Here is a 57671-nt window from a genome sequence, read left to right as displayed (position 1 = left end):
AGAGGAACTGACGCCCGAGGCTCTGGGGGCACTTCTGGCCCACTTCGAGAACAAGGTCATGTTCCAGGGCTTCCTCTGGAACTTGAATTCCTTCGATCAGGAGGGGGTCCAGCTGGGGAAGACCCTGGCCAAGAGAGTCCTGTCTGGTCAGACGGAGGGAGCGCTCAGGGCTTACTCCGGCCTTCTCGGCCTGTGTGATTGAGACCCGGCGCAGGGAAGGCAGAGAGATATGCTCTATGAAATCAAAGAGGGGTCTGTCAGCCTGGGTGGCCGGTCCATTCTCTCGCGCTTTCACTTCTATATCCGGGGGCAGGAGAAGATGGGACTGGTCGGCAGAAACGGAGCCGGCAAGACGAGTCTCCTTCGCCTGATCGCCGGTCAGATTGATTTGGATTCCGATGAGAAGGTCCCGGACGCAGGGGTCTATCGCGCGCGGGACTTCTCGATCGGCTTCCTGCCCCAGGAAGTCTGCATCGATCCAATGACAAGCGCCTATCAGACTATGGTTTCATCCGACCGGGTTGAGGGGCCGGAAGCCCTCCGCCTCTTCACGGAGCTGGGCTTTGCCAAGGAGGAGGCGGCCAGGCCCCTGGCCTCCTTCTCCGGGGGCCAGCAGAAGAAGATTCTCCTGATCGCCACGCTTCTGACGAAGCCCGACCTGCTCCTTTTGGACGAGCCGACCAATCACCTGGACCTGGATGCCGTGGCCTGGCTGGAGGACAGGCTGATCGCCTATCCCGGCGCGATTCTCCTGGTGTCCCATGACCGCTATTTCCTGGACCGGGTGACCGGAGTCACCTGGGAACTTGAGGCGGGAAAGACCCGGGTCTATCCCGGCAATTACAGCGCCTACCGGCGTTGCAAGAGGGAACAGGCGGTCCGTCAGCTCAAGTCCTATCAGGCTCAGCAGGAGGAGATCGCAAGGCTTAAGGCCCTGATTGAGAGGTTCAAGCATAAGCCCAGGAAGGCGGCATTCGCCAGGTCCAGGAAGAAGATCTTGGACCGCATGGAAGAGGTGGAGAAGCCGCGGGAGGAGGAGATCTGCATGGATCCCGCCCCTACTCTTCCGGCCAGGCGGGGGGACAAGTGGGTCTATGTGGCCGAGGACTTGCAGATCGGCTATGAGAAAGCCCTGCACCTGGTCAATTTCAAGCTGCGCCGGGGGTCCAGGATCGGTCTCATAGGACCTAACGGGTCCGGCAAGTCCACCTTCTTGAAGACGCTGGCAGGGCAGATTCCGGCCTTGTCCGGCAGGGGGACATTGGGGGCTTCGATTGATCCGGCCTATTTCGATCAGTTCTCCGCAGAGATCCGGGGGGAGATGTCCCTGGGGGACTACTTCCGAACCGCCTGTCCGGACCTTAGCGACCGGCAGGTCCGGCAGATCCTGGCCTCCTACCTCTTCGTCGGAGCCGATCTTGCGAAGCCCGTAGACCGCCTCTCCGGAGGAGAGAGGGCCCGGCTGGTCCTGGCCACCCTTCTGACGGCAGGCCCCAATCTCCTCCTTCTGGATGAGCCGACCAATAACATGGATATACCTGCCATGGAGTCTCTGGAGCGAATCCTCCGTTCCTACGAGGGGACCCTTCTGGTCGCCTCTCATGACCGGTATTTCCTGCAGCAGGTGACGGACTCCCTCCTTGTCTTCAGGGAAGCAATCCAATACTATCCCTTCGACTATGATCACTACAGACAGCACCGGGACCTCTCGGACCGGGGGATGGATCCGGCCGCGATCCGCGCGGACAGGGAGCAGAAGATGATCGAGGACCTGAGAGCGGTTCCGAAGAAGGCATATCTGCCCCGTGCGGCCTCCTCCCACAGTGTGGAGAGGGACTGGGACTACGCCCGGGCCAGGGAGGCAATCCGTGCGGCAGAGGACCGGCTGTCTAAGCTTACAGAGGGCGAGGCCGGGTCCGATATGCGGGAGATCCCAAGTCTGGAGGATTATATGTCCGGGGCCTGGGAGGGGGAGGACGACGCAAAAGCGGTGGAAGATGCGGAAGAGGAATTGACCAAAGGGCTTACAGACTGGTATGATCTATGGTTACAGGACCATCCCGATGCGAAAGGGTGATTGGTCCCGGCATCTGCCCCCTGCGGAGCGGATGCGATCCGATATTTTGGAGATGTACCCAAGTGGCTGAAGGGTCCGGATTCGAAATCCGGTAGGTCGGCTCTGCCGGCGCGGGGGTTCAAATCCCTCCATCTCCGTTTTGAGATATTCGCGCAGGTCAGACAGTATCTGCCGAATATCTATGTTAGAATGAGAAGCAGGCATTCAAAAAGATCAAGAGGGAGGTATCAGATGAAGCTCGTAGCAACAGACAAGGCACCCGCGGCAGTCGGCCCCTATTCGCAGGCGTATGTAGCCAATGGATTCGTGTTCGCCTCCGGCCAGATCGGGATTGTTCCGGAGCTGGGCAAGGTCATCGAGGGGGGAATCACGGAGCAGACAGAGCAGGTCTGCAAGAATGTGGGACAGGTCCTGGCAGCTGCGGGGAGCAGCTATGACAAGGTCATCAAGACCACCTGTTTCCTGGCAGATATCGCTGATTTCGCTGCATTTAATGAAGTATACAGCAGGTATTTTACCTCTAAGCCGGCCAGAAGCTGTGTCGCAGTCAAGGACCTTCCCCTCGGTGTGATCTGTGAGATTGAGGTGATCGCGGAGGCCTGAGCCGGGTCCTCCCTTCGGCCGGTCGGGAGCATCGGTTCATTCCGGGCGGGCCCTGTGAGCCGGCATATATCACCCAAAAGAAGTAAGAGAGGGGCTGTGAAGTTGAGGAGAATTTCACAGCCCCTTTTCCAGTGAAGGAGTCAAATAATGAACAAGTCTCTCGTATCCACAAGAACCCTGGTTATGACCGCAGTCAGTATTGCCTTCTGCCTGCTTCTGCCCCTATTAGTCCGTTTTATTCCAAACGGCGGCGTCATGCTAAGCCCCATGCACATCCCGGTTCTGATCGCCGGACTGACCTTCGGCTGGCCCGCCGGTCTTATTACCGGAATCGTCGGGCCCCTGCTCTCGTCCGCAGTCACCGGCATGCCGCCGGCGCCCGTTCTGCCCGGAATGATGGTGGAACTGGCCATCTACGGCTTTGTGACCGGCTTCATGATCAACGGACACTTTAAGAATCAGCGAAACTACAGAAATCTCTATATCAGCATGATTACAGCTATGTTGGTCGGCCGTGTGGCCGCGGGCCTGGTTCATGGACTCCTCTTCTCAGCGGGCGCGGGCTACAGCCTGAAGATATGGGTGACTTCCTATTTCATCAAGACCCTTCCGGCAATCGTGATTCAGATCCTCATCATCCCAAGTATTGTCATTGCCCTGACCAGGGCCGGTCTGGCTGTGGGAGACGAGACTTGAGCGGAGATTTCGCGCAGCTTCTGAGCCGAATTGCAGAGGAGGCGGAGAAGAAGACCGGGGGGGCGCTTGTCGTCGCTATTGACGGGAGGGCGGCGGCCGGGAAATCAAGCCTGGCTGCCTCTTTGGGTACCCGCCTGGGCCTGGATCCCATTCACATGGATGATTTCTTCCTGCCGGAGGATCTTCGCACAGAGGACCGCCTGCGTGAGCCGGGGGGCAATGTCCACTATGAGCGTTTCGCGGCGGAAGTGCTTCCCCTCCTGCCCACGGAAGATGCCTTCTCCTACAGGCGTTTCGACTGCAGGAGGATGGACTACGGGCTTCCGATTTTCGTGAGGGCCGGACGGATCCGTCTGGTGGAGGGGGCATACAGCCTTCACCCCTATTACGGCGATTACGCTGATCTGAAGATCTTCTATGACATCGATCCGGTCCTGCAGGCAAAGAGGATCAGAAAAAGAAACGGCCCGGAGGGGCTGGAGCGCTTCAAGACGCGGTGGATTCCCATGGAGGAGAATTACCTTGCGAACTGCCGGACGCATCCGCATGCGGATCTGGTGCTCTACGCCCGGGATTGTCCCGCATGGACAGGGGAGTATCGGGATGAGATGCGGCTGGTTCCGTGATGAGCGAATGAGGCGCACAGGCTGACCGGGCGTGAAATGAGGGGAGAGATAGGCCTATGGAGAGCCGGGAAGTTGAAATTCTTGAGACCAAGGAGCGGGTGATTGCCGATAACGACGCTGTGGCGGCACAGGTTCGGAGGGATCTGGCGGCCAAGGGGGTCTTCCTCGTGAACCTGATGGCTTCTCCGGGAGCGGGCAAGACCAGCCTTCTCCTGCGGACCATTGAGGCCTTGAAGGATCGCTACCGGATCGGCGTCATGGAGGCGGATGTGGACTCGGATGTAGACGCCAGGGCCGTGGCCGGGACCGGGGTCCGGGTAATCCAACTCCACACCGGCGGCTCCTGCCACATGGACGCGGATATGACAAGACGGGGGCTTGCCGGGCTTGCTGTTTCAGACCTGGACCTGGTATTTCTGGAGAACATCGGCAACCTGGTCTGTCCCGCCGAATTTGACGTGGGAGCCGGGGCCGAGGTCATGATCCTGTCGGTGCCGGAGGGGGATGATAAGCCCCTTAAGTATCCCCTTATGTTCTCAGTCAGCGACTGCCTTCTGATCAACAAGATGGATGTCAGACCTGCCTTTGATTTCGACCTCACAAGCTGCTGTGTGCGGGTGACGGACTTGAATCCCGAGATCTCCATCTATCCGCTCTCCGCCAAGACAGGAGAGGGATTCGAGGACTGGATTCACTGGCTGACCGAGCGGGTGGAAGACTTCCGGAGTAAGCGGGGGGAGGAAGAGGACAGATGAGAACCATTGAGCTGCACAAGTCCGTGACGGAGTCCAATGACCGGGATGCCCGTCTTCTCAGGGAGGAGATGCGGGCCTCCGGCCGTCTTCTGATCAATCTCATGTCCTCTCCCGGGGCCGGCAAGACCAGCCTCCTGTCCCGGACCTTACTGGACATGAAGGATATCCGAATCGGCGTCCTGGAGGCGGATATCGCCTCAGATATTGATGCCCGGCGCATTGAGGCGCTGGGAGCCGGAAGTATTCAGGCCCACACGGACGGCATGTGCCATATGGATGCCGGCATGACGAGAAAGAGCTTGGAGGCCCTTGACAGGGAGGGGGGAGAGGAGGACCTGATCTTCCTCGAGAATGTTGGGAACCTGATCTGCCCGGCCGAATTTGACACGGGTGCCGGCCTTAATGTCATGATTCTCTCGGTGCCGGAGGGGGATGACAAGCCCCTCAAGTACCCTCTTATGTTCTCCAAGGTGCAGGCTCTTGTCATTACGAAGATGGATACCCTGTCCTACTTTGATTTCGATATGGACGCCTGTGCCGACCGGGTCAGGAAGCTGAATCCCAAGGTCCGCATCTTTCCCGTCTCCGCCAAGACCGGGGAGGGGATGAAGGCCTGGGAGGACTGGCTCTATGACCGGGTTAGGGCCTGGAGAAGCGCATCAGAGGACCTGACCGGATTCGGGAGGTGAAGCATGAAGGCACGTGAAGAGTATGAGCGCTGGCTTGACAAACTGCCCGGCAGTGACCCTCTGCGCCGGGAACTGGAGCAGATCCGGGGCCGGGAAGAGGCGATTGAGGACCGCTTCTATCAGACCATCTCTTTCGGAACGGCCGGCCTGCGGGGGATCTGCGGAGCCGGAACCAATCGGATGAATGTTCTCACGGTGGGCCGGGCGACCCGGGGTATTGCGGACTACATCCTGTCCTATGACCGCCGACATCCGGAGGAAGAGCTATGCCGGCGGGGGCTTGTGATCGCCTACGACTGCCGCTATCACTCCGGGGAGTTTGCCGACCTGGCTGCTCAGATCCTCGCCTCAAACGGGATACGGGTCTACATTTTTCCCTCCCTTCGCCCCACGCCGGAGTTATCTTTTGCGATCCGCAGGCTGGCCTGCGCGGCCGGAATTAACCTGACGGCCAGCCATAACCCCAAGGAATACAACGGCTATAAGGTCTACTGGATGGATGGGGCGCAGATCTCAGGGGAGATCTCCGAGGGAATGGAGCGGATGATCGAGAGCCACGACTTCTTTGAGGACTTCCGGAAACCGGCGGATGCGGGGAGAGAACCGCAGGAAGTCGTCATCTTAGATGACAGGATCGACCGGGAGTACCTGGCCTATGTGACTTCCCTCTATTGTAAGAATCAGGATGCGCTGAAGCTGGACCTGCCCATGGTCTACACCCCTCTCAACGGGGCCGGCCGGATTCCGGTTGAGATCCTGGCGAGAGAGCGGGGCTATACGAATTTCCACCTGGTGGCGGAGCAGGCGGATCCGGACCCGGAGTTTACCACGGTGGGCTATCCCAATCCGGAGGATCCCAAGGCCTTCTTCTATGCGGAGAAACTGGGGAAGGAACTGGGGGCGGCCGTCCTGATCGCGACGGATCCCGACGCAGACCGGATGGCCATAGAGATTCCGGACGGTCAGGGCGGGTATCGCTTCCTGAACGGGAACCAGACCGGAGCGCTTCTGATCCACTATCTGGCTTCTTGCAGATTGACGCAGGAGGGGACGAGGGGGGAGGCCGGAGCCAAGCGGCCTTACGCCATGATCAAGTCCATTGTCACCTCCGACTTCGGGGCCGCCATCTGCCGGGCCTACGGAATCCGGGTCTACGAGTCACTGACCGGATTTAAGAATATCTGTGGGCGGATCCCGGAGCTTGAGAGGAAGGGGATCTCCTACTTCTTCGGCTATGAGGAGAGCATCGGCTGTGCTCCCGGTGATCTGGTCCGGGACAAGGACGGGGTAGCAGCGGCCATGCTGCTAGCGGAGATGGCGGCCTACTACGCCGATCAAGGCAGGAGCTTGGGGCAGGTGCTGGAGAACCTCTATCAGACTTACGGCTACTTCACAGACCATCCGGTCTCCATAGTCTTAAAGGGGCAGGAGGGCGCCGCCAGGATCAGGCGGATGATGGCGTATTTTCGCGAGAGGCGGTTTGAGGGCTTCGGCAGTCTGACCTTGGCCCAAGTCATAGATTACCGGGAGGGATATGGAGATATTCCACCTGCCGATGTCTTAAAATATGTCATGGAGGACGGGTCCTGGTTCGCTCTCAGGCCCTCCGGGACAGAGCCTAAGCTCAAGTTCTATTTCTACACAAGAGATGCAAGCCGGGCGATTGCCGGGGCCAAGGTCTGTGACCTGTCCCGGGCGGTCCTGGACCTGGCGGAGTCGGTCAAGTAATTCATGCAAACAAGGAGGATAAGTGTATGCTCAGCGATTATGACAACGCCAGGCAGATCGGGAAACACCGTGTCAAGGAGGCCATGGCTACAGGCCAATATCCCTATCTGACGGCCCTGGAGGACTTGGTGCCGGGCGCTCTGCAGGGAGGGGTGCGCAACCTGGGACTGGTCGAGATCCCCATCCGGAAGGTGGTTGGAACCATGACCAAGGGACGGCAGAATTCCTTCGCCTCCAACTTCATGCCCATTTTAAATGCGGATACGGAGTTCGCGGATAAATGGTCTACCCTCTATGACTCGCAGAAGGAAGAGGGGATTCGAGAGCCGATCCTGGTCTATGAGTACATGCGGCGCTTCTATGTCCAGGAGGGCAATAAGAGGGTCTCTGTCAGCATCTATGCCGGGGTCAAGGATATCCTGGCCAATGTGACCCGTATTATGCCGGTCGGGAAGCCCAGGGATGAGGAGGAGGCCGCAGAGTGGCGCCTCTACCGGGAGTTCATGGAATTCTATGAAGTCTGTCCCCTCTACTGCATCGAATTCTCTCATGAGGGGAGTTACGCTAAGCTGGCAGAGGCCTGCGGGCAGGACTTAGAGCACGGCTGGCCTGAGGAGGCTGTCAAGAGCCTAAAGAGCGCCTACTATATGTTTGAGCGCATTTTCAAGGAGCGGGGCGGCGACGAGCTCGACATGACCGCAGCGGATGCCATGCTGATCTATCTGTCGATCTACCCCATAGAGACTCTGGCAAGTGAGGGGAAAGCATACCTGGAGACACAGATCGATCGGATCTGGAATGAGATCAGTCTGGCTGGGGGTCAGGGCGATGTATCCCTGGTTGAGACCGCGAAGACAGAAGAGGAGGAGAAGGGAAGCAGGAAGATCCTCTCCTTCCTCCAGAGGGGAGATGCCTATACGGCCAAGAAACCTCTCAAGGTGGCCTTCCTCTACGAGAAGCCCAAGGAGGAATCTTCCTGGTCCTACGCTCATGAACTGGGTAGGCTCTCCCTGGAGTCCAGCTTCGAGGGGGCGGTCATGACCATGGCCTTCGATGACTGCAAGGATGAGCAGAAGATGGAAGACGCAATCGCCGAGGCGGTCGCGGAGGGCTGTCAGATGGTCTTTACAAGTTCCCTCGCCATGATGCCTGTCACCCAGCGGTCGGCCATATACTACCCGGATGTTCGGTTTCTGAACTGCTCGGTCAACCTGATTTCAAGCAAGGTCACGACCTACTACATCAGGTCCTATGACGCTAAGTTCATTATGGGAGCGCTGGCCGCCATGATCAGCGATAACCACAAGGTCGGTTATCGGGCCAACTACCCTATCTTCGGAGCGGTGGCAGATATCAACGCCTTCGCGATCGGGGCGGCTATGATCGATCCCAAGATCAAGGTCTACCTGGACTGGCTCGGATCCAAGAACTATGAATGGGAGGAGACGGTGGAGAGGGAGAATATCCGGGTGGTCTCGGACCTTGAGATGATTCGGCCCAAGCAGGCCTCCAGGGAGTACGGCCTCTATCGCAGGGATGAGGAGGGGATGATCCACAATCTCTGCGCGACCCTCAACAACTGGGGCAAATTCTATGAGAGGCTCTTGAGCCCGATCGTCAAGGGGGCAGAACCGCTCAAGGAGCGGCCGGACAACCGGTCCCTCAATTTCTACTGGGGAATGTCGACAGGAGTGGTGGAGATGATTTTCTCCAAGCACATCCCCTTCTATGCCAGGAAGACGGCCGGCCGCCTGGTTGATGCCATCATGTCAGGGCAGATCAATCCCTTTGACGGGGAGATCCACTCCCAGGAGGGGATGATCAAGGGGCCGAAGGCCCCGCGTTTCTCCAGTCGGGAGATCATCCGTATGGACTGGCTCAATGACAATGTGATCGGAAGCATTCCCAGTCTGGAGGAGCTGACGGATGAGGCCAGGGAGCTTGTTGCCGTCAGCGGCATTGACACGGTGACGGAAAAGAGGACGCGCGATGAAGATTATGGCCATTGCCGATGAGGAGAAGAGAGCCTTCTGGGATTACTTCGACAAGAGCCGATTTGCCGATGTAGATCTGATCATCTCCTGCGGAGATCTGAAGGCCTCCTATCTGGATTTTCTGGTGAGCATGACCAATAAACCCCTGCTCTATGTACACGGCAACCACGATCAGGATTACAGGAGAAAACCGCCTCAGGGCTGTATCTGCATTGAAGACAGGGTCTATGATTTTCACGGCCTGCGGATTCTGGGTCTGGGGGGATCCTATCGATATAACCGGGGAATCTATCAGTATTCGGAGGAGGAGATGAGCCGGAGAGTGCGAAGGATCAATAATTCGATCGCGCTGCGAGGTGGAATTGACATGCTGGTGACCCATGCCCCGGCCAAGGGATACGGGGATATGAAGGACCTGCCCCACTGGGGCTTTGCGTGCTTTAATCAGCTGATTCGCAAGTGGAAGCCCAAGTATATGCTCCACGGCCATGTCCATCTGAGTTATGGGGGAGACCGCTTCCACGTGCACGAGGTCGGGACCAGAATCATTAACGCCTATGAGTGTTATGAGCTGGAAGTGGGGGATGAGGATCACCCGCCGGAGGGCAAGACGGGGTCTGCCCTCTACGATCTCTATGTCTCTATGAGCCGGAAGAGAAACAAGTGATATCGCGGGATTAAAAATTGTCAGATCAGCGCTGTTCTTTGCGTCTGGCAGTGTTATACTCATTTTGATATATACATTTGATCTCATGACGCTGCCATGCCCGAAAAAGGGGCGCGTGATGAATCGTGGGGACGGGATGTTGAGAAATCGGCATCTGCTGACAGGAAAGGAGAGTGAGCTCATGAGCGATGACGGTCATGTCCGAAGTTGCAATGCAGACATAGCAGCGGGCAGCATACGAGACTGGCGCCGAATGCGAAAGCAGACACACTCTCCTCTGGAGCACTGAAGGGAGTTTTCTTCTCGCGTATTCCGGCCGCTCTTGCCCGAGAAAGGAGCCTGGAATGGAGAAGAAGCAGTTGGATCTCACACAGGAGGAGCTGGTTCGCGCCCAGCTGGAAGAAGAGTCTTCCGCCAGGGAAGAGAAGGTCTTCCCGGAGGATATGGAGCCTCAGAATCGCCCGGAGAATACGTCTGAGCCTGGCGAGGACGAGGATATCGAGAAACCCAATTACAAGGAAGAAATTGCCGCAATCATCCGCGGGAATATTTCTCCCAAGGTGATGGAAGAGCGGATCATGGACTACCACAGCTCGGATATCGCGGATTCCCTCGATATGATGAATGAGACCGAGCGAAAGCGTCTTTACCGGATCCTGGATATTGAGGATCTGTCGGATATCTTCGAGTATGTGGATGAGGACCGGGCCGCCAAATATCTGATGGAGATGGATATCCGAAAGCAGATATCCATGATCTCCAATATGGATACCGACAAGGCGGTTGATCTTCTGCGTCTGCTCTCTCAGGAGAGGCGGGAGATTCTGGTCGGCCTTATGGATAAGGATTTGCGCCGGGAAATGGCCATGGTCGCCTCCTTCAGCGAGGAGCAGATCGGAAGTCGCATGACCACCAACTTCATCGAGATCAAGAGGAATCTCGATGTGCGCGGGGCCATGAGAAGCCTGATTGAGCAGGCGGCGGAGAATGACAATATCTCCACAATCTATGTGGTGGATGAGAATGATGTCTTCTATGGAGCCATCAACTTAAAGGACCTGATCATCGCCCGGCAGACAGACCGGCTGGAAGATTTGATTATTACCTCTTACCCCTATGTCTACGCCAAGGAGTCCATCGACAACTGTATTGAGTGGATCAAAGACTACTCCGAGGACTCCATTCCGGCCCTGGATGAAGAGAATCGTGTCCTTGGGGTCATCACCTCTCAGGATCTGGTCAAGGTGATCGATGAGGAGTTAGGAGAAGACTACGCCAAGCTGGCCGGTTTGACAGCAGAGGAGGATCTGTCAGAGACAGTGCCCACATCCATCAAAAAGCGCATGCCCTGGCTGATTATCCTGCTCTTCCTGGGACTGTTGGTATCTACGGTTGTAGGCATGTTTGAGAAGGTTGTGGCGGAAGTCACCGTTGCCATGCTCTTTCAGTCACTGATCCTGGACATGGCCGGAAACGTCGGAACCCAGTCTCTGGCGGTGACCATCCGTGTGCTTATGGACGAGAATCTGACCCTGGGTCAGAAGATGCGCCTGATCTGGAAGGAGTTCCGGGTCGGCTCGGGCAATGGAATTCTTCTGGCCTCCTTTTCGATTCCGGCCATCGGTCTCTATCTCCACTTCGCCAAGGCGGAGCCATGGCTCTATGCCTTTGCCATCTCCGGCTGCGTCGGTGCGGCCCTTCTGATTGCCATGGCGATTTCCAGCCTGGTGGGAACGATTATTCCCATTGTCTTCAAGAAGGCCCATATCGACCCGGCGGCAGCCTCCGGTCCCCTGATCACCACGGTCAACGACCTGGTTGCCGTTGTGACTTACTACAGTCTGGCCTGGGTCTTCCTGATTCAGATGCTGCACTACTAGGGATATAAGATAAAAGGTCAGGCCATGTCTCTGTTTTTAGTGTTCCAGCCGCGCAAGAGAGCATGCAAACCGACCTCGAACTGTGAGGAAAAATCCCAGCTGCCGGTCATCACCTGACCGACCAGACCCTCAAGGGCCTGTCTGTCTGCAAGAGACATCGAGGGCAGGGACTATGTGCTGAAGGCCGGCGATCAGTTTAAGTTCGATAAGGGCGGCAAGCACTTGCTCTCCACCGGCGACAGTCGCTTTGTCATGGCCCTGGTTATTGAAAAGGAGTAAGCGAGCTCTTTGCAGTGTGATGTAAGTGCCGCAAGTATGATTTCGGCACTGTAAGAACAGATTGTGAAGGTAATTCACTCTGTTGGGAAATTTATAGGTTTGCGATGAGAGGCTGTGCCAGGGCATGGTCTCTTTTTGTGTGGCACTCCCGGTGACATGCGACTTTTGAAAGCTGCCGTAAGAGACGTGTACAAGGAAATAGGATATGGCATAATTAATGTATCCGGTTATCTGTCGGTTATAACTGGAATGGGGACTTCACGGGATGGATCCGAGTCAGGTTGGCGGGTAAGTCTTTTCGTGACATAACAAGGAGAAAATGATGGAAGAATTTTACAATATTTATGGGGCGCTCAGGGAGCGTGTGGCAAAGAAGGAGACCCTTGTCGGAGACGGAACATATCCGGCGGCGATCCTGGAAGAGGAGCCGGCACAGAATTGGCTTGCGCATGTCAAGAAGGGTAGCGTCCTTGGCTACTGTTCTTTTGAATTTACAGACCAGGATCTGCTTTATCTGGAACTGTCAGGTAAGTACGCAGGAGATATTCTGGTTACAGCGGATGAAAGCGGGAAGAAGGTTTTGGGAGAGATTGATCTTGAGGTCAGGAACTCGGACTGGCAGAATTATCTGATCCCGATTGCGGTTCAGCCGGGGAAGTCAGCTCTTTATCTTCACTTTCATGGGGATGGTGAACTTAAGTTTAAAAGTTTTGGATTCTTCTCTATGTAATTTCGCTGCACACGGCAGGATTTTTAGAGCGATATACACGACGGGAAAGGCTGCGAGTTGAAAGGCAACGGTTATCTCACAGGTATTTCACGCTGAAAGATAAGCTTTCTGTGCGGACAGATCAGAAGCCTTGACTCCTGCGAAGAATTCGATGCTCTTTGCGGGCCAGAGCGGCCTGATAGCGAGCCCGTTCGGCCTCGGTCTTAATTTCAAGCCCGTAGGGGATGGGAACAGGTTTTCCCTTCTCGTCAATAGAGACATAGGTGAGGAAGGCCCGGTTGATCATGTGGCGGAAGCCCTGCTGGTCCTCAACATAGGAGTCCACTTCGACTTCCATGGAGGACCTGCCCACATAGGTTAATCTGGCGACGAGAACGACCAGGTCATTGAGATAGGCCCCTCTCTTGAATTCCAGATGGTCGATGGAGGCGGTTGTGATGATCCGCCCGGAGTGGCGCTGGGCTACTGTGGCAGAGGTTTCATCAATCCAGGAGAGGAGCTGGCCGCCATAGAGCCTGCCGGTGCCGTTGATATTTTCATGGCGCAGGACGTGCATGTTCTCCACCTGGGAGTAGGCCACGCTGCGCAGGGGTCTTGTCTCTTGCATGAATTGCCTCCTTGTTTATGACAATGGAATACTTGCAAAGTAGGTATTCCATCGCTTGACAGGGATATTATACCGCAAATGTAAAATGGCGGAAGATTTGTAAGAGGAGGACCTAGTCCGTTTACGGGCAGACTCGGAATTGCTGGCGCAATCTTTCATTATTCGGCTGTCGCCGGATAACTTACAACAATAAAAAACATCGCTTTCTCGAGCAAGCTCGGTCGATAGACAGCTTTTATCCACGGGTAGACTCAAGATTGCTTCGCAATCTTTCATTATCCGGCTGTCGCCGGATAACTTACAACAATAAAAAAACACCGCCTCCCGAGCAAGCTCGGGAGGCGGTGTTTTTTTATTGTTGTGTCTACCCTGCTCGTAGCTGCGCTTACATCTTTACGATGCCGAAGGCATTCAGGATAGAGGACACCAGAATAATGAGGATGAAGAGGGGGGCAGCGTACTTGATTACGAAATTGTAGAGCTTCCTTCTCTTGAACTTGCCGGAGACCATGACCTCCTCGGCGATCCGGTCCACGCCGATTTTGTAGACGACCAGGATGCAGATAGCGAAGGCGGCGATGGGCATCATGATGGAGTTGGACAGGAAGTCGAAGAAGTCCAGGAAGTCCATGCCGATGATCTTGATGCTGCCGAGAACACCGAAGCCCAGAGAGGAGAGGGAGCCGAGGACCAGCATGATGATCGAGACGAGGAGGGTCGACTTGCGCCTGCTCCAGCCAAGCTCATCCTGGAAGGTGGAGGCGGCCGACTCTGCCAGGGCAATGGAAGAGGTGATGGCAGCCAGAAGGACCAGGAGGAAGAAGACAATACCGCCGAACTGGCCCAGGCCCATGGAATCAAAGACCTTGGGGATCATGATAAACATAAGGGAGGGACCCGCCTTGAGGTTTGCCGCGGCATCTGCGCCGGAGAAGGCGAAGACCGCCGGAATAATCATAAGACCGGCCAGAATAGCGATGGCTGTGTCAAAAATCTCAACATTGGAGGTAGAGCCCTCGATGGAGACTTCTTTCTTCATGTAGGAGCCGAAGGTAATCAGGATTCCCATGGCGATGGAGAGCGAGTAGAACATCTGCCCCATGGCAGTCACAATGGTCATCCAGGAGAAGTGGGAGAAGTCCGGAATCAGGAAATACTTGACCCCCTCCATGGCTCCCGGCCGGGTGACGGAGTAGATGGATACAACAACGGCCAGCAGGACCAGAAGAGGCATCATGAGGCGGGATACGCGCTCAATCCCATTCTCTACCCCGGCGAAGATGATTCCCACTGTGACCAGGGAGAAGAGAACGAACCAGAATTCTGTAGAGACTGAGTTAGAGATAAAGGCGGAGAAAAAGTTATCGTCCGCGACGCGGTGTACCCCGCCTGTGATGTACTCCCAGAGGTATTTGAAGACCCAGCCCCCGATGACAGAGTAATAGGGGACAATGATCATGGGGATGATGGCGTTGAGCCAGCCGCCGAAGCGGAAGAAGCCCTCTCCCTTGCCCTTTCCCAGAATCTTGAAGGCACCGACCGGGGACTTCTGAGTCATGCGGCCGATGGCTGACTCGGAGACAATCATTGCGTATCCGAAGGTGGCCACCAGGATCAGATAAATCAGGAGGAAGATCCCTCCCCCGTACTTGGCCGCCAAATAGGGAAATCGCCAGATATTTCCAAGGCCGACGGCGGATCCGGCGGCAGCCAGAACAAATCCCAGTTTTCCGGAAAAATTGGAGCGCTGTTCTTCCATTCTCATAACCTCTTCTCTCGTTACTTACTGTTCTTGCGGCAGGGCCTCAGCGGATCAGTTAAAGGCTACTGAGCCAAGTCCCCATTAGCAATTAGCACATATCATAGCACTTTGCCGATGCAAAGGAAAGGCGGGGGTAGACCGAAGCCACCGCCGTCCGAAGAGGCAGGTATCTGCGAGGATCAGGGATCAAAAAGAGAGCCGGTCGGAAAATTCTCCTCCTCCTCTCCTTGAAGATGATGGGAGATCCCGGCCGGCTCTTATGATTGATGCCCGCGTGTATGGGGAATCCAAAAGAATCGGAGCACCGACAAGTAGGTCCGAGAGACTTACTTCATCAGGGGTTTGATGGCGGACGCAAGAAGTTCCTTCTTAGCCTGGGCTTCCGCCAGATCCTTTCCCTTGGTCGTGAAGTAGTTCTTGATCTTGGGCTCTGTGCCTGAGGGACGGATGACAACAGTGGAGCCGTCTTCCAATTCATAGATGAGCACATTGGCCCTGGGCAAGCCGGTCTGATCGCTCTTCTCATAGTCGCGGACAGCGGTCACAGCGATGCCGGCAAAGTCCTTGGGAGGATTGGCACGGAAAGAGGTCATGATTCCCGCCATAGTATCCATACCGGACAGGCCGGGGAACTCATAGGAATCCACCAGGTTCAGGTAGCGGCCGTAGGTCGCATAGATCTCTTCCAGACGTTCCTTGATGGAGGATCCGATGCTGCGATAGTAAGCGGCCATCTCGCAGATGAGCATGGAGGCGATGACGGCGTCCTTGTCGCGGACATAGGGGCCGGCCAGATAGCCGTAGCTCTCCTCAAAACCGAAGATGAAGCGGTCGACCTGTCCCTTGGCCTCAAGACCGGCAATCTGATCTCCGATCCACTTGAAGCCGGTCAGGACATTGCGCATCTCAACGCCATAGTGGGAGGCGATGGCATCTGCCAGGGGACTGGAGACAATGGACTTGACAGCGACCGGATTCTCGGGCATGGTTCCCTTCTCTATACGGCCGGCGCAGATATAATCGAGCAGGAGAGCGCCCATCTCATTGCCGCTGACCAGTTCATAGGAGCCGTCGGGACAGCGCATGGCAATGCCAACGCGGTCGGCGTCCGGATCCGTAGCAAGCATCAGGTCTGCCTGTTCCTTCTCAGCGAGGGCAAGGCCGTAGGCGAGCGCCTCGCGGATCTCGGGATTGGGATAGGGAGCCGTGGTGAAATAGCCGTTGGGATACTGCTGTTCGGGGACAACCGTGATGTCCTCAATCCCGATGTCGGACAAGACCCGGGTCACAGGAACCAGGCCGGTTCCGTTTAAGGGAGAGTAGACGAGCTTTAGACCGTTCGACTTGCAGAGACCCGGGCGGACCTGCCGATCCTCAATCGCCTCATAGAAGGCCTTCTTGCAGGAATCATCGACAAAGCGAATCTTGCCGGAGGCAACTCCGGCCGCGAAGGAATCACAGCGAATCCCGGTCAGGATATCGGTCTTTTGGATCTCTTCATAGACAATCGCGGCGGCGTCGTCGGTCATCTGACAGCCGTCCGGCCCGTATGCCTTATAGCCGTTGTACTTGGCGGGATTGTGCGAGGCCGTGATCATAATTCCGGCGTTGCAGCCATAGTAACGGGTCGCGAAGGACAAGGCCGGCACAGGCATGAGGGCGTCGTAGATAAAGACCTTGATGTCATTGGCTGCCAGAACGGAAGCGGCCCGCCTGGCGAAGACATCGGACTTGATCCGGCTGTCGTAGGAGATGGCCACGGACTGGTTGCCAGCCTGGGTCTTCACCCAGTTGGCCAGTCCCTGGGTCGCCTGCCCGACAACCTGGATGTTCATGCGGTTGGTGCCTGCGCCGATCACCCCGCGCAGACCGGCTGTTCCGAATTTCAATGAGACGGCAAAGCGATCTTTGATTTCATCCTCTTTGCCTTGAATGGACAGAAGCTCTCTCCTGAGATCAAGATCTTCCAAGTCCGCAGTGAGCCAACGCTGATATTCTTCCTGATACATATAGACCTTCTTTCTGTCCGTGCCAGACCGCACTGAAAACTAAATTCAGTATAGAAAAGAAAAAGGGCAAAGTCAAAGCAAGTGCGGGATTGAAGCGGATCCGGCCCACCTCCGCCCAAGAGATATATGGGAATAGGCCTTGACCTTATGGGGCCGGTCCGCTATCCTTGGAGGAGTGTTCGCCCAAGAGAAAGAAATGTCCGCAGCAGAAGAACAGTTCCCGCCGATTCATCTGCTCTGCGTGTGACGAGAAGAGGAGTCTTATCCTATGTGGCATGTGATCAATCAGAATTTACAAGCACTTGACGACCTGATCTGGGGAATCCCCCTGATGGTCCTGATCCTGTCCGGCGGCCTGTGGCTGACCGTCCGCCTGGGTCTTCTCCAGCTGCGCCGCCTGCCCCTCGCACTCAAGTGGATGATTCGGAATGAGGAAGGAGGAAAGGGAGAGGTCTCTTCCTTCGCGGCCCTCTGCACGGCCCTGTCCGCGACAATCGGGACGGGTAATATCGTGGGTGTCGCGACAGCCATCGGCACCGGAGGCCCTGGGGCCCTCTTCTGGATGGAGCTGGCGGCTTTCCTTGGGATGGCGACCAAGTACGCCGAGGGACTTCTGGCGATCAAATACCGGACCGTTGATGAGAGCGGCCATGCCCTGGGAGGCCCCTTCTACTATATTGAAAACGGGATGGGACACGGCTGGTCCTGGCTGGCCAAGGCCTTCGCTTTCTTCGGCGTCTGCGTCGGTCTCTTCGGAATCGGTACTTTCTCTCAGGTCAACGGAATTGCCAGTGCCGTCCACAATTTCTTTGATCCCGATAATGCCAATACCGTACATATCGGAATCCTCGGTCTGGGCGATTACTCCTGGGCAGTGGTGATTGCCTCTTTGTTCCTGGCTTTCTTTGTGGCCCTGGTCCTGATCGGCGGCTTAAAGAGAATTTCCGCGGTCGCCCAGATTATTGTTCCCTTCATGGCCCTGATTTATGTCAGCTTCGCTCTGATTCTTCTGATCTGTAATGTCCATGAGCTGCCCAAAGCCATCCGGATCATTGTGGAAGGCGCTTTCAACCCGTCTGCTGTGACCGGCGGTCTCGTCGGCTCCATGCTGGTGGCTATGCAGAAGGGAATCGCCCGGGGCATCTTCTCCAACGAGGCGGGGCTTGGATCCGCGCCCATTGCGGCAGCTGCCGCGCAGACCCATGAGCCTGTCCGCCAGGGCCTGGTCACCATGACGGGAACCTTCATCGACACCATTGTGGTCTGCACGATGACCGGACTCTCGATTGTCCTGACGGGAGCTTATCAGGTGGAGGGCCTGGAGGGCGTCCAGGTGACAACCTATGCCTTCACGCATGGCCTTCCCTTCGCCCCCATGGTCTCTTCTTTCATCCTCATGCTCTGCCTGGTCTTCTTTGCTTTTACCACAATTCTGGGCTGGGACTACTATGCGGAGCGCTGCCTGGAGTACTTATCGGGAAATTCCAGGAGGGTCATCCTGACCTATCGCTGGCTCTATATTCTCGCGGTCTTCATCGGCCCCTATATGACCGTATCCGCCGTCTGGACCATTGCCGATATCTTCAACGGACTAATGGCAATCCCCAATATGATCGCGATCTTCGCCCTGAGCGGGGTGGTCGTCAAAGAGACCGGGGATTTCTTCCGGTCCGGGAAGCATCTTGGCAGGGGCAAGAGCAATTTCCGCTAGACCGAAAAGGGCATGGGAATACGGCGGAGGATGCTTTCAAGTCAAGCCTGGAGCCGGTGATAAGACATGACAGATACCGTCCTCTTTCTGCAGGACGGTATTATTTTTGATATAATACCTGCACGCAAGAAGAAAGAAGAATGAAAGATTCCTTCCGCAAGAGGAGGGGATAGGGAGACGATAGATATGGAAGCAGAGAAGCTTACGCTCAAGGAGGGGCTTTCGGCCCAGGAGAGCATATACGGGGCCTATGAAGAGACCCTGCGCCTGGTGATGGAGGATATTTTCCGGCGGATCCGGAGCTCTCAGAAGGAGTATGAGAAGACGCACGGGGGCAAGATCGCCGAGCACCTGGACGGCCGGATCAAGGAGGAAGGGAGCATGCGGGACAAGCTGGCCGCGCGGGGCCTGCCGATCAATGCGCATTCCGCCCTGCGGGAAGTGACGGATGCGGTCGGGATACGGATCGTGTGCGGTTTCCGGGATGACATCTACGCCAACCTGGACTGCATCCGGTCCTGGGATCAGGCGAAGATTGTTCAGGAGAAGGACTATGTCCGTCATGCCAAGGGGAACGGCTATCGCAGCTACCATGTCATTCTGGATGTGGAGGAGCCCTATATGGATGTGGATGGGAACTGTCCCGGGCACTTCTATGTGGAGATCCAGCTTCGAACGATCGCCATGGACTCCTGGGCGGCCTTAGAGCATGAGATCAGCTATAAGCAGGGGGTGTCCGGCAACGCCAGGTTGATCGAGACCGAGCTCAAGCGCTGCGCCGATGAGCTGGCCTCCTGTGATGTCACGATGCAGACCATCCGGGACCTGATCCGTCACGAGAATGCCAAGAGCGAGGAGGAAAGCCATGAAAATACTGGTTGCCGAAGATGAGCAGGAGATGCGCCGTGTCCTGGTGACAGCCCTTCAGATGAACCGCTATGAGGTGGTCGATGTGGCCGATGGACAGGCGGCACTGCAAGCGGCCCGGGAGGGGACCTTTGACTGCCTGGTCTTCGATGTCATGATGCCGAAGATGACCGGTGTAGAGGCCCTGCAGGAGATCCGGGCAGGCGGAGACCGAACCCCCATCCTCCTCCTGACCGCCAAGGCGGAGGTCGAGGACCGGATCGAGGGTCTGGATGCCGGGGCTGATGATTACTTGACCAAGCCCTTCGCCCTGGGAGAACTCCTGGCAAGGATCCGGTCTCTTACGAGGCGGAGCGAGGATTTCGCCCCCAAGAATCTGACCATCGCCGATGTGACCTTGGATGTGGAGCAGCAGGAAATGCGGGCCCAGAATGCCATCCGCCTGGCCCCCAAGGAGGCCAAGCTGCTGGAGTACCTCATGCAGAATGTGGGCAAGGACATCTCCACAGAGCAGATCTTCGAGCGGATCTGGAAGGATGATCCGGAGGCTGACGTGGGCTTAGTCTGGGTCTATATCTCCTATCTCAGACAGAAATTCAACGCCATCACGGGCAAGGTCGCCATTGACGGTGACGAGGGAGGATCCTATCGGATTCGCGAGAGGGAATAGGGATGATCAAGAAGTTAAGGAGACGTTTCATCAGTTCGGCGACGGCGGCCGTCCTGCTGGTTATGACGGTTATTCTGCTCTTAACCAATGTGTCCAACTACTACCGCAATATTCATGAGGCGCACCTGGTCCTCAATTATCTGACCCAGTCGGGAGGAACCCTGCCGGATCTGGGCGAGAAGGGGAACCAGTCGGACAAGGCCTCCGTCGAGGTGATCACCTCGGACAGCGACCAGGAGAACAAGGGGTCTGTGATCCGCCGGGGCCTGAACATCATTGCAGACAATATTCTCCTCGTGCTCCAGAGGGACCACCATATCCAGATGAGCCGGGATAGTCTTCTGCAGACCCGGTTTTTCACGGTCTGGGCCGATGCCGACGGAAGGATTCTGCGGACCAATCTCAACTATATTGCGGAGGTCTCGGACGAGAATGCCCGCAAGTATGCGGCCAGGGTCTTAAAGAAAGGCTATGCCAGGGGAAATATTGAGTCCGGCCTTGCCACCTACGAGTATCAGACCAGCCGCTATGGGGACGGATCGACGATGACCGTCTTCTTAGATGCAAGCAATTATCATGAGTCGGTCCGGTCTGTCCTGATCTTGTCTATCATCGGGAGCGGAGGCTTAGTCTTCCTGATTATTGCTCTCTTGGTGGCGATCTCAAGGAGGGCGGTTGAGCCCATGATCCGCAACTATGAGGCTCAGAAGCAGTTCATCACCAATGCAGGTCATGAACTCAAGACGCCGATTGCGATTATCTCCGCCAACGCGGAATTGCTTGAGATGATGCAGGGGGAGAATGAGTGGACCAAGTCCATCCGCAAGCAGTCCGCCAGATTAAGCGACCTGGTCGCGGACTTGATTACCCTGACCCGTATGGGGGAGCAGGAGCGGATCAAGCTGCATGAGATCAATCTGTCTGCTGTGGTGACGGAGGCCGCGGAGTCGTTTCGCCCGGTCGTAGAGCAGCAGCATAAGGCTCTGGTCCTGAAAGTAGACCCGGCCATTCACGTCCAGGCGGAGGAGAAGTTGGCCAAGGAACTGGTCAATATCCTGGTGGACAATGCCTCCAAGTACTGTGATGATGAGGGCCGCATCGTGGTCAGCCTCCGAAAGAGAAGCCGGGTGGGAGGGGCGTATCTTATAGTCTCCAACACTTACGCCGAAGGGGCGGAGGTGGACTACAACCGGTTTTTCGACCGCTTCTACCGGGAGGACAGTTCTCACTCCTCCGAGAAGGAGGGTTACGGGATCGGCCTGTCCATGGCCCAGGGAATCGTCGTGGACCAGTTCCGCGGGTCGATTCGGGCGGACTACAGGGAAGGCAATATTCGCTTTATCGTGAAGCTGTGAGCGGACAAGCCGGAAGAGAGAAGAATCCATTAGGCTAAGGAAGAGAGGAATTCCTCCAGGTCCCTTCGACTGGCCCTGAGACTGCCCCGGCACATGGCGGCTGACCCGCCGCCGCGGGCAGAGAAATGTTCCTGCAGCAGCCGGTTCAGAACTCTAGCGTCCCCGTCCCTGATGGCAAGAATATAGGAGTAGCCATCAGTATCGGTCCCATTGAAGACGACACAATAGCCGGGATGGACTTCTGTCATCGCATTGACGGCATTGCGGAGGCGAATGGGGTCAATCCCGTTCTCAAAGAGGAAGACATGGGGAGAAGCGGGGTCAAGCCCCGCCAGGTCTGCTTGAAGGAGTCTGGCGGAGGACTCGTGCAGGGCGTCTTTCAGAGAGGAGAGCTCAGCCAGTTTCTTGGCCAGGGCCTCCGCTGTCTCTTCCTGCGGAGCGGACAGGAGACGGGAGGCCCGGTCCAGAACGGACTGCTTCCTGCGGAATTCCAGCAGAGCCCGCATCCCGCAGGCAATCAGGAGACGGGAGCCGCCCTTGTAGTTCTGAAGCTGAAGAACCTTGAGCAGACCGATCTCACCGGTCCTTTTGACATGGGGGGCGCAGCAGGCGCAGACATCGCAGTCGGGGATGCGGACGATCCGAACGGGGCCGCTGACCTCCTTCTTGCTCCGGTAGTTCAAGCGGTCCAGGACTTGGGGGGAGGGATAGGAGCAGTCAATGACCCGGTTGTCCCAGATCACCTGATTGGCCAGGGCCTCGATCCGGTCCGCATCTTCCTGTGTCAGCGGCCCGCTGTAGTCCATGCTGCAGGTCCGCTCGCTCAAGTGAAAGCCGACATTTTCGTAGCCGAAGCTAGAGTGAACCAGGCCGGAGAAGATGTGCTCCCCGCTGTGATTTTGCATGTGGTCATAGCGACGGTCCCAGTCGATGGTCCCCTGAACCCGGCTTCCGACGGGGAGAGGTCTGTCACAGTCGTGGTGGATGACCCGGTCCTTGATCCGGACGTCGAGGACCCTGACCGGGTCCGTTCCGGTGGAGGAAAGACACCCCAGGTCCGGTGTCTGCCCGCCCTCCTCGGGGAAGAAGAGAGTCCGGTCGAGGATGACGTCAAATCGACCCCGGCCGGGTCCGTCCTGCGCCCGGCAGGAGAGGACCCGGGCACAGAAGTCTCTGGCATAGGGGGACTTGTCGTATAATTTATCTGTTGCGGGGAAGGCGTTAGTCATGGTGTTTTCCTGTACCGGTGCCGGTAGACGGACCGGAAGCTCTGGTTCAGCCCGAAAGAGACCGGGCATGGGGAGGAACAGGCTTATTTTAAGAGATTTTTCTCGGGATTGCCATCGGTAAGATGAGAGGAGGGAGTCCAGATGTATTATGGGAACATTAAGGATTGGGATATCGCCGACGGACCGGGCGTGAGAGTCAGCCTCTTTGTCTCCGGATGCCGCAATCACTGCCCGGGCTGCTTTCAACCCGACACCTGGGACTTCTCCTATGGCAAGCCATATACCAAGGCGGAGGAGGACTTCATCGCAGACGCTATGGGAAAGGACTACATCCAGGGCTTTACCTGTCTGGGCGGTGAGCCCTTCGAGCCGGAGAACCAGGAGGAAGTTACAAGACTCCTGCGCAGGCTAAAGAGCTTATACCCAGCCAAAGACGTCTGGTGCTATACCGGCTATCGCCTGGACAAGGACCTGCTTCCGAGGGATGGGTCCCGTCACACGGCCTTTACAGAGGAGATGCTCTCCTATATTGATGTCCTTGTAGACGGCCGCTTTCAGATGGAACTTAAGGATATTCGCCTGCAATTTCGGGGCAGTCGCAACCAGAGAGTCCTGAACCTAGCCAAGATGAGGGAAGAGGGGAAGATGACGGAGGAGACATTTTCGCCTGTCTGGTGGCCGGTAGAAGACCGGGCCTGACAAAAAATTAACAGGACGCATAAAGATAACTATAACACGTCGGAGAAATAGGTCAAGAGGGCTCAAAACAAAGATTGGCATGTACTTGAATTGGTACAAATTGCATACAATAAGGTACAACTAACAACAAGATATTGCGGTTAAATAATATAAAACAACAATATATGCTAAAAACGAGGACGCAAACAGAGAAATTCATGTCCTTTTTGCACTTAAGACGGAACTTGCCCGGAATCTGTTGCGCTAAGCTAATAAGCTTCTTATGATGGGGGCGTAAAGAAGCAAGATCTTCAGAATCTTATGCGCAAGATGTGCGAGGAGGTAGGTGACATGAGAGAGGCATTCCAAAAGGCCTGGGCCGGATTCAAGGGCCTGAAGTGGACAGACGATGTAAATGTCCGCGAGTTTATTCAGAACAACTACACTCCCTATGAGGGAGACGAATCCTTCCTGGCAGACCCGACCGAGGCGACCAAGAAGCTCTGGGGCAAGCTGCAGGAGCTGCAGAAGGAGGAGCGGGCCAAGAACGGCGTGCTCGAGTGCGAGACGGAGGTGGTCTCCGGCCTGACCTCCTATGGCCCCGGCTACATTGACCGGTCCATGAAGGACCTGGAGCAGGTGGTCGGTCTGCAGACGGACAAGCCGCTCAAGAGGGCCTTCATGCCCTATGGCGGAATCAAGATGGCAGAGCAGGCAGCTGCCAACTACGGCTACCAGGTGAATGAGAAGTATCACAAGATCTTCACGGAATACCACAAGACCCACAATCAGGCGGTCTTCGACGCCTACACACCCGAGATGAAGACGGCCCGTCACACCCACATCGTGACCGGTCTGCCGGATACCTACGGCCGCGGCCGTATTGTCGGCGACTACAGAAGAGTGGCCCTCTACGGAATCGACTTCCTGATCGAGAAGAAGACGGAGGATTTCAACAACTGCGGTGACGGGACGATGACGGACGATGTGATCCGCCTTCGCGAGGAGATCGCCGAGCAGATCCGCGCGCTCAAGGGGATGAAGGAAATGGCCAAGTCCTATGGCTATGACATCTCAGGTCCCGCGGAGAATGCCAAAGAGGCTGTTCAGTGGCTCTACTTCGGTTATCTGGCAGCCATCAAGACCCAGAACGGAGCCGCCATGTCGGTCGGCCGGATCTCCACCTTCCTGGATATCTATATCGACCGAGACATCGCAGCAGGTAAGCTGACAGAGTCTGAGGCCCAGGAACTGATCGACCATCTTGTCATGAAATTCCGCATGGTCAAGTTCGCCCGCATCCCCTCCTACAACGAGCTCTTCTCGGGAGATCCCGTCTGGGCCACCCTGGAGGTCGCCGGGATCGGCATGGACGGTCGCAGCATGGTCACCAAGAACGACTACCGTTTCCTTCATACGCTTGAGAATATGGGCCCCTCACCGGAGCCCAACCTGACGGTCCTCTACAGCTCCAAGCTCCCCGAGAACTTCAAGGAGTATGCGGCGAAGATCTCTATCAATACCTCTTCGGTTCAGTACGAGAATGATGACGTCATGAAGCCGGTATGGGGAGATGACTACTCCATCTGCTGCTGTGTATCTGCGACGCAGACCGGTAAGGAGATGCAGTTCTTCGGAGCCCGGGCCAACCTGGCCAAGTGCCTCCTGTACGCGATCAACGGCGGCATGGATGAGAAGTTCAAGGTCCAGTGCGGACCGGAACTGGCCCCCATCCGGTCCGAATATCTGGATTATGATGAGGTCATGCACAAGTTTGATCTGATGATGGACTGGCTGTCCGGCCTCTACGTCAATATCCTGAACCTGATCCAGTACATGCATGACAAATACTACTATGAGTCTGCCGAGATGGCCCTGATTGACACCAATGTCCGCCGGACCTTCGCGACCGGAATCGCCGGTTTCTCACATGTAGTTGACTCCCTGTCCGCGATCAAGTACGCCAAGGTCAAGACCATAAGAGACGAGTCCGGCCTGGTGGTTGACTACAAGACAGAGGGCGATTTCCCCAAGTACGGCAATGACGATGACAGGGCCGATGATATCGCGGTATGGCTCCTTAAGACCTTCATGAAGAAGATCGAGAAGCATCACACCTATCGCAACTCAGAGCCCACGACGTCCATCCTGACCATCACATCCAATGTGGTGTACGGAAAGGCGACCGGAGCTCTGCCCGATGGACGCCCGGCCTTCAAGCCCTTCGCCCCCGGCGCCAATCCCGCGTATGGAGCGGAGCAGAACGGCCTTCTGGCTTCTCTGAACTCTGTGGCCAAGCTCCCCTATGAGTACGCTCTGGACGGAATCTCCAACACCCAGACCATCAGCCCCGACGCCATCGGTCATGATCTGGGCGACCGCAAGGTCAACCTGGTCCGCGTTATGGACGGCTATTTCGACCGGGGAGCGCACCATCTCAATGTCAATGTCTTCGGCACGGAGAAGCTGATCGACGCGATGGAGCATCCGGAGAAGGAGGAGTACGCCAACTTCACCATTCGCGTATCCGGATACGCGGTCAAGTTCATCGATCTGACCCGCGAGCAGCAGCTGGACGTTATCGCAAGAACCTGCCATAAGAAGATGTAAGGGATTGGTCCTATCGCAGAAGGATTTCTGCTCACACAAACAGGGACTGTGCAATCAGAAGAGGATGTGCTCTGCTGGTCACAGGCCCTGTTTTTCCTGTTTGAAGGCTGCCTGAGGATCCCCGGCAGGAGGGCCTGATCAGACAGGCCGCCTATGAAATGAGGTGAACTATGGCAATCGGAAGAGTACATTCCATCGAGTCCTTCGGATCTGTGGACGGACCCGGAATCCGCTACATTATCTTTCTCCAGGGCTGTCATATGCGCTGCCGTTACTGTCACAATGTGGACACCTGGGATATGGATGATGTGAAAAACTATCATGAGAAAGAGGCCTCTGTCCTCTTGGACCAGGCCGAGCGCTACCGGAGTTACTGGGGAGAGGATGGGGGGATTACCGTCTCCGGCGGAGACCCCCTTCTGCAGATTGACTTTCTGATCGAACTCTTCCGGCAGGCCAAGGAGAGGAAGATTGGCACCTGTATCGACACCTCTCTCAACCCCTTTCGCCGAGAGGAACCCTTTTTCAGTAAATTTCGAGACCTGATGTCTGACACAGACCTGCTCCTGGTGGACATCAAGCACATTGACCCTGCCAGACACAAGTGGCTGACCGGGCAGGATAACGCCAATATCCTGGACGGGATCCGCTATCTGGACTCCATTCACAAGCCCATCTGGATCCGCCAGGTCCTGGTGCCCGGGATTACCGATCAGGATGCCGACCTCTATCGGACCCGGGACTTCATTGCCTCCCTGTCCAATGTCGAAAAGGTGGAAGTCCTTCCCTATCATACCTTGGGACTCTATAAGTGGGAGGAACTCGGAATGAAGAACAGCCTGGCCGACGTGGAGCCCCCGACCAGGGAGCAGACGGAGCGGGCCCAGAAGATCCTGCGGGGAGAGCCGGTGGACTGATGCGGGATCGATTCAGGGATGGATCCGGTGCCGCCGGGACCATTTTCCGGCTGGAAGTCTCAGCTTGCAGGAGGAAGGGATGCTATAATAGAGGCGGTTTGTGAGAGCGCACCGGTATGATAGGTATGATGTCCGGGGAAGGACCGGGGGCCTAAATTCCCGGCGAAAGGGGCAGGCATGAATACAGATTACACCAAGTATTTGAAATTGCTGGCGGAGAAGTATCCAAGCCAGCAAGCGGTCTGCAGGGAGATCATCAATCTCAACGCCATCTTAAACCTGCCCAAGGGGACAGAGCACTTTATGTCCGACTTACACGGGGAGTACGAGGCCTTCTACCACATCCTGAATAATTGCTCCGGGGTGATCCGGGAGAAGATCCGCATTATCTTCGAGGATGATATGACGGAAGCCGAGCGGAGAGACCTGGCCACCCTGGTCTATTATCCCCGCCGCAAGATGGCCCTGCTCAAGCGGGAGGGCAAGATCTCCGACGAGTGGTATCTGATGACCTTAAACCGCCTGATCTCCATCGCCCGCTTCCTGTCCGGCAAGTACACCCGGTCCAAGGTGCGCAAGGCCATGTCCCCGGATTTCGCCTATATCATCGACGAGCTTCTTCACATGCAGGCGGATGAGGACAACAATCAGGTGGCCTACCACAGGGAGATCATCCACACCATCATCGCCCTGAAAAACGCCGAGGAATTTGTCGTCGCCCTGTCCTCTCTGATCAAGCGTCTGGCAGTCGACCACCTCCATATCGTTGGCGATATCTTTGACCGGGGGCCCTGCGCCGATAAGATCATGGACCTTCTCATGGGCTATCACTCCCTGGACATCGAGTGGGGCAATCACGACATCCTCTGGATGGGAGCTGCCTGCGGATCCGATGTCTGTGTCGCCAATGTCCTGCGCAATAACCTCCGCCACGGCAATATGGAGATCCTGGAGAGCCGCTATGGAATCAACCTGCGCAAGCTAGTCCTCTTTGCCATGAGCAGCTATCAGGAGACGGATCCGATCAAGGCGGCTCTGCGGGCGATCAGTGTCATCGCCTATAAGCTTGAGGACCGGGTGATCCGGGAGAATCCGGCCTATGCCATGGAGGACATGCGTCTCTTCTCCCGCTGTGATTTTCACAATTATCGGGTGGAGATCGAGGGCAAGACCTATCCCCTGAACAGCCGGGATTTTCCGACGGTGGATCCGGAGGATCCGACCAGGCTCTCAGCGGAGGAACAGAGAATCATCGATGATCTGGTAGACGATTTCTCCGATTCCAAGCGCCTGCAGACCCATGTGGAGTTCCTCTATGAGAAGGGGAGCATATACCGGATCTTCAATGACAATGTTCTCTATCACGGCTGTATTCCCATGGACGAGGAGGGCAACCTGGAGGGAATCTGCCTGGAGGGGAATGTGTACCGGGGCAAGAACTACATGGATTATGCCGACCGGATCGCCAGAAGAGCCTACTACCCGACCGGAGACCCGGGAAGGGCGGGGGATTTCAGCCGGAAGGATCAGGCGGGGGACTTAGACTTTATGTACTTCCTCTGGGCAGGCCCCAAGTCTCCCCTCTGCGGCCGCCGGCTGGCCACCTTTCAGCGGGAGTTCATCGATGACCGGTCTACTTGGGAGGAGCCGACGGACCCCTATTACAATTACAGCCAGGACCAGCGCTACTGCAACATGATCCTGCGGGAATTCGGCGTCTATTCCCCCATGGGACATATTGTAAACGGCCATACTCCGGTCAAGACGATCCGGGGTGAGAAGCCGGTGCGGGGCGGCGGAAAGCTCTATGTGATTGACGGGGGCTTCTGTGCCGGTATGCACAAGACCACAGGCATTGCGGGCTACACGATGATCTTCAACTCCCACGGGATCCGGCTCAAGGAGCACAGGCCCTTCATGGGCATAGAGGACGCTCTGGCCAACAACGATGACATCGAGTCCAGCTCCAAGGTGGTCGAGCAGGAGCAGGAGCGGGTCATGGTGCGGGATACGGATATCGGCCATGGCATCGCCCGGGATATCGAAGATCTGACCTCCCTGCTCAAGATGTATCGGAGCGGGGCGATCGCGGAGCGGCCCGATTACGGGACCAGGACAGGCAAAGCATAAGACGGATGCCTTGCATCCGTCTTGTGCCAAAGAGGATTCAGTTGAGGGGGCAGCCGGTCAGGTAAGACCGGTTGCCAAGCTCTTCCAGGAGGGGGCCGGCATCGGGCTTGCGTTCGCCCCGGTTCCAGACGGCTCCATCGACCGCCTCGAAGTAGAGGTCTGTGCGCTTGACAAGAGCGCGGGTCGAGGCATCGATCAGGTCCATGATGCTCTCGGTCCGGATCTTATGGGAGGGATCCCAGGGGTTGTACCAGGCGTGGTGGGAGAGATTACAGGGATCAGGGTATTTGCGGATGCTGTCGCTTACCAGCATGCCTGAGACAACGGCATGGCCAAGGGATGCCTGCTCAAGCAGGCGCACGAGCTTCCGCTTGGCGACGGAGGGGTCCTGGAGGAGCTTGGCAGTGATGGGCAGGCTGACCAGGGATTCATATGCAGTCCATGACTGGAAGTTCAGTTCGGGATAGGTCTTTTGGATGGCCTCAGTCAGCAGGAGGGTCAGAAGCTTGCGCTCCGAGGCGGAGGCCTTGAAATAGCGCTCTGTGTGATCCATGAGAGGGGTCTGGTTCAAGTAGTAGCGGCCACAGTCGCTGTCGATATCTGTCTCTAAGAATACATGCAGGCCGAAGTCGTAGGCGGGCCGGCCAGCGTGCCTTAGGTGCTGCGTTCGGCAGTAGATGTAGGGATGGCAGGCCATATCCAGGGTGTAGTGGCCTATGAAGCCGCAGATATAGGCATCAGCAATGGACCGGCCCTCGTCAGAGTTGGTAATTTCCTCTCGGGCCGTCAGGAGGGCATCGAAGAAGTCCAGGACCCGGCTTCGGTGCATGAGCTGGCCTACATTCTCCGGATAGCGCAGGTAAGGAGACAGGGAGTAGAAGAAGAGGTCCGGTCCCTGCATGCCGATGGCGTAGGCGACGGGGTGACGGGCAATCCGGCTTCGTAAATCGGCGGGCATGAGGCTGGCAGCTCTCAGGCCAAAGATATTGTGGGTTCTCATTCCGGGCATAAGCGGCCTCCTTTTGGATGATTCGGAATCGCAAACGGATCAATGGATACGTCTTGCATCTATAGTATATGATTTTCGACTTCAATAGAGAAGAAGCCGGCCGGGATCAATAGAAAAAAGCACTCGTTTCTCCTATAATAGGATTCGTTGACATACGGCCTGAAAGGAATGGGTATGACAAATCTGGAATTGCAAAAACATGCGGTCCGCGTTCGAAAAGGGATCATCACAGGGGTTCATGCCGCAAAGTCCGGGCATCCGGGTGGGTCCCTCTCTTCTGCGGATCTCTTGACCTATCTCTATTTCGAGGAGATGAATATTGACCCTGATGACCCAAGGAAGGCGGATCGGGACCGCTTCGTCCTGTCCAAGGGACACAACGCCCCCGGTCTCTATGCGGCCCTGGCTGAGCGGGGCTATTTTCCCGCAGAAGATCTAAAGACCCTCCGCCATGTGGGAAGCTACCTGCAGGGACATCCCTGCATGCAGGAGACTCCTGGAGTAGACGCCTCGTCCGGATCTCTGGGCCAGGGGATCTCAGTCGCTGTCGGAATGGCTCTGTCCGCCAAGCTGAGCAGAGACAGCTACCGGGTCTACACCCTCCTGGGGGATGGGGAGATCGAAGAGGGCCAGGTCTGGGAGGCTGCTATGTTCGCCGGCAACCGGAAGCTGGACAACTTAGTTGCCATTGTTGACTACAACAATTTGCAGATCGACGGAACACTGGACCAGGTCAATTCCCCAGCGCCCATTGCGGACAAGTTCGCAGCCTTCCGCTGGCATGTCATCGAGCTGATGGACGGGAGCGATTTCGACCAGCTCAGGGACGCCTTTCGCAGAGCGCGGGAGCACAAGGGGGAGCCGACCTGCATCCTCATGCACACCATCAAGGGCAAGGGCGTCTCATATATGGAGAATGTCTGTGACTGGCACGGCAAGGCCCCCGATGACGAGTTGTATGCCGTGGCAATGGAAGAGCTGAACCGGGCGGAGGAGGCATTATGTCAGAGGTAAAGAGGATCGCGACGCGCGAGAGCTATGGCGAGACTCTCGTTGCGCTGGGAAGAGAACATGAGAATCTGGTCGTTCTGGACGCCGATCTGGCGGCCGCGACCAAGACGAGCGTCTTCAAGAAGGTCTTTCCGGACCGGCACTTTGACTGCGGAATCGCTGAGGCCAATATGATGAGCATCGCGGCGGGGCTGGCTACGACCGGCAAGGTGCCCTTTGCCTCTTCCTTCGCCATGTTTGCCGCGGGTCGCGCCTTTGAGCAGGTGCGCAACTCCATCGGCTATCCCCACCTCAATGTCAAGATCGGGGCTTCGCACGCCGGAATTTCCGTCGGCGAGGACGGAGCGACCCATCAGTGCAATGAAGATGTCGCTCTCATGCGCGCCATTCCCGGTATGACGATTGTCGTACCCGCAGATGACATTGAGGCCAGGGCGGCGGTCAGGGCGGCCTATGAGACGGACGGCCCCTTCTATCTGCGTTTCGGCCGATTGGCAGTTCCGGTCATCAATGACAGGCCAGATTATCGCTTTGCGCTCGGCAAGGGGATCCTCCTGCGGGAGGGCGGGGACCTGACGATCATTGCCTGCGGTCTGGAGGTGGGAGAGTCTCTTCTGGCAGCGGAGAGGCTGGCCGGGGACGGCATCCGGGCCACCGTGATCGATATGCACACCATCAAGCCCCTGGATAAGGACCTTGTCATCCGGTCTGCCGCAAGAACCGGCAGAGTGGTGACAGTTGAGGAGCACTCCATCATCGGAGGCCTGGGGTCCGCCGTGGCAGAGACCCTGGCGGAAGAGTGTCCCAGTAAGATGCTCCGCATTGGTATTCGCGATTGCTTTGGCGAGTCCGGGCCCGCCCTGGAACTCCTGCACAAGTATCAGCTGGACGCCGAGGGAATCTACCGTCAGATCAAAAACTGGGTGTGACATCATATGAAACTTCGATTTCGAGAAAAGAGACTGAGCCCGGAATTGCGCAAGCGCTTGACCATTCTGGGCCTGGTCTTTCTCTCTTCTCTGCTCTTTTTCTTCTTCCTCTTTAATTTTCACAAGAGGTCAAAGGCGGCTCCCATGGCAGGACCCAAACTGCCCGGGATCACAGTGGAATTCGGGGGACGGCAGATCAACCGTCTCTATGGCTATACGACTGCCATGGACGGAAGTTATATGCGGGGGACGATCACGCCCCTGACGGACAGTGATCGGCTCCGGCTTGCCATTGAGAGCTATGGGAGGACGGTCAAGAGCCTGGGCTATGAGCTCCGGTCCGGGGATGGACAGAGACAGCTGGCGGACGGGCCGGCCGACCTGGAGTCCGGGGCAAACGGCCTGTCGGCGACGGTCGACCTGTCCGGGAGGCTGGAAGAAGAGACAGAGTACTTACTGGTACTGACTCTGGAACTGAGCGGGTCCAATGAGAAGATCTGCTACTACACCCGTGTCCTCAAGTCGAAGACGGACCATGTGCGGGAGATCCTGGATTTCGCCGGGGATTTTCAGGAAAAGAGCCTGACGGACCGGTACACAGACCTGGCCGTCTACTTAAATGATCCCGGCAAGGCGGTCAGCTCGGCAGACCTTTCGGATGTGAACCTGGACTCGGGAATCAGTCAGATCGGTTACGGCTCGCTGAAAGCCGGCCGGCTGGGAGAGACGGAGTTCTCTTTCACAGATGTCAACGCCAACTACAGTATGCTGGAGAGCCATTTCATTTTAAAGAAAGAGGATGAGGGGGTGAGCCGCTACTTTGATGTCCGGGAGTATTTCCGAATTCGCTACAAGTCCAAGCGCATGGATCTGATGGACTATCAGAGGCGGATGGAGCCGATCCAGACGCCGGGAAATATCAGCGTGACGGACGCTAAGCTGAATCTGGGTCAGGGAAACGCGAGCCTCAACTACCTGGCCAATGAGACCGGGACCCTGATTTGCTTTGTGTCCGGAGGGGATCTCTTTGAGTACGACCAGGAGAAGGAGAGTCTCAAGCGGGTCTTCTCCTTCCGGGATGACTCGAATCTGACGGATCCCCGTGGAAATCACGCGGAACACGAAATCAAGCTGCTCAATGTGGATGAGGCGGGAACCATGGACTTTGTCGTCTATGGATACATGAATGCCGGCGCTCACGAGGGCCAGGTCGGCATTAACCTCTACCATTACGACTCAGTGACAGGACAGACCCAAGAGAGGGCATTTGTAAGAAGCAGCAAGTCCTATCAGATTCTGAGGGCCTCTTTCTCAGACCTCCTCTACATGAACGGGAGGCAGGAATTCTACCTGATGATGGGCGGCACAGTGATGAAGATCCACCTGAAGCAGGGCAAGACAGAGGAACTGCTGCGGGATGTGAAAATGGGCCAGTACCAGGTGTCGCAGTCCGGCCGCTATCTGGCCTATACGGATGCCAGGGAGCCGTCCGACCGGATTCATATCATGGACCTTGAGACCGGAGACCGGCAGGATCTGGATGCGCCTCAGGGGCAGAAGATCCGGCCGCTCGCCTTCATGGACGAGGACCTGGCCTATGGAATCATCCGGCCGGAGGATCGGGCCGAAGACCCTGCGGGGAATGTGACAAGCCCCATGTATCGGGTCGTCATCCGAAACATCCGGGAGGACAAGGAGCTTCTTAGCTATCAGAAGGACGGATTCTTCGTTGTGGACGGTGTCCGCAGGGGCACAAACCTGCTCATGCGCAGGGTCAGAAGGGAGAATGACCACTATACGGCGGCAGATTCCGACACCATTACAAACAGTCTCAGTAAGAAGGCGGATGCAGCGGAGGTTCGGGCTGAGGAAGACCCAAGTCTGGGAACCGTGACGACGGTTCAGTTGGTGGATCCGAAGCAGGATAAAAAGAACCGGAAGCAGACCGGTGAAATCAAGTACCGGGAAGCCGGTCTCCTGCCGGCCTCCAAGAAGGCGATTGTGCAGGCAGACCCCAGCGACGGGGAGACCTACTACTTTGTCTACCAGGGGAGCCGGGTGGACCTGACCACAGACCGTGTCGTTGACGCAATTGAACGGGCCGATGCGGATATGGGACTTGTGGTGGACAGTAAACTCCACTACATATGGCGCAGGGATAAGAGGGCCTATGTCGGTGCTCTGAGCGGCTTTGGCGCCATCCATGAGGCCGATCGGGGGGCGGATTCTTCGGTCCGGGCCCTGTCTGCCATCCTCATGCGGGAGAAGAGGCCGACCGAGGTATCCGCTTTGGCCGCCCGGGGCAAGAGCCCGGTCCAGATCCTCAATGAGAATCTGGAGGGCTTCCTTGCGGTCAATCTGACCGGAGCCCAACTCTCGCAGGTACTCTACTATGTGTCCAATGGAAGCCCGGTCTATGCCCTCCTGCCCGGGGGTGACACCGTTCTCATCGTTGGCTACTCGGCAGATACCATTCGCTATATCCGGCCGGGAACGGGCAATGTGATCTCGGTCGGAATGGATTCGATCCGCAAGCAGCTGGAGGCCGCCGGCAATGTATTCATCTCCTATGTGGAGGCCAAGTAGGACCCGTCCGGGGAAATGGACAAAAATCAGCCGTTTTTTTGGTGATTCTTGAGGCTTGTCATCTGTTCCGGTTCGCGTTATGTTTGGCATAAGAAGACTTGTCTTGTGGAGAAGGGAGGCTAGTATGTTATACCTATCGTCTCTGATGATCCAGATCCTGGATGTCTTTCTTCTGCTCGTACTTGGGGCCATCTACATCGTAGGGCTTTTGGCTTTTGGCCTGGCCTGCTACCGGATTCTCTTTCCGCATGGATTCGGCAAGGGACATGAAGTCATGCGCAAGTGACGGCAAGAACTGCATCCGCCCAGGAGAGGGCCCCGGCTGTCGGAAAAGACAGCCGGGGCCCTCTGCACCGGAGACAGAGGATTGATCCGATCGCTTGAGGGGGAAGGAGGGAACACGTATACTTAGGGCTACACGAGGAGATGAAGAAGGGGCGTATGAACAGGAATCGAACAGAGGAGGCTCGGATCTCCCCTATGGCTGACAGGCTAGAGCATATCTCAGAAGAGGACCTCCTGGGCCGAAGTCCCATTCGGACAGACTTGAGCGAGGTATTTGACTTCATTCGGGGAAAGACCGTCCTGGTGACCGGAGGGGGCGGGTCCATCGGCTCAGAGCTCTGTCGGCAGATTGCGGGCCATAAGCCGAGGCGGCTGATCATATTTGACATCTACGAGAACAATGCCTATGACATACAGCTGGAACTAAAGGACCGGTATCCCGGACTAGACCTGGTGACCCTGATCGGGTCAGTCAGAGACAGCCTGAAAATGCTGGATGTCTTTTGCAGATATGAGCCGGACATCATCTACCATGCGGCGGCTCACAAGCATGTTCCGCTCATGGAGGACAGCCCCTGCGAGGCGATCAAGAACAATGTGCTCGGGACTTACAAGACGGCCCTGGCAGCCATGCTCTTTGGGACAGAGAAGTTCGTCCTGATCTCCACGGATAAGGCGGTCAATCCGACCAATATCATGGGGGCCTCCAAGCGGCTCTGCGAGATGGTGATCCAAGCCTTCGACCGGATGATCAAAGAAGATACGGCGGACCGGATGCTGGACCTGGTCCGGGACCGGTTGGGGGAGGACGAGATCCGCATCCTGAGCCGAAAGGCCAAGGAGGCGAGGACTGATTATGCCGCGGTCCGGTTCGGCAATGTCCTGGGGAGCAACGGCTCGGTCGTCCCCATCTTCAAGCGTCAGATTGCCCGGGGAGGTCCGGTCACCGTGACGCATCCGGACGTCATCCGCTACTTCATGATCATCCCGGAGGCGGTCAGCCTGGTCCTGCAGGCGGGGGTCTATGCCAGAGGGGGAGAGATCCTTGTCCTTGACATGGGAAGCCCCGTCAAGGTTGACCGGCTGGCCAGAAAACTGATCCGTCTGGCGGGATACCGGCCGGATGTGGACATCAAGGTGGAGTACACCGGACTCCGGCCGGGTGAGAAGCTCTATGAGGAGAAACTGATGGAGGAGGAGGGGCTTCGCAAGACCGGCAAAGACCTGATCCACATCTGGTCTCCCGCCAGGTTCGATCCGGCGCAGTTTCTGACCGATCTAAAGCGCCTGCAGGTCATGGCCGAAGAGAATGCGGAGGATATCCGGGCCGAGCTTGAGCGGATCCTGCCCTCCTTTCATCCAAAGAAGAGCTCCCTCTAGGGGAGCTCTCAGACTGTAGACAAATATACATCTGTGCTTATCGTAAGAAAATTTTGCCTGGTTCGCTTAGAACAGGGGATTATACTTCTTTGTGCTCCTCCTTGTATTTGCTTACCAGTCGCTGAATCCGATCATAGGGATCCAGAAGCTTTGCGATGGAGTTGTCGTGATTTAAGGTGTCGATGATATAGGCGATGTACTTGCTCATGCCACAGCTGATGTAATAGTCACGGTTGAGCAGATCCTCACTCTGGTAGACCAGGTTGGAGGTCACGACCTTATAGATGATGCCGTCCTCGATGGCCTTGTCGAAACCGGCCATGCCCTTGGTGAACAGACCGAAGGTGGCAATGACGAAGATCCGGTTGGCTCCGCGGCTCTTGAGCTCGGTGGCAACGTCAATCATGGACTCGCCGGAGGCGATCATGTCATCGACGATCCAGACATCCTTGCCCCTGACGGGAGCGCCCAGGAACTCGTGCGCTACGATGGGGTTTCGGCCGTCAACGATCTTGGAGTAGTCGCGCCGCTTATAGAACATACCCATCTCAACCCCCAGAATCGAGGCGATATAGACGGCGCGCTGGGTACCGCCCTCGTCCGGAGAGATGATCATCAGGTGGTCATTGTCCAGCTTGAGATCATCGCAGGCGTGGCAGATGCCCTTGATGAACTGGTAGGCACAGGTCACCGTGTCGAATCCGTGCAGGGGAATCGCGTTCTGGACCCTGGGATCATGCGCGTCGAAGGTGATGATGTTGTCGACCCCCATGGACACAAGCTCTTGCAGGGCGAGGGCGCAGTCTAAGGACTCCCTGGAGGAACGGCGGTGCTGCCTGCCCTCATAGAGGAAGGGCATGATGACGGTGATGCGGTGCGCCTTCCCCTCGACAGCGGCGATGATTCGCTTTAGGTCCGCATAGTGGTCATCGGGGGACATGTGGTTGGCCTCGCCGCACATATCATAGGTCAGGCTGTGGTTGGTCACGTCGACCATGATGTAGAGATCCAGGCCGCGGACAGACTGATCAATCGTGCCCTTGGCCTCGCCGGAACCGAAGCGGGGCGTGTGCGCCTTTACAATGTAGGAACCCTCCGTGTAGACGGGCTCCTCATTGCTGTTGGCCCGCTCCGAGTCGCGCTCCTTGCGCCAGGTCACGAGCCAGCGGTTGATTCGCTCGCCGATGTCGGTGCAGCTCTTGAGGGGGATGACACCGAGGGGCGCAATCGGGTTGCTCTCCAGTAACAGCTTGTCGTTTGGCATATTTGCCTCCTTATTGTGGGGTTTGTGCTTGCTCGATTTGTTTGAGGACGCGAATATCCTGTCCATAGAGCCGAAGAAAAGAGTAATTGCTGGCCAGACGGGAGTAGGTTCGGTCTGAGTATATATCCCGCAGCTGGCCCATGTCCAAATTGGAAGAGATCACTGTGGATTTCTTCCGCAGAAGGCGCTCGTTGATCAGCTCGAAGAACTTGGAATCCGTGAAGGAATTGTTCATCTCTGCGCCCAGATCATCGATGATCAGGAGGTCGCAATTAAAGATGTTGTCAAATTCCCTGGAGGCCGCCTCATCGCGCTTGAAGGCGGCATCCTCGAAGGTCTTGAGCAGTTGGAAGGCGGTGAAGTAAATCACCGAGTGGGATCTTGGCATGAGTGCATTGGCGATGCAGTTGGTCAGGAAGGTCTTTCCCACACCGGGGGGGCCGATCAATATCAGGTTGCCCCCGTCCCTCGCAAAATTATCCACATAAGAGCGGCAGAAAGCAAGTGCCTCTTTGGCCGTCTCGTAGGAAGATTTACCGGAATCAGGATTGATTTTGTCCTTAGAGTAGTAGTCGAGACGGAAGTGATCGAAGTTCTCCTCCCTGATCCGGTCTGTCAAGTGGGACTGGGCGTAGATTAAGTCAATGGACGCCTGGATGAGGCAGTGACAGCGCTTGCCGCCGATATAGCCGGTATCCCTGCAGTCAGGACAGTCATAGGGAGGCAGGAGGGCGTCCGGGTCGAAGCCGGCTGCGCGGATGGCCATATCCTTCTGCCTGCGGAGCTCCTCGATTTGCCCGTGCAGGTCTGCCTCCATAGCGGACCCGGAGGGAGAGAAAGCGGCGCCTGATCCCGCGATTCTGCTGCGGGCAGCCTGCATACTGACAGATCGAATCTGCTCGTCCAGCTCTTCTAAGACGGGAACCTTCTCATAGAGCGCTTTGATCCGCTCCTCCAGGATGTGCTGATTTCGGAACTGCTTCTGCTGGTATGTCCGCATCAGCTGGTCATATTGCGTATTGGTCAATGCCATGGCTTTTTCCTTAGTTTTTAAACAGAACCTTCTTCAGGGCGTCGATATCGTACTCCCCCGGGGTGAAGTTGTGGAAACGGTTCTTTTGGTTGGCCGTCGCCTGCGCTTTCGCCGCCTGCATCTGTCCGGAGGCCTTCTTGTCAGCGTCTGTCTTCTGCTTCTGCGCATGCAGGGCATCCAGCTGCGTGATATCGGCGCGGCTGGTCACCCCCTGGCGGTACCAGCTGTTCAAGATGCTGTTGGCGTATTCAAAGCTGGGCCTGGAGATATTGGCAATGGTCCGGCGGCAGGCCTCCGCGATAATCTCCTCGCTGAATTTGAGGTCGTTGATCCAGTGATTCAAGTGCTCCTGTTCACCGGCGGCCAGGGACCGGTTCTTGATGCCGAACTCCCGCATGATGGTGCGGTAGACGGAAGACCGGGCCTCGTTGGCCTGCTTGGCATCTTCCGGACGGCAGATCTTTTGGTCTGCCCAGGAGAGGGCAACCCGATCCATATAGTAGATGGAAGCGTGGTCGTTGTCGATGCAGTATTCAATTAAGTACTCAACCAATTCGGAGGAGAAGTGGAGGCTGTCCTTCCAATAGAGGATGGTCTCTATCTCCTTGTGGGTCAGGGGCCGTCCAAAATAGGTCTGGGCGACATAGAGCAGTTCGCAGACGCTCTCGTCAGAGGAGAAGGCATTGATCTGCTCAGGACTGTAGCCGGGGCGGTCATTGATGTCGGGATAGGCAGGGGCGCCAGGGACGGTGTCCGAGGAATCTGCGTTGAGGCGATCCTCACTGCCGGGGGTCCCCTGCCGATCCTGCAGATTGATCATGCAGATTCCGGTCAGCTGGTCCCGGTCATTGTACTCCTGACGCAGAATCCGGACAGACTCCCAGTAAGAGAGCGCCCGGCGCACATCCTTCTCGGTCAGGTTCAGATGGTCTGCAATGCTTGGAACAGACAGATCCATATGACGGTCCTCCAGGCAGCGGAGGAGGTAGAGATAGACTTTGACAAATTCTCCGTTGGCGTCCTTCATATAGGAATCAATAAATGCGTTCGGGACACAGGTTACCTGCCTGCCCTCGCTCATATGAATCTTCACATCTGACATAAGATAACTTCCCCATCGTCCGCTCATACAAACACGCCTGCGATTATATCACAGAGCAGGGAGCTAAAAAAGCCGCAAAGTCCCTGCCCGGGGGCAAGAGACGGACTTGTGCATACTGTGGATAAGCCTCGGGACAGGCCATATTACAGCATAAAAAATCCACACTCGCCTGTGGACAAGTTCCGTCAGCCGGGTGTGGAGTCTGTGGATAAGTCTTACTTGAGCAGGTCTTCTCCGATCTGCACGACATTTCCGGCCCCCATGGTTATCAACAGGTCACCGTCGACAGAATTTTTTCGTAAATAATTTTCAATCTCCTCGAAGGAGGGGAAATAAAGGCAGTCGACTCCGGCGGCATCCAGCCGTTTCTTGATATCCAGGGAGCTGACCCCATAGATGTCCTTCTCTCTGGCGGCATAGATATCGGCCAAGATAACCCGGTCCGCGGAGGACAGGGCCTGGGCAAAATCCTCCAGAAAAGCCTTGGTCCTGGTATAGGTGTGGGGCTGGAAGACGACGACGATCCGCTTGTGGGGATAGTTCTTGGCGGCGGCCAGAGAAGCGCGGATCTCTGTGGGATGGTGGGCGTAGTCATCGATGATGGTTGCCCCGTGAAACCGCCCCTTATACTGGAAGCGGCGGTCCGCCCCGTGGAAGGCGGCAAAGCCCTGGCGGATTTCATCCTCGCTCAATCCCATCCGATGGGCCACGGCAAGGACTGCGAGGGCGTTGCCGATATTGTGACGGCCGGGAACATGCAGCTGAATCGGGGGAAGAGCCCGGCCGCGGTAGTAGGGGACAAAGCAGGCACAGCCGAGCGAATCGTAGGAGATCTGACCGGGGTGCCAGTCATCGGTATCGGAGAAACCGTAGGTCTCTACCTCAGATCTGACCTCAGAGACCAGGGCTTGCCGGTCAGGAATTTCTCCATTGATCACCAGAAGGCCGTCAGCGGCAGTGTGCTCGGCGAACTGCTTGAAGGAGTGGCGGATATCGTCCAGATCCTTGAAGAAGTCTAAGTGCTCGGCCTCGATATTGAGGATGATGCTGTACTTGGGATAGAATTCCAGGAAGGAGTTGGTATACTCACAGGCCTCGGCGACGAAGCGGTCGGAGTCTCCCACATGAACATTAGAGTGGATGGCGTCCAGGAAGCCGCCGACGGATATGGTCGGCTTTTGCGCGGACTCTAAGAGGAGCATGGAGATCATGGAGGTGGTTGTGGTCTTCCCGTGCGTGCCGGCAATGGCGATGGATTCGGAGTAGTGACGCATGATCTGTCCCAAGAGCTGCGCCCGGGTCAGCATGGGCTTTCCCGTGGCCTTGGCGGCAAGCCATTCCGGATTATCTTGGGAGATGGCAGCCGTGTAGACGAAGCAGTCGACGTCATCCGTGACATTGTCCGCGGACTGGGGACAGGCGATGCGGGCCCCGATCTGAGCCAGATGGTCTGTGATCGAGGAGAGAGATCGGTCGGAGCCGGACACGGTGAAGTGGCGGTCCAGGAGGATCTCAGCCAGACCACTCATGCTGATCCCGCCGATCCCGATGAAGTGAACGTGTATCGGTTTCTTAAAATCGATCTGAAACATAAGCTACCTCTTCTCTGCATGACTTGATGGTAACTATTATATACGAAGCGGTTCTTTTTTCACCTCTTTTTCCATTCACGGGATGCGGGAAGGTGATCCGCGGATATATGAGCGGGGATTGGGCGGGGATTGCGGAAAATAGATTGACGTAAATATCTCTCCGTGCTATATTAATTTGGCGATGGAAGAGCGTCTTTTTTTTATGCCTAATTTCGGGTACTTTCCGCCCGGGAGGGAATGAGGGATTGACGCGACAGCATACTCTTAATGAAATTGGAGGTAGAAGTTGTGCGCACAAGAATAACATTGGCATGCACCGAATGCCAGAGACGTAACTACAACACGACCAAGGATAAGCAGAACCATCCTGAGCGTGTTGAGACCAAGAAGTATTGCCCCTTCTGCAAGAGACACACTCTGCATAAAGAGACGAAATAATCTCAGCTAGGAGAAGCGCTATGGCAAATGAAGCAAAGTCCAAGATCGGTTTTTGGACAGGAATCAAGCATGAATTTTCCAAGATCACCTGGCCCACAATCAACCAGGTGTCCAGAGAATCGGTAGCGGTCGTTGTGACAAGCGTTATCACTGCTGCGATCATCGTGGTAGTTGATCTCCTTGTTCACTACGGACTCAATTTCCTGGTGAATTTCAATCTGAAGTAATAGTCGAAAGACTGTGCAAGGAGGAGAGCATTGGCAACGCGGCACGATACGGAACCACACTGGTATGTGGCACACACCTATTCAGGGTACGAGAACAAGGTCAAGGCGGATATTGAGAAGACGGTTGAAAACCGTCATCTGCAAGATCAGATCCTGGAAGTCATGGTCCCCATGCAGGACGTTGTTGAAGTGAAGAACGGCGTGCGAAAGACCGTCTCCAAGAAGGTTTTTCCCGGCTACGTTCTGATCAACATGTATATGAATGACGATACCTGGTATGTTGTACGCAACACCAGAGGTGCGACCGGTTTCGTCGGTCCCGGATCCGATCCTGTCCCTCTGACAGAGAAAGAGATGAGCAAGCTGGGAATTCATACCGAGAATATTGAGGTTGACTTCGGCGTTGGCGATACGGTCAGCGTGATCGGAGGCGCCTGGAAGGATACCGTCGGCGTCGTTCAGGCGATGAACCCCAATAAACAGAGTCTCACAATCAATGTGGAACTCTTCGGCCGTGAGACACCGGTTGAGATCAGTTTCACGGACGTGCAGAAATTGAATTAAGGAGGCATTTCCAAAATGGCAAAGAAAATTGAAGGATACATCAAGCTGCAGATCCCCGCAGGCAAGGCAACCCCTGCCCCCCCTGTCGGCCCTGCGCTTGGTCAGCACGGAGTGAACATTGTAGAGTTCACCAAGCAGTTCAATGCTAAGACAGCGAACATGGGAGATACCATCGTCCCCGTTGTGATTACTGTCTACACGGACAGGAGTTTCTCATTTATCACCAAGACTCCGCCGGCTGCAGTTATGATCAAGAAAGCGTGTGGCATCGCGAAGGCTTCCGGCGCGCCCAATAAGAACAAGGTCGCCAAGATCACGAAGGCGCAGGTCCGGGAGATCGCCGAGACCAAGCTGCCGGATCTGAATGCAGCTGATGTGGAAGCCGCCATGTCTATGATCGCAGGCACGGCGCACAGCATGGGCGTTGAGGTGGTTGACTGATCGGTCTGACGAATGACCCTATGACAGCAGATTGAAGGAAAGCGGTTTGCTGTTTCGCAAGAGAATTTGTGGGAGGGGATCTTCTCCCGCTACTACCACAGGAGGTAATCATGAAGAGAGGTAAGAGATACCAGGACATCGTCAAGGGCTACGACAAGACGGTAGAACTTGATAAGGCAGAGGCAATCAGCCAGGTCAAGAAGAATGCGACTGCGAAGTTCGATGAGACCATTGAGGTTCACATCCGCACCGGTTGTGACGGCCGTCACGCAGAGCAGCAGATTCGCGGAGCGGTAGTGCTCCCCCACGGAACCGGCAGAACGGTCCGCGTCCTGGTTTTTGCCAAGGGTGACAAGGCGGCGGAGGCTACAGCTGCCGGAGCGGATTTCGTCGGAGCTGAGGACCTGCTCCCCAGAATCCAGAACGAGGGCTGGCTTGACTTTGATGTCGTTGTAGCAACCCCGGACATGATGGGCGTCGTAGGACGTCTCGGCCGTGTCCTCGGCCCTAAGGGCTTAATGCCGAACCCCAAGGCCGGCACCGTAACGATGGATGTCACCAAGGCAGTCAATGATATCAAGGCCGGTAAGATTGAGTACCGCCTTGATAAGGCCAATATTATTCACGCGCCGATCGGTAAGGCTTCCTTCACCGATGAGCAGTTAGCGGACAACTTCCAGAGCTTAATGGATGCAATCGTCAAGGCAAGACCTTCAAGCCTGAAGGGCCAGTACTTAAAGAGCGTAACGCTCGCGCCTACCATGGGCGCGGGTGTCAAGGTCAATCCGACCCAGTTCGCTTAAAGATTGACATCCCATACAATTCCAGTTATAATGCGTAAGCATCTTTACCGAAGACAGCAGGTGCCGCAAGGCGCAACGTAGATCAACCTGCCGAGGAGGACAGCGGACACAGCCGGTCTGTGATACGTGTGATTATGTTCCTCACTGTCTTTGGACAGTGAGGTTTTTTCATTCCTCAATGTTCGGTTTATGTCGCAAGTCGAAATCTAATAAGGAGGAAACCAAAACATGGCAAAAGTAGAGTTAAAGCAGCCGATCATCCAGGAAATCGCTGACAGCATACAGGACGCCGCTTCTGTTGTTGTGGTTGATTACCGCGGATTGACGGTTGCTGAAGACACTGAGCTGCGCAAGAGCCTGAGAGAAGCCGGCGTGATCTACAAGGTCTACAAGAACACCATGGTCAGATTCGCAATCAAGGATACCGTATATGCGGACCTGGCAGATGTCCTTGAGGGACCGAACGCGATTGCAATCTCTAAGGATGATGCAACGGCCGCTGCGCGGATCTTGTCCAAGTTCGCCAAGACGGCTCCCGAGCTGGAGCTCAAGGCGGGTGTTGTTGAGGGCAAGTTCTGCGACGCCAACGAGATCCAGGCGATCGCATCCGTGCCTTCAAGAGACGAGCTGATCTCCAGACTGCTTGGAAGCTTCCAGGCTCCCATCACCAACCTGGCCCGCGTTCTCAACCAGATCGCGGAGAAGGGCGGAGAGGCAGTTGCCGAGGCAACGGAAGCAGAGCCTGCCGAGGCAGGAGCAAAGACCGCTGAGGCAGGAGCAGAGTCCGCTGAGGCAGGAGCAGAGCCCGCTGAGGCAGCAGCCCCTGCAGAAGAGTCAGCAGAGTAATTGCACATTTTTGTGTATGTAAGGAACCGGTAGCGGTGACATTCTAATTGATATGGAGGAAATAAAAATGGCTAAGTTGACGACGGAAGAGTTTATCGAGGCAATCAAGGAGCTTTCTGTTCTTGAGCTCAATGATCTTGTCAAGGCTTGTGAGGAAGAGTTCGGCGTATCTGCGGCAGCAGGCGTCGTTGTAGCGGCAGCCGGCGCAGGCGGTGCAGCTGAGGAGGAGAAGACGGAGTTCGACGTAGAGCTGACTTCCATCGGCGCAAACAAGATCAAGGTGATCAAGGTCGTTCGTGATGCTCTGGGTCTTGGCCTCAAGGAGGCTAAGGAGGCTGTTGAGGCAGCTCCTAAGGTGCTCAAGGAGGGCGCTTCCAAGGAAGAGGCTGAGGAACTCAAGGCTAAGTTTGAGGCAGAGGGCGCTACCGTTACTCTTAAGTAATCAGAGCTCTTTTGCTTTCCGGTCTCCGGCGGGAGACGATCAAATAAGACAGGCCGACCCCTGTGTCTTCGCACTTGCATCTGACTGCATGTGCGCGGGCGCGGGGGTCGGCTTTTCATGTCGGAAGGGCGGGAAGTGCCCCGGCAGGCGGCGGCAATTTGCGGCTTGACAGTCCTCGACAAATCGTAGTAGTATGTAAGTTGCACTATTGTGGCGCAATAGGCATATTGCGCCCTTTTGCAGTAACCTATCACAGCAGCTTTCTGCGGTGTTCTGCGGGATGCGAAGATTGAACGAGAGGTGAAACGTCAATGGAGAAGAACAGAGTACATCTGGTGAAATCCGGCAAGGGAGTCCGCATGAGCTACAAACGCTCTAAGGAAGTCCTCGAGATGCCCAATTTCATTGCGGTTCAGAGGGATTCATACAAGTGGTTTCTCGATGAGGGCATGAAGGAAGCGTTCGATGACATCTCCCCGATCGCGGATTTCAGCGGCCACTTGAGCTTGGAGTTCGTGGGCTTCCGTCTGTGTACAGATGAGATCAAATACACCATCCCCGAGTGCAAGGCCAGAGATGCCACATACTCTGCCCCTCTCAAGGTCAAGGTCCGTCTCTATAATAAAGAGACGGATGAGATCAATGAGCATGAGATCTTCATGGGCGACCTCCCCCTGATGACAGAGACCGGCACCTTTGTTATCAACGGCGCAGAGCGCGTCATCGTGTCTCAGCTGGTCCGCTCTCCCGGTATCTATTACGGGATCGACCACGATAAGATCGGCAAGGAGCTCTTCACGACGACGGTCATCCCGAATCGGGGCGCCTGGCTTGAGTACGAGACTGACTCGAACGATATCTTCTATGTCCGCGTGGACAGGACCCGTAAAGTACCCATCACGGTCCTCCTCCGGGCTCTGGGTCTGGGCAGAAATCAGGAGATCATCGACATGTTCGGCGAGGAGCCCAAGATTCTCGCCTCCTTCGAGAAGGACAGCTCGATTACGGAACAGGCGCCCCAGGGATCCTATGAGGGCGGTCTCCTGGAACTCTATAAGAAGATCCGCCCGGGAGAGCCTCTGACGGTTGAGTCCGCGGAGAGCCTGATCACGGGCATGTTCTTCGATCCAAGACGCTATGATCTGGCCAAGGTCGGCCGCTATAAATTCAATAAGAAGCTTGCCCTGTGCAACCGCATCAGCAACAGGATCCTGGCGGAGGACGTAGTCGACCAGTCCACCGGAGAGATCTTAGCCTCAGCCGGGACCACGGTGGACCGGGATCTGGCAAACCGGATTCAGAATGCCGGTGTCCCCTATGTCTGGATTCAGACGGAGACCCGCAATGTGAAGGTCCTGTCCAACCTGATGGTGGACATCACTGCCCATGTGGACATGGAAGATCCAGGGGCCTACGGGATCCATGAGAAGGTCTACTATCCTGTCTTAGAGCAGCTGATCCGGGAGAATCCCGACAGAGAGGACCTGCTTGAGGCGATCCGGCGCGATGCGCACGACCTGATCCCCAGACATATCACAAGAGATGATATCTTCGCGTCCATCAACTACAACATGCACCTGGAGTACGGGATCGGGAGCGATGACGATATCGACCATCTGGGCAACCGCCGCATTCGCGCGGTTGGAGAACTGCTTCAGAACCAGTACCGCATCGGTTTATCCAGGATGGAGCGGGTGGTCAGAGAGCGCATGTCCACCCAGGATGTCGAGACCATCAGCCCGCAGAGCCTGATCAATATCAAGCCTGTGACGGCCGCTGTCAAGGAGTTCTTCGGATCCTCACAGCTGTCTCAGTTCATGGACCAGAACAATCCTCTGGGAGAGCTGACCCACAAGAGGCGTCTGTCTGCCCTTGGACCGGGCGGTCTGTCCAGAGACCGGGCGGGCTTTGAGGTTCGAGACGTTCACTATACCCACTATGGCCGCATGTGCCCGGTTGAGACTCCTGAGGGACCCAACATCGGTCTGATCAACTCCCTGGCGTGCTACGCCCGCATCAACGAGTACGGCTTCATCGAGGCTCCCTACCGTGTCATCGACAAGTCAGACCCCAAGAATCCCCGGGTTACGGAAAAGGTTGTCTACATGGCGGCCGATGAAGAAGATGATTACCACGTAGCGCAGGCCAATGAGCCCTTAGATGCCGAGGGGCATTTCCTCCACAAGCAGGTCTCAGGCCGCTTCTATGAGGAGACTCAGACCTATGACCGGGAGCTGATTGACTATATGGATGTCTCCCCCCGCATGGTATTCTCTGTCGCAACGGCCCTGATCCCCTTCCTGCAGAACGATGACGCCAACCGCGCTCTGATGGGATCCAACATGCAGCGCCAGGCGGTGCCCCTTCTCACGACGGAGACGCCCGTGGTCGGCACCGGCATGGAGCCCAAGACAGCGGTCGATTCCGGCGTCTGTGTCCTGGCCAAGGCGGGCGGCCTGGTTGAGAAGGCCGAGTCCAACCGCATTGTCATCAAAACGGACGACGGCGGGAGAGACGAGTATCTCCTGACCAAGTTCGAGCGGTCCAACCAGTCCAACTGCTACAATCAGCGCCCCATTGTCTTCAAGGGCGACCGCGTTGAGGCGGGCGAGGTGATTGCCGACGGCCCCTCCACATCCCATGGAGAGCTGGCGCTTGGCAAGAATCCACTGATCGGATTTATGACCTGGGAGGGTTATAACTATGAGGATGCCGTCCTCCTGTCTGAAAATCTGGTAGAGAACGACGTCTACACCTCCATCCACATCGAGGAGTATGAGACGGAGTCCAGAGATACCAAGCTGGGACCGGAGGAGATCACAAGAGATGTTCCCGGCGTCGGAGACGAAGCCTTAAAGGACCTGGATGAGAACGGGATTATCCGCATCGGCGCGGAAGTCCGGTCCGGTGACATCTTGGTGGGCAAGGTCACTCCCAAGGGCGAGACGGAGCTGACCGCCGAGGAGAAACTCCTCCGCGCGATCTTCGGAGAGAAGGCCAGAGAGGTCCGGGACACCTCGCTCAAGGTTCCCCACGGAGAGTACGGTATTGTCGTAGACGCCAAGATCTTCACCAGAGAGAACGGCGATGAGCTCAATCCCGGAGTCAACAAGGCGGTTCGCATCTATATTGCCCAGAAGCGCAAGATCGGCCCCGGCGATAAAATGGCCGGCCGTCACGGAAATAAGGGTGTTGTCTCCCGGGTACTTCCGGTGGAGGATATGCCTTTCCTTCCCAACGGTCGTCCCCTGGATATCGTCTTGAATCCCCTGGGCGTGCCCTCTCGTATGAATATCGGCCAGGTCCTGGAGATTCATCTGAGCCTGGCTGCCAAGGCGCTCGGGATCAATATTGAGAGCCCTGTCTTCGACGGAGCGAGCGAGAGAGAGATCGGAGACACCCTGGAGATGGCCAACGACTATGTCAATGAGCCATGGGAGGACTTCAAGAGCAAATATCAGGAGATCCTGGACCAAAAGACCATGGACTATCTCTATGAGAATCGCGACCACAGAGCGGTGTGGAAGGGAGTTCCCATTAAGAGAGACGGCAAGGTGCAGCTGCGCGACGGGCGGACCGGCCAGCCGTTCGACGGACCGACCACCATCGGACACATGCACTATCTAAAACTGCACCATCTGGTAGACGATAAGATCCATGCTCGCTCTACGGGCCCCTACTCTCTGGTGACACAGCAGCCCCTGGGCGGTAAGGCTCAGTTCGGCGGCCAGAGATTCGGAGAGATGGAGGTATGGGCGCTGGAGGCTTATGGCGCAGCCCACACCCTCCAGGAGATCCTGACGGTCAAGTCCGACGATGTTGTCGGCCGCGTGAAGACCTATGAGGCGATCATCAAGGGAGAGAATATCCCCGAGCCGGGCACGCCGGAGTCCTTCAAGGTAATGCTCAAGGAGCTCCAGGCTCTTGCCCTTGACGTCAAGGTCCTTGACGATGACGGCAGAGAAGTGAAGCTGATGGAATCGACGGAGTACGGCAATACCAACATCAATGCTCTTATCTCCAGGGAGGATCGAAGCGCCAAGGCCAGGGAGGCCGGAGACAGGGCAGAGGCTCCGGGCAGCGCAGATGCTGTCAGTGAAGAGATCCAAGCCATGATTGACGGATCTGACGACACCAGGTATGCGGCCTTCGAGAATGCCGAGAATTTCGGCCGGCACGGCTTCACCAAGCAGGAATTCGATGCGGAGAGCGAAGAACTGGTTGACTCCGAGGATCAGGATATGGATGATGACATCCGGGATGTCGAGGAGAACTTCGGCGACGAAGAATGAGCAGAAGGGAGACCCATAAATGCCTGAAGATATGAAGAAATCCACGAACAGAGCGGCAGAGTTCAGCGCAATTAAGATTGGGCTGGCTTCTCCCGAGAAGATTCGTGAGTGGTCTCGCGGCGAAGTTAAGAAGCCGGAGACAATCAATTACAGGACCTTAAAGCCTGAGAAGGACGGACTCTTCTGCGAGAAGATCTTTGGTCCCACCAAGGACTGGGAGTGCCACTGCGGCAAATACAAGAAGATCCGCTACAAGGGCGTGATCTGTGACCGCTGCGGGGTCGAGGTCACCAAGTCCTCGGTCCGCCGTGAGCGCATGGGCCACATCGAGCTGGCTGCGCCGGTATCACACATCTGGTACTTCAAGGGCATCCCCTCTCGCATGGGACTGATGCTGGACCTGTCACCGAGAACCCTGGAGCGTGTCCTCTATTTTGCCAACTACATCGTTCTGGATCCGGCGGACTCCAACCTCTTCTATAAGCAGGTCCTGACGGAGAATGAGTATGCCGAGGCCAGGGAGAAGTATGGCGAGGGCTTTAAGGCCGGCATGGGAGCCGAGGCCATCCAGCAGCTTTTGTCCGAGATCGACCTGGCCAAGGAGTCAGAGGCTCTGTCCGCGGAGTTAGAGACCGCCTCCGGGCAGAAACGGGCTCATACCTTAAAGAGGCTGGAGTGCGTGAATGCCTTCCTGGAGTCCGGGAATGATCCCACCTGGATGATTCTGAATGTTGTTCCTGTCATTCCTCCGGATCTGCGGCCTATGGTCCAGCTGGACGGGGGGCGCTTCGCGACCTCTGACCTGAATGACCTCTACAGGAGAATCATCAATCGAAACAACCGCCTGCGCCGTCTGCTCGAGCTGGGAGCTCCGGACATTATCGTCCGCAATGAGAAGCGGATGCTGCAGGAGGCGGTGGACGCCCTGATCGACAACGGTCGAAGGGGAAGACCCGTAACGGGCCCCGGCAATCGGGCGCTCAAGTCCCTGTCCGATATGCTCAAGGGAAAGTCAGGACGCTTCCGCCAGAATCTCCTGGGCAAGCGCGTGGACTATTCCGGCCGCTCTGTTATCGTCGTCGGACCGGAGCTCAAGATCTACCAGTGCGGCGTGCCCAAGGAGATGGCCCTGGAGCTCTTCAAGCCCTTTGTCATGAAGGTCCTGGTCCAGAAGGGACCCGCAAGCAATATCAAGGCGGCCAAGAAGATGGTCGAGCAGCAGCAGGATGAGGTATGGGATGTTCTGGAAGATGTCATCCGCAACCACCCCGTAATGCTGAACCGGGCGCCTACCCTCCACAGACTCGGAATTCAGGCCTTTGAGCCTATCCTGGTCGAGGGCAAGGCGATCAAGCTGCATCCTCTGGTATGTACCGCCTTCAACGCCGACTTCGACGGAGACCAGATGGCGATTCACCTGCCCCTGACCGAGGAGGCTCAGGCGGAGTGCCGCTTCATGCTCCTCTCTCCCAATAACCTCCTGAAACCCTCAGATGGAGGTCCCGTGGCCGTTCCCTCACAGGATATGGTCCTCGGAATCTACTATCTGACCCAGGAGCGCGACGGAGCGCCGGGCCAGGGCAAACATTTCTCAAGTGTGAATGAGGCGCTTCTGGCCTTTGAGAACAAGATTATCAACTACCACTCCAAGATCTGGGTTCGGCGGACGGTAGACCTGCCCGACGGGCGCAAGCACACGGGTGAGATAGAGACCACCCTGGGACGGCTGGCCTTCAATGAGATCCTCCCCCAGGATCTGGGCTTCGTCGATCGAAAGACCGACGATGACTACCTGCAGCTGGAAGTCGACTTCATGGTCGGCAAGAAGCAGCTCAAGAAGATCTTAGAGAAGGTCATCAATACCCACGGGGCGACCCGGACGGCGGAGGTTCTTGACTCCATCAAGGCGATGGGTTACAGGCACTCCACCCTGGCTGGAATGACGGTTTCCGTCTCTGACATGACTATTCCCGAGTCCAAGCCGGAGATGATTGAGCAGGCGGAAGAGACGGTCGCCAAGATCACCCGCAACTACAAGCGGGGCCTGATCACGGACGAAGAGCGCTACAAGGAAGTGATCCAGACCTGGACGCAGACGGACAAGCAGCTGACGGACGCCCTTTTGGACGGCCTGGACCAGTACAACAATATCTTCATGATGGCGGATTCCGGCGCCCGCGGTTCCAATCAGCAGATCAAGCAGCTGGCCGGTATGCGAGGCCTGATGGCCGACACCTCCGGCCGGGCGATCGAGCTGCCCATCAAGTCCAACTTCCGTGAGGGACTGGACGTACTGGAGTACTTCATCTCCGCGCATGGAGCCCGCAAGGGTCTGTCCGATACCGCTCTGCGCACGGCGGACTCCGGCTACCTGACCAGACGTCTGGTCGACGTGTCTCAGGAGATGATCGTTCGGGAGGCAGACTGCAATGTCGGCCATGACCGCGAGATCCCGGGCATGTATGTATCTGCCTTCATGGATGGAAAGGAGGAGATCGAGAGTCTGGAAGACCGGATCACCGGCCGCTTCTCTGTCAACGAGATCCGGGATCTGGACGGCAATGTCATCGTAAAGGCCAACCACATGATTACGCCCCGCCGGGCCCACGCGATCTGTGAGAACGGGGTCGATGAGGACGGCAAGCCCATTGCCGGCAATATCAAGGCCAAGGTCAAGATCCGCACGATCCTGTCCTGCCGCACCCATCACGGGGTCTGCGCCAAGTGCTACGGGGCCAATATGGCGACCGGCCAGGCGGTGCAGGTAGGCGAGGCGATCGGTATCATTGCGGCGCAGTCCATCGGTGAGCCCGGTACGCAGCTGACCATGAGAACCTTCCACACCGGCGGCGTGGCCGGCGGCGATATCACCCAGGGTCTTCCCCGTGTTGAGGAGATCTTCGAGGCCCGCAAGCCCAAGGGTGTCGCGATTGTCACGGAGATCGCTGGTATCGCGACCATGAAGGAAGACAAGAAAAAGCGTGAGATTCTGATCTCCAACCGGCAGACCGGGGAGGAGAAGGAATACCTGATTCCCTACGGATCCAGGATCAAGGTCATGGACGGTGAGGAAGTGGAGGCCGGCGATCCTCTGACCGAGGGGTCTGTCAATCCCCATGACATCATCAAGATCAAGGGCGTCAAGTCGCTGCAGGAGTATATGCTTCAGGAAGTACAGAGGGTATACCGGCTGCAGGGCGTAGATATCAACGACAAGCACATCGAGGTGATCGTTCGCCAGATGCTCAAGAAGATCACGATCGAGGATCCGGGCCAGTCCGACTTCCTGCCGGGTGAGCGCGTTGACCGTCTTGATTTCGTAGACACCAACGAAGCACTCGAGAAGGAGGGCAAGGATCCGGCCGTCGGAGACCAGGAACTTCTTGGTATCACCAAGGCTGCTCTGGCAACGGATTCCTGGCTTTCTGCCGCCTCCTTCCAGGAGACGACCCGTGTTCTGACCGATGCAGCCATCAAGGGAAAGGTCGACGGACTGCGCGGACTCAAGGAGAACGTTATCATCGGTAAGCTGATTCCTGCCGGAACTGGTATGAGAATCTATTCGGATGTTCCCCTGAACAGCGACTATATGGCTGAGGAGTCCGAGGAGGAGATCCCGGACGAGAGCAAGAGTGAGCTGCTTGGCGCTGACGCCGAGTGAGCCATTGGCGCAGGTCAGTCATCTGACCTTATTTCATAAGAAGATATGAGCCGAGGGGCGGCCGGGAAATGACTTTTATTTCCCGGCCGCCCCTCTTTTGAATTATGAAAGACAAGAAGATGAAAGGTCCTCAATACAGAATTTCCAAACGATATACCCGCAAGGGATAAGTACCCAGCGACGTATGAAAATAACCGAATTCGATATGCTTCCCAGGCTCTAGCTGCTGGCGATTCAGTATCACCTCATTATATTGTAGGGTAAGTTCCGTTTGACCCTTGGGGAGTAGAGAACTATCGGTTGTATCGAGCGGGGAGACACGAAGCAATTTATTTTTTTTATCTACTGATAGGATAATTCCCTTGCTTCTTAGTAAGTATGTTCCAGACTGTAATTGGCCAGGATCTGCCTTTGGTTTTCTCGGAATGGCTATGATGCAGATAAGGCAGATAAAAATAATACAGATAAAACTGATACAAATCATCAAGAAAATTTTTTTATTCATGGAAGAAGGTCCCCTGATCGTCAGTGATAGAGGAGTAGCGCCATATCTATTGTACCATCTGTGTCCGACAATGAGCAGGAAATTTCAAATTCCACCACCAGACCGTGTTTTTATTTCCAGTATCCATCTTGCGGATCCCATTCAATAACTGGTTCGTATACATGAGTCAGGAGTGGTGTGACAAACATTTTAATCCGAGTCATTGCATCATTCATGGGAACCTGAATCAAAGCCTTTTTCTTTTTCAGGAACGAGTTCCACCTGGTCTGATGCATAGGATCATGGAGGAAATCATCGCTGAATGCAGCTGTGTCCATAGTCATTTGGGTTTTTCGGTTCGTGAATGTTTCCCTGACGGCATTGCGCAGCTCTTCATAGCTGAATGAATACTTTTGTGACAGCACATAAATATCATAGAAATCTTTGTAACGGCTGTTCAGGAAACCGTTTTTGACGATTGCTTCCAGCTTCTCAGCAATCGAAGATTCCAGGGAATAAGCCTTCACCTTAGGAGCTTCCATATCCAGGATCACGGGAAATTCCATCTCTATGGCATCCGGATAAATCACATCACCAAAGCCGATATCAATTCCGATCGGAATCTTTGTCCGGTCCAGGTAAGCGACTGCCGAGATATGCAGTCCATGATACTCTTTAAATTCAGTGATATCTTCCACTGAAATGGAATCAAGGTCAAAAGCAAGGAGCTTACGGCGAAATTCTTCAGCTTTGCCTTTACAGAAGCTGCATTCATGAAACGAGCACCTCCAGATAAGTTCTTACAATCGATTCGCAGCGCAGCATTTTGGCATAGGTATACAGCCGGTCGATCTGCCGGTCCTGTCTTTTCAGATAATTGCGTAGAACCTCTAACGTTTCCTCGATTCCTATCTTGTTACGGTAGTAAATGATATCAACGACAGTCTTTTCGATATTAAAGATGCGGAAGGAATCGCCGCCCTCAGTAATCTCAGTAACACCGGTGTCCATACGGGAAGGGGCAAAATAGAATATCTTGATTTCCGGCCAGCTGGGAAGAGTACTGACTTTCTTTTTCCGATTGATCGCGATATCGACTACATCCGGAAGGAAATTAGTAAGCTCATAATATCGGGCGGCACTCATCAGGCAGATCACACCATTCGGAACATATGCAGCAACGTTAATAAAATCATTCTCATCGCCTTTATATGAGAGGTTTTCGTATGTGGTCCTGTTGATGCGGTGCAGCTGATCGTTTTCTTCCATCTGGCCGATCTTATAGTAAGAATAACCCATGTCTTTCAGCTCGCCGGTCGTGTAGTATTTCTGATTTTCCTCAAGCGTGATCACAACCATCACCTCCTTATTTCGGAGTATACATCATCCCAATAAGAATTTCAATTAGATTCGGTAGATAAAAATAATTGCAGAAAATAATTGAAAATATGAAAATGTAGTGACAAGAAGAAATAAACGTTACGCTGCCGGATCATCGCGTCCGGCAGTGACACATTTACAAATTTACAATCGGCTAAAGGAGAAAACAAGAGGAAAAGCCGGGAAGACGCACTCTGTCCTCCCGGCTCCTTAACTGTTTTTACTCTAATTTTCCCTCCTGATATGCGATTCATGCCCCTTGTCAATCATGTATCAGATCTTTATTCTTCGATTCAATGATTGCCAGAAGAGCAGCGGAAAGTATGAAGAGTCCGGCAAAGAAGGCGATATTGGAGGCGTCCCCTGTTTTTGGCGCAATTGCTGTCTTTGGTGATGAATTCGGCTTGACTGGTGCACTCGGCGTCGGGATCTTCTTTGACGGCGTACCGGGTTTATCCGGTGTATTGGGTATCTCCTCTGTATTCGTGACGGTATAACCGCTTTGGGGATCACCGGTAATGCTTGTGGAATATCCTTCCAGCCTGACCTCCTCTATAGTGTAAATGATTTCATGTCCATCATGATCATCATACTTAGGGAGATTCGAGAAGATATGCGTCCAGTGATCAGACTTTGTAAGTGTGACGCTTCCTTTTTCTGTACCATCCGCCAACAATTTGATGCTTGCAGAATTCGCCTCTCTTCCAACCCAGACCTTCTTAACCGGGACAGAGATTTTTTCTGTGTTGGTGTTCGTAACGGTATAGCCGCCCTTCATGTCGCCGCTTATCTTAGATTCATAATTAACAATTTCATCTTCCTTAACCGTATACTTGATTTCATCCCCATTTTCATTAAACTGCCTTAAGTTCTCAAAAGTATAAGACCAGTGATTTTCTGCATTCAGTTCCACAGACTTGCCGGTATCTACATTATCGGCATAGAGATGAAGGGTCGCGGAAGTACTCTCCTTGCCAATCCACTTCTTGCTGACTTGAACAGATCTGGTTATCAGCTGATCAACAACGGTCCTACTTACAGTTTTTGTTGTCGGATCAAAATCCCTGCTTGAGACCTCCACGTCATCGGCCTTTTCATATCCTGCAGGCGACGCAATCTCACGAAGCAGATAGTCGTCTTTCAATAATCCGTCTATCTTTGCATGTCCATTCATATCTGTTGTCACTTGACCTACAGATGCTCCGGAGCGAACACGAATAATATCAAAGATGGCATTTTTTAATGGATTTCCATTGGAATCCGTTTTCTTGATTTCAATTGCAAATTTGTACCCTTCTCCGGAGCCGCCTGCATCCATAATTTGGTACTCAGAACTATGGGTATATTCTCTGGAGTCATTTGTAAAAGTTGCTGAATTTCTAAATTTTTCACCGGGAACCGGCTCATATGCTATTTTTACACGATAGCGAATCCACAATCCTGTTCCAGCCGGAAGATTGCCGATGTTCATTGTAAAACCGGACCCATGATATGTAATTTTATCCGTATACTGGCTTGTCACTGTGACAGGATTGTTCATTTTCACATCGTCGCCGGCAGGGGTTTTCTCCCACTTTCCCTGAAATACTTCCAGAGTTCCCGGAATATAAGATACACCGCTATCTAAAAGCGTGTCTGTAATCTTGGCATTGATTAGCTCCTTATTCTCCTGATTGACTTTTATTTGGTAAATTCCAACTGTCTTATCCTGACTCCACATCCAGCCTGATTTGATAATGGATTGTAAAGAAGCTTTCCCCGGTTTGTATTTAACAGGTCCTGCCGAAACAGTTTTGCCGTCTACTTTTAAATCGACAGGAATGTCTCCTGAATTTGTATGAACCGCGTTATCGATCTGTGCATTGAAGTAAAATTTACCATGGATATCTGAATGATTTTCAGCATAATTTGTATATGTCAATTGAACTTTTGTCGGATTACCATCAATCAGTTTCCCGGTTGCAATGACATCATTTCCATCTTTCACTTGAAAATCGAATGGTGATGCCGCAACAATCCCTGCCGGAAGCGTAATTGTTGTTGTATCTCCGGCGTGAACTGTGTTATTGGGCAGACTGTAATTAGCGTTAATCCGAAAGGCCTTCCATGCTCCAATTGGCTGTGTCAAAGGATTCCCAGCGGTGTCCGTAATCGATGCAGCCGTGATGACATTGCTTAATTCATGCGCAAATACAGGGATACTGATTCCCTGCAATAACATTCCCAGCACCATAAAAAGAGCTAATATCATTCCAAACCATCTTTTTTTCATAATCATTTCTCCTATTTGTTGGCAAGTATTACGGTAGATACTCTACTACATTTGCACACAATTTATCCATAATTTATTCGCAATTTGTTCTCAGATTGTACGCAAATTAAAAATCCGCTTTGGTCAAAGCCAGTTTACCATCGATGGATCTCAATCCTGTCCCAATATATTGGAAAGGCTATGTTCTGCCGTAATATAGCTAGCATGCTTTCCATTGCTTGTGAAATATATCTTTGAAAAAACTACGACCCTGGAACTGCACTGGAACTGAGGACGACCCTGGGACGACCACGACCCACGACCCGGCACGACCCGGCACCCTGGAACTGAGGGGAAATGAACTTGACAAATGATAGCCGCA

General features: G+C 55.4%; 46 protein-coding genes, 1 tRNA gene, 1 pseudogene and 1 other annotated feature (1 of these 49 running past the window's edge). Of the genes and pseudogenes, 35 read left to right on the top strand and 13 right to left on the bottom strand.

Going from position 1 to position 57671, the window contains the following annotated elements:
- The 13 genes from ACO5R6_RS02425 to ACO5R6_RS02365 form a co-directional block, all read left to right on the top strand.
- A protein-coding gene (locus ACO5R6_RS02425) for a glucose-6-phosphate isomerase (protein ID WP_485625597.1) crosses the window boundary here: on the top strand, positions 1-202 show its 3' portion. It extends 1382 nt beyond the left edge of the window; only the last 202 of its 1584 coding nucleotides appear in the window; its start codon lies beyond the left edge, outside the window; its stop codon occupies positions 200-202.
- A 27-nt stretch (positions 203-229) separates the two neighbouring features.
- Entirely contained in the window at positions 230-2077 is a 1848-nt protein-coding gene (gene abc-f / locus ACO5R6_RS02420; protein ID WP_485625596.1) for a ribosomal protection-like ABC-F family protein, read from the top strand.
- Positions 2078-2125: 48 nt separating this feature from the next.
- Positions 2126-2214: transfer RNA gene (locus ACO5R6_RS02415), tRNA-Ser, on the top strand.
- A gap of 94 nt (positions 2215-2308) precedes the next feature.
- A complete protein-coding gene (locus tag ACO5R6_RS02410; RefSeq protein ID WP_485625595.1) occupies positions 2309-2680 on the top strand; it encodes a RidA family protein in 372 nt (123 codons plus the stop codon).
- A 147-nt stretch (positions 2681-2827) separates the two neighbouring features.
- Complete coding sequence (locus tag ACO5R6_RS02405) at positions 2828-3376, top strand: ECF transporter S component (protein ID WP_485625594.1); 549 nt, start codon at positions 2828-2830, stop codon at positions 3374-3376.
- Positions 3373-4002 carry a uridine kinase family protein gene (locus ACO5R6_RS02400; RefSeq protein WP_485625593.1) on the top strand — a complete coding sequence of 210 codons (630 nt, stop codon included), beginning with the start codon at positions 3373-3375 and terminating at the stop codon, positions 4000-4002. The genes ACO5R6_RS02405 and ACO5R6_RS02400 overlap by 4 nt, the downstream gene beginning before the upstream one ends.
- 56 nt (positions 4003-4058) lie before the next feature.
- Positions 4059-4757, top strand: a complete 699-nt coding sequence (hypB, locus tag ACO5R6_RS02395) for a hydrogenase nickel incorporation protein HypB (RefSeq protein ID WP_485625592.1) — start codon at positions 4059-4061, stop codon at positions 4755-4757.
- On the top strand, positions 4754-5446 hold the full coding sequence (gene hypB, locus ACO5R6_RS02390) for a hydrogenase nickel incorporation protein HypB (RefSeq protein WP_485625590.1): 693 nt from the start codon (positions 4754-4756) through the stop codon (positions 5444-5446). Before hypB (ACO5R6_RS02395) ends, hypB (ACO5R6_RS02390) begins: the two co-directional genes overlap by 4 nt.
- A gap of 3 nt (positions 5447-5449) precedes the next feature.
- Complete coding sequence (locus tag ACO5R6_RS02385; RefSeq protein WP_485625589.1) at positions 5450-7174, top strand: phospho-sugar mutase; 1725 nt, start codon at positions 5450-5452, stop codon at positions 7172-7174.
- A gap of 26 nt (positions 7175-7200) precedes the next feature.
- The gene (locus ACO5R6_RS02380) at positions 7201-9189 is read left to right on the top strand and encodes a BMP family ABC transporter substrate-binding protein (RefSeq protein WP_485625588.1); all 1989 of its coding nucleotides are present in this window, start codon (positions 7201-7203) and stop codon (positions 9187-9189) included.
- Positions 9164-9835 carry a metallophosphoesterase family protein gene (locus tag ACO5R6_RS02375; RefSeq protein WP_485625587.1) on the top strand — a complete coding sequence of 224 codons (672 nt, stop codon included), beginning with the start codon at positions 9164-9166 and terminating at the stop codon, positions 9833-9835. The genes ACO5R6_RS02380 and ACO5R6_RS02375 overlap by 26 nt, the downstream gene beginning before the upstream one ends.
- A gap of 344 nt (positions 9836-10179) precedes the next feature.
- A complete protein-coding gene (gene mgtE / locus ACO5R6_RS02370; protein WP_485625586.1) occupies positions 10180-11715 on the top strand; it encodes a magnesium transporter in 1536 nt (511 codons plus the stop codon).
- Between the two features lie 601 nt (positions 11716-12316).
- Positions 12317-12724 carry a hypothetical protein gene (locus ACO5R6_RS02365; RefSeq protein WP_485625585.1) on the top strand — a complete coding sequence of 136 codons (408 nt, stop codon included), beginning with the start codon at positions 12317-12319 and terminating at the stop codon, positions 12722-12724.
- 121 nt (positions 12725-12845) lie between these two features.
- On the opposite strand, the gene ACO5R6_RS02360 is transcribed toward ACO5R6_RS02365, so the two are convergent.
- The 3 genes from ACO5R6_RS02360 to ACO5R6_RS02350 all read right to left on the bottom strand — a co-directional run bounded on the left by ACO5R6_RS02360 (position 12846) and on the right by ACO5R6_RS02350 (position 17102).
- Positions 12846-13331 (bottom strand): acyl-CoA thioesterase, encoded by a 486-nt coding sequence (locus tag ACO5R6_RS02360; protein WP_485625583.1) that lies wholly within the window; start codon positions 13329-13331, stop codon positions 12846-12848.
- 385 nt (positions 13332-13716) lie between these two features.
- Complete coding sequence (locus tag ACO5R6_RS02355) at positions 13717-15096, bottom strand: sodium-dependent transporter (RefSeq protein WP_485625581.1); 1380 nt, start codon at positions 15094-15096, stop codon at positions 13717-13719.
- A gap of 323 nt (positions 15097-15419) precedes the next feature.
- The gene (locus tag ACO5R6_RS02350) at positions 15420-17102 is read right to left on the bottom strand and encodes a phospho-sugar mutase (RefSeq protein ID WP_485625579.1); all 1683 of its coding nucleotides are present in this window, start codon (positions 17100-17102) and stop codon (positions 15420-15422) included.
- A gap of 268 nt (positions 17103-17370) precedes the next feature.
- Between ACO5R6_RS02350 and ACO5R6_RS02345 the strand changes: the two genes are divergently transcribed.
- The 4 genes from ACO5R6_RS02345 to ACO5R6_RS02330 all read left to right on the top strand — a co-directional run bounded on the left by ACO5R6_RS02345 (position 17371) and on the right by ACO5R6_RS02330 (position 21705).
- The gene (locus ACO5R6_RS02345; protein WP_485625577.1) at positions 17371-18813 is read left to right on the top strand and encodes an alanine/glycine:cation symporter family protein; all 1443 of its coding nucleotides are present in this window, start codon (positions 17371-17373) and stop codon (positions 18811-18813) included.
- 186 nt (positions 18814-18999) lie between these two features.
- Complete coding sequence (locus ACO5R6_RS02340; RefSeq protein ID WP_485625576.1) at positions 19000-19704, top strand: GTP pyrophosphokinase; 705 nt, start codon at positions 19000-19002, stop codon at positions 19702-19704.
- On the top strand, positions 19679-20350 hold the full coding sequence (locus ACO5R6_RS02335) for a response regulator transcription factor (RefSeq protein WP_485625575.1): 672 nt from the start codon (positions 19679-19681) through the stop codon (positions 20348-20350). The genes ACO5R6_RS02340 and ACO5R6_RS02335 overlap by 26 nt, the downstream gene beginning before the upstream one ends.
- Before the next feature lie 2 nt (positions 20351-20352).
- A complete protein-coding gene (locus ACO5R6_RS02330; RefSeq protein WP_485625574.1) occupies positions 20353-21705 on the top strand; it encodes a sensor histidine kinase in 1353 nt (450 codons plus the stop codon).
- A gap of 29 nt (positions 21706-21734) precedes the next feature.
- Here the strand turns inward: ACO5R6_RS02330 and ACO5R6_RS02325 are convergent, their stop codons facing one another.
- Positions 21735-22934: an alanyl-tRNA editing protein gene (locus tag ACO5R6_RS02325; RefSeq protein WP_485625573.1), complete on the bottom strand. Its 1200-nt coding sequence runs from the start codon at positions 22932-22934 to the stop codon at positions 21735-21737.
- A gap of 141 nt (positions 22935-23075) precedes the next feature.
- On the opposite strand from ACO5R6_RS02325, the gene nrdG reads away from it, so the two are divergent.
- From nrdG to ACO5R6_RS02305, 4 genes are all read left to right on the top strand, one after another.
- Entirely contained in the window at positions 23076-23633 is a 558-nt protein-coding gene (nrdG, locus tag ACO5R6_RS02320; RefSeq protein ID WP_485625572.1) for an anaerobic ribonucleoside-triphosphate reductase activating protein, read from the top strand.
- A 330-nt stretch (positions 23634-23963) separates the two neighbouring features.
- On the top strand, positions 23964-26222 hold the full coding sequence (gene pflB / locus ACO5R6_RS02315; RefSeq protein ID WP_485625571.1) for a formate C-acetyltransferase: 2259 nt from the start codon (positions 23964-23966) through the stop codon (positions 26220-26222).
- 170 nt (positions 26223-26392) lie between these two features.
- A complete protein-coding gene (gene pflA, locus ACO5R6_RS02310; RefSeq protein ID WP_485625570.1) occupies positions 26393-27139 on the top strand; it encodes a pyruvate formate-lyase-activating protein in 747 nt (248 codons plus the stop codon).
- Between the two features lie 177 nt (positions 27140-27316).
- A complete protein-coding gene (locus ACO5R6_RS02305) occupies positions 27317-29269 on the top strand; it encodes a fructose-1,6-bisphosphatase (protein WP_485625569.1) in 1953 nt (650 codons plus the stop codon).
- A 37-nt stretch (positions 29270-29306) separates the two neighbouring features.
- Here the strand turns inward: ACO5R6_RS02305 and ACO5R6_RS02300 are convergent, their stop codons facing one another.
- Complete coding sequence (locus ACO5R6_RS02300) at positions 29307-30278, bottom strand: zinc dependent phospholipase C family protein (RefSeq protein WP_485625568.1); 972 nt, start codon at positions 30276-30278, stop codon at positions 29307-29309.
- 174 nt (positions 30279-30452) lie between these two features.
- Between ACO5R6_RS02300 and ACO5R6_RS02295 the strand changes: the two genes are divergently transcribed.
- The 5 genes and pseudogenes from ACO5R6_RS02295 to ACO5R6_RS02275 all read left to right on the top strand — a co-directional run.
- Positions 30453-31292 (top strand): transketolase, encoded by an 840-nt coding sequence (locus ACO5R6_RS02295; protein WP_485625567.1) that lies wholly within the window; start codon positions 30453-30455, stop codon positions 31290-31292.
- Positions 31280-32218 (top strand): transketolase family protein, encoded by a 939-nt coding sequence (locus ACO5R6_RS02290; RefSeq protein WP_485625566.1) that lies wholly within the window; start codon positions 31280-31282, stop codon positions 32216-32218. Before ACO5R6_RS02295 ends, ACO5R6_RS02290 begins: the two co-directional genes overlap by 13 nt.
- 6 nt (positions 32219-32224) lie before the next feature.
- Positions 32225-34804 (top strand): hypothetical protein, encoded by a 2580-nt coding sequence (locus ACO5R6_RS02285; protein ID WP_485625565.1) that lies wholly within the window; start codon positions 32225-32227, stop codon positions 34802-34804.
- 124 nt (positions 34805-34928) lie between these two features.
- Complete coding sequence (locus ACO5R6_RS02280; RefSeq protein WP_485625564.1) at positions 34929-35090, top strand: hypothetical protein; 162 nt, start codon at positions 34929-34931, stop codon at positions 35088-35090.
- 206 nt (positions 35091-35296) lie between these two features.
- Positions 35297-36469: pseudogene (locus tag ACO5R6_RS02275) on the top strand (UDP-N-acetylglucosamine 4,6-dehydratase family protein); the annotation flags it as partial.
- Between the two features lie 79 nt (positions 36470-36548).
- On the opposite strand, the gene ACO5R6_RS02270 reads toward ACO5R6_RS02275, so the two are convergent.
- The 4 genes from ACO5R6_RS02270 to murC all read right to left on the bottom strand — a co-directional run bounded on the left by ACO5R6_RS02270 (position 36549) and on the right by murC (position 41460).
- A complete protein-coding gene (locus tag ACO5R6_RS02270) occupies positions 36549-37733 on the bottom strand; it encodes a ribose-phosphate pyrophosphokinase (protein WP_485625563.1) in 1185 nt (394 codons plus the stop codon).
- 10 nt (positions 37734-37743) lie between these two features.
- Complete coding sequence (locus ACO5R6_RS02265; protein WP_485625562.1) at positions 37744-38766, bottom strand: ATP-binding protein; 1023 nt, start codon at positions 38764-38766, stop codon at positions 37744-37746.
- 10 nt (positions 38767-38776) lie between these two features.
- Complete coding sequence (locus tag ACO5R6_RS02260; RefSeq protein ID WP_485625561.1) at positions 38777-39868, bottom strand: DnaD domain protein; 1092 nt, start codon at positions 39866-39868, stop codon at positions 38777-38779.
- Between the two features lie 215 nt (positions 39869-40083).
- Positions 40084-41460, bottom strand: a complete 1377-nt coding sequence (murC, locus tag ACO5R6_RS02255; RefSeq protein WP_485625560.1) for a UDP-N-acetylmuramate--L-alanine ligase — start codon at positions 41458-41460, stop codon at positions 40084-40086.
- A gap of 288 nt (positions 41461-41748) precedes the next feature.
- Here murC and rpmG point away from each other — a divergent pair, with 288 nt between their 5' ends.
- The 9 genes from rpmG (at position 41749) to rpoC (ending at position 53174) form a co-directional block, all read left to right on the top strand.
- Positions 41749-41898: a 50S ribosomal protein L33 gene (gene rpmG / locus ACO5R6_RS02250; protein WP_485625559.1), complete on the top strand. Its 150-nt coding sequence runs from the start codon at positions 41749-41751 to the stop codon at positions 41896-41898.
- Positions 41899-41918: 20 nt separating this feature from the next.
- Positions 41919-42125, top strand: coding sequence for a preprotein translocase subunit SecE (gene secE, locus ACO5R6_RS02245; RefSeq protein WP_485625558.1), 207 nt, complete (start codon positions 41919-41921; stop codon positions 42123-42125).
- A gap of 30 nt (positions 42126-42155) precedes the next feature.
- Positions 42156-42689, top strand: a complete 534-nt coding sequence (gene nusG, locus ACO5R6_RS02240; protein WP_485625557.1) for a transcription termination/antitermination protein NusG — start codon at positions 42156-42158, stop codon at positions 42687-42689.
- 15 nt (positions 42690-42704) lie between these two features.
- Positions 42705-43130 (top strand): 50S ribosomal protein L11, encoded by a 426-nt coding sequence (rplK, locus tag ACO5R6_RS02235; protein WP_485625556.1) that lies wholly within the window; start codon positions 42705-42707, stop codon positions 43128-43130.
- A 110-nt stretch (positions 43131-43240) separates the two neighbouring features.
- Positions 43241-43933 (top strand): 50S ribosomal protein L1, encoded by a 693-nt coding sequence (rplA, locus tag ACO5R6_RS02230; protein ID WP_485625555.1) that lies wholly within the window; start codon positions 43241-43243, stop codon positions 43931-43933.
- Positions 43934-43962: 29 nt separating this feature from the next.
- Positions 43963-44111, top strand: a sequence feature (ribosomal protein L10 leader region).
- 50 nt (positions 44112-44161) lie between these two features.
- Complete coding sequence (gene rplJ / locus ACO5R6_RS02225) at positions 44162-44779, top strand: 50S ribosomal protein L10 (protein ID WP_485625554.1); 618 nt, start codon at positions 44162-44164, stop codon at positions 44777-44779.
- Positions 44780-44846: 67 nt separating this feature from the next.
- Positions 44847-45221: a 50S ribosomal protein L7/L12 gene (gene rplL / locus ACO5R6_RS02220; protein ID WP_485625553.1), complete on the top strand. Its 375-nt coding sequence runs from the start codon at positions 44847-44849 to the stop codon at positions 45219-45221.
- A 311-nt stretch (positions 45222-45532) separates the two neighbouring features.
- Positions 45533-49513 carry a DNA-directed RNA polymerase subunit beta gene (rpoB, locus tag ACO5R6_RS02215; protein WP_485625552.1) on the top strand — a complete coding sequence of 1327 codons (3981 nt, stop codon included), beginning with the start codon at positions 45533-45535 and terminating at the stop codon, positions 49511-49513.
- A gap of 19 nt (positions 49514-49532) precedes the next feature.
- Positions 49533-53174, top strand: coding sequence for a DNA-directed RNA polymerase subunit beta' (gene rpoC / locus ACO5R6_RS02210; protein WP_485625551.1), 3642 nt, complete (start codon positions 49533-49535; stop codon positions 53172-53174).
- A 130-nt stretch (positions 53175-53304) separates the two neighbouring features.
- Here the strand turns inward: rpoC and ACO5R6_RS02205 are convergent, their stop codons facing one another.
- The 4 genes from ACO5R6_RS02205 to ACO5R6_RS02190 all read right to left on the bottom strand — a co-directional run bounded on the left by ACO5R6_RS02205 (position 53305) and on the right by ACO5R6_RS02190 (position 57310).
- Positions 53305-53679, bottom strand: coding sequence for a hypothetical protein (locus ACO5R6_RS02205; protein WP_485625550.1), 375 nt, complete (start codon positions 53677-53679; stop codon positions 53305-53307).
- A gap of 110 nt (positions 53680-53789) precedes the next feature.
- Entirely contained in the window at positions 53790-54356 is a 567-nt protein-coding gene (locus ACO5R6_RS02200) for a nucleotidyl transferase AbiEii/AbiGii toxin family protein (RefSeq protein ID WP_485625549.1), read from the bottom strand.
- 73 nt (positions 54357-54429) lie between these two features.
- The gene (locus ACO5R6_RS02195) at positions 54430-55017 is read right to left on the bottom strand and encodes a type IV toxin-antitoxin system AbiEi family antitoxin domain-containing protein (RefSeq protein WP_485625548.1); all 588 of its coding nucleotides are present in this window, start codon (positions 55015-55017) and stop codon (positions 54430-54432) included.
- 283 nt (positions 55018-55300) lie between these two features.
- The gene (locus ACO5R6_RS02190) at positions 55301-57310 is read right to left on the bottom strand and encodes a Cna B-type domain-containing protein (RefSeq protein WP_485625547.1); all 2010 of its coding nucleotides are present in this window, start codon (positions 57308-57310) and stop codon (positions 55301-55303) included.
- Positions 57311-57671 lie beyond the last annotated feature (361 nt).

It is taken from the genome of Shuttleworthella sp., assembly GCF_057251025.1.
This window is presented reverse-complemented; position numbering and strand designations above follow the sequence as displayed.

What these genes read in the sequence shown, in the direction of transcription:
- ACO5R6_RS02360 (WP_485625583.1), bottom strand. Translation starts at nt 13,331, where the DNA reads ATGCAAGAGACAAGACCCCTGCGCAGCGTGGCCTACTCCCAGGTGGAG.
- ACO5R6_RS02355 (WP_485625581.1), bottom strand. Translation starts at nt 15,096, where the DNA reads ATGAGAATGGAAGAACAGCGCTCCAATTTTTCCGGAAAACTGGGATTT.
- ACO5R6_RS02335 (WP_485625575.1), top strand. Translation starts at nt 19,679, where the DNA reads ATGAAAATACTGGTTGCCGAAGATGAGCAGGAGATGCGCCGTGTCCTG.
- ACO5R6_RS02385 (WP_485625589.1), top strand. Translation starts at nt 5,450, where the DNA reads ATGAAGGCACGTGAAGAGTATGAGCGCTGGCTTGACAAACTGCCCGGC.
- hypB (WP_485625592.1), top strand. Translation starts at nt 4,059, where the DNA reads ATGGAGAGCCGGGAAGTTGAAATTCTTGAGACCAAGGAGCGGGTGATT.
- ACO5R6_RS02365 (WP_485625585.1), top strand. Translation starts at nt 12,317, where the DNA reads ATGGAAGAATTTTACAATATTTATGGGGCGCTCAGGGAGCGTGTGGCA.
- ACO5R6_RS02280 (WP_485625564.1), top strand. Translation starts at nt 34,929, where the DNA reads ATGTTATACCTATCGTCTCTGATGATCCAGATCCTGGATGTCTTTCTT.
- ACO5R6_RS02270 (WP_485625563.1), bottom strand. Translation starts at nt 37,733, where the DNA reads ATGCCAAACGACAAGCTGTTACTGGAGAGCAACCCGATTGCGCCCCTC.
- ACO5R6_RS02290 (WP_485625566.1), top strand. Translation starts at nt 31,280, where the DNA reads ATGTCAGAGGTAAAGAGGATCGCGACGCGCGAGAGCTATGGCGAGACT.
- secE (WP_485625558.1), top strand. Translation starts at nt 41,919, where the DNA reads ATGGCAAATGAAGCAAAGTCCAAGATCGGTTTTTGGACAGGAATCAAG.
- murC (WP_485625560.1), bottom strand. Translation starts at nt 41,460, where the DNA reads ATGTTTCAGATCGATTTTAAGAAACCGATACACGTTCACTTCATCGGG.
- ACO5R6_RS02345 (WP_485625577.1), top strand. Translation starts at nt 17,371, where the DNA reads ATGTGGCATGTGATCAATCAGAATTTACAAGCACTTGACGACCTGATC.
- ACO5R6_RS02190 (WP_485625547.1), bottom strand. Translation starts at nt 57,310, where the DNA reads ATGAAAAAAAGATGGTTTGGAATGATATTAGCTCTTTTTATGGTGCTG.
- ACO5R6_RS02330 (WP_485625574.1), top strand. Translation starts at nt 20,353, where the DNA reads ATGATCAAGAAGTTAAGGAGACGTTTCATCAGTTCGGCGACGGCGGCC.
- mgtE (WP_485625586.1), top strand. Translation starts at nt 10,180, where the DNA reads ATGGAGAAGAAGCAGTTGGATCTCACACAGGAGGAGCTGGTTCGCGCC.
- ACO5R6_RS02350 (WP_485625579.1), bottom strand. Translation starts at nt 17,102, where the DNA reads ATGTATCAGGAAGAATATCAGCGTTGGCTCACTGCGGACTTGGAAGAT.
- ACO5R6_RS02410 (WP_485625595.1), top strand. Translation starts at nt 2,309, where the DNA reads ATGAAGCTCGTAGCAACAGACAAGGCACCCGCGGCAGTCGGCCCCTAT.
- ACO5R6_RS02265 (WP_485625562.1), bottom strand. Translation starts at nt 38,766, where the DNA reads ATGGCATTGACCAATACGCAATATGACCAGCTGATGCGGACATACCAG.
- hypB (WP_485625590.1), top strand. Translation starts at nt 4,754, where the DNA reads ATGAGAACCATTGAGCTGCACAAGTCCGTGACGGAGTCCAATGACCGG.
- ACO5R6_RS02325 (WP_485625573.1), bottom strand. Translation starts at nt 22,934, where the DNA reads ATGACTAACGCCTTCCCCGCAACAGATAAATTATACGACAAGTCCCCC.
- ACO5R6_RS02285 (WP_485625565.1), top strand. Translation starts at nt 32,225, where the DNA reads ATGAAACTTCGATTTCGAGAAAAGAGACTGAGCCCGGAATTGCGCAAG.
- pflA (WP_485625570.1), top strand. Translation starts at nt 26,393, where the DNA reads ATGGCAATCGGAAGAGTACATTCCATCGAGTCCTTCGGATCTGTGGAC.
- rplJ (WP_485625554.1), top strand. Translation starts at nt 44,162, where the DNA reads ATGGCAAAAGTAGAGTTAAAGCAGCCGATCATCCAGGAAATCGCTGAC.
- abc-f (WP_485625596.1), top strand. Translation starts at nt 230, where the DNA reads ATGCTCTATGAAATCAAAGAGGGGTCTGTCAGCCTGGGTGGCCGGTCC.
- rplA (WP_485625555.1), top strand. Translation starts at nt 43,241, where the DNA reads ATGAAGAGAGGTAAGAGATACCAGGACATCGTCAAGGGCTACGACAAG.
- pflB (WP_485625571.1), top strand. Translation starts at nt 23,964, where the DNA reads ATGAGAGAGGCATTCCAAAAGGCCTGGGCCGGATTCAAGGGCCTGAAG.
- ACO5R6_RS02195 (WP_485625548.1), bottom strand. Translation starts at nt 55,017, where the DNA reads ATGGTTGTGATCACGCTTGAGGAAAATCAGAAATACTACACGACCGGC.
- rplL (WP_485625553.1), top strand. Translation starts at nt 44,847, where the DNA reads ATGGCTAAGTTGACGACGGAAGAGTTTATCGAGGCAATCAAGGAGCTT.
- ACO5R6_RS02300 (WP_485625568.1), bottom strand. Translation starts at nt 30,278, where the DNA reads ATGCCCGGAATGAGAACCCACAATATCTTTGGCCTGAGAGCTGCCAGC.
- nrdG (WP_485625572.1), top strand. Translation starts at nt 23,076, where the DNA reads ATGTATTATGGGAACATTAAGGATTGGGATATCGCCGACGGACCGGGC.
- ACO5R6_RS02380 (WP_485625588.1), top strand. Translation starts at nt 7,201, where the DNA reads ATGCTCAGCGATTATGACAACGCCAGGCAGATCGGGAAACACCGTGTC.
- ACO5R6_RS02340 (WP_485625576.1), top strand. Translation starts at nt 19,000, where the DNA reads ATGGAAGCAGAGAAGCTTACGCTCAAGGAGGGGCTTTCGGCCCAGGAG.
- rplK (WP_485625556.1), top strand. Translation starts at nt 42,705, where the DNA reads ATGGCAAAGAAAATTGAAGGATACATCAAGCTGCAGATCCCCGCAGGC.
- rpoB (WP_485625552.1), top strand. Translation starts at nt 45,533, where the DNA reads ATGGAGAAGAACAGAGTACATCTGGTGAAATCCGGCAAGGGAGTCCGC.
- ACO5R6_RS02260 (WP_485625561.1), bottom strand. Translation starts at nt 39,868, where the DNA reads ATGTCAGATGTGAAGATTCATATGAGCGAGGGCAGGCAGGTAACCTGT.
- rpoC (WP_485625551.1), top strand. Translation starts at nt 49,533, where the DNA reads ATGCCTGAAGATATGAAGAAATCCACGAACAGAGCGGCAGAGTTCAGC.
- ACO5R6_RS02405 (WP_485625594.1), top strand. Translation starts at nt 2,828, where the DNA reads ATGAACAAGTCTCTCGTATCCACAAGAACCCTGGTTATGACCGCAGTC.
- ACO5R6_RS02295 (WP_485625567.1), top strand. Translation starts at nt 30,453, where the DNA reads ATGACAAATCTGGAATTGCAAAAACATGCGGTCCGCGTTCGAAAAGGG.
- ACO5R6_RS02305 (WP_485625569.1), top strand. Translation starts at nt 27,317, where the DNA reads ATGAATACAGATTACACCAAGTATTTGAAATTGCTGGCGGAGAAGTAT.
- ACO5R6_RS02205 (WP_485625550.1), bottom strand. Translation starts at nt 53,679, where the DNA reads ATGAATAAAAAAATTTTCTTGATGATTTGTATCAGTTTTATCTGTATT.
- ACO5R6_RS02375 (WP_485625587.1), top strand. Translation starts at nt 9,164, where the DNA reads ATGAAGATTATGGCCATTGCCGATGAGGAGAAGAGAGCCTTCTGGGAT.